At 70.4% G+C, this 57,671-nt stretch carries 43 protein-coding genes and 2 pseudogenes (1 of these 45 running past the window's edge); 23 read left to right on the top strand and 22 right to left on the bottom strand.

Translation table 11 applies throughout. From position 1 onward, the window contains the following. The 9 genes from cysD to AB0M62_RS28475 all read right to left on the bottom strand — a co-directional run. Window positions 1-18, bottom strand: the 5' portion of a protein-coding gene (cysD, locus tag AB0M62_RS28515) for a sulfate adenylyltransferase subunit CysD (protein ID WP_366077166.1). It extends 918 nt beyond the left edge of the window; the window shows 18 of its 936 coding nt (coding positions 1-18); its start codon is at window positions 16-18; its stop codon lies beyond the left edge, outside the window. Beyond that, window positions 15-578 carry an adenylyl-sulfate kinase gene (cysC, locus tag AB0M62_RS28510; RefSeq protein ID WP_366077164.1) on the bottom strand — a complete coding sequence of 188 codons (564 nt, stop codon included), beginning with the start codon at window positions 576-578 and terminating at the stop codon, window positions 15-17. The genes cysD and cysC overlap by 4 nt, the downstream gene beginning before the upstream one ends. Further along, window positions 575-1,276, bottom strand: coding sequence for a phosphoadenylyl-sulfate reductase (locus AB0M62_RS28505; protein ID WP_366077163.1), 702 nt, complete (start codon window positions 1,274-1,276; stop codon window positions 575-577). The genes cysC and AB0M62_RS28505 overlap by 4 nt, the downstream gene beginning before the upstream one ends. Then, a complete protein-coding gene (locus AB0M62_RS28500) occupies window positions 1,273-1,452 on the bottom strand; it encodes a hypothetical protein (protein ID WP_366077162.1) in 180 nt (59 codons plus the stop codon). The genes AB0M62_RS28505 and AB0M62_RS28500 overlap by 4 nt, the downstream gene beginning before the upstream one ends. Before the next feature lie 31 nt (window positions 1,453-1,483). After that, window positions 1,484-3,184: a nitrite/sulfite reductase gene (locus tag AB0M62_RS28495; protein ID WP_366077160.1), complete on the bottom strand. Its 1,701-nt coding sequence runs from the start codon at window positions 3,182-3,184 to the stop codon at window positions 1,484-1,486. Window positions 3,185-3,383: 199 nt separating this feature from the next. Further along, window positions 3,384-3,467: a putative leader peptide gene (locus AB0M62_RS28490; RefSeq protein ID WP_366077175.1), complete on the bottom strand. Its 84-nt coding sequence runs from the start codon at window positions 3,465-3,467 to the stop codon at window positions 3,384-3,386. 127 nt (window positions 3,468-3,594) lie between these two features. After that, window positions 3,595-4,155 (bottom strand): GNAT family N-acetyltransferase, encoded by a 561-nt coding sequence (locus AB0M62_RS28485; RefSeq protein WP_366077159.1) that lies wholly within the window; start codon window positions 4,153-4,155, stop codon window positions 3,595-3,597. A gap of 59 nt (window positions 4,156-4,214) precedes the next feature. Beyond that, on the bottom strand, window positions 4,215-5,513 hold the full coding sequence (locus AB0M62_RS28480; protein WP_366077158.1) for a GAF domain-containing protein: 1,299 nt from the start codon (window positions 5,511-5,513) through the stop codon (window positions 4,215-4,217). A 251-nt stretch (window positions 5,514-5,764) separates the two neighbouring features. After that, the gene (locus tag AB0M62_RS28475) at window positions 5,765-7,429 is read right to left on the bottom strand and encodes an acyl-CoA dehydrogenase family protein (RefSeq protein ID WP_366077157.1); all 1,665 of its coding nucleotides are present in this window, start codon (window positions 7,427-7,429) and stop codon (window positions 5,765-5,767) included. 17 nt (window positions 7,430-7,446) lie between these two features. Here AB0M62_RS28475 and AB0M62_RS28470 point away from each other — a divergent pair, with 17 nt between their 5' ends. Beyond that, complete coding sequence (locus AB0M62_RS28470) at window positions 7,447-8,583, top strand: YihY/virulence factor BrkB family protein (protein ID WP_366077156.1); 1,137 nt, start codon at window positions 7,447-7,449, stop codon at window positions 8,581-8,583. A gap of 10 nt (window positions 8,584-8,593) precedes the next feature. Further along, window positions 8,594-9,328 (top strand): helix-turn-helix domain-containing protein, encoded by a 735-nt coding sequence (locus tag AB0M62_RS28465; protein WP_366077155.1) that lies wholly within the window; start codon window positions 8,594-8,596, stop codon window positions 9,326-9,328. Here AB0M62_RS28465 and AB0M62_RS28460 read toward each other — a convergent pair. Both AB0M62_RS28460 and AB0M62_RS28455 read right to left on the bottom strand, forming a co-directional pair. Next, window positions 9,268-9,660, bottom strand: a complete 393-nt coding sequence (locus tag AB0M62_RS28460) for a VOC family protein (RefSeq protein WP_366077154.1) — start codon at window positions 9,658-9,660, stop codon at window positions 9,268-9,270. The two genes, AB0M62_RS28465 and AB0M62_RS28460, sit on opposite strands and share 61 nt — an antisense overlap. Window positions 9,661-9,670: 10 nt before the next feature. Further along, window positions 9,671-10,435 (bottom strand): 4'-phosphopantetheinyl transferase superfamily protein, encoded by a 765-nt coding sequence (locus tag AB0M62_RS28455; protein ID WP_366077153.1) that lies wholly within the window; start codon window positions 10,433-10,435, stop codon window positions 9,671-9,673. A gap of 366 nt (window positions 10,436-10,801) precedes the next feature. On the opposite strand from AB0M62_RS28455, the gene rsgA reads away from it, so the two are divergent. The 3 genes from rsgA (at window position 10,802) to AB0M62_RS28440 (ending at window position 13,955) form a co-directional block, all read left to right on the top strand. Further along, window positions 10,802-11,899 carry a ribosome small subunit-dependent GTPase A gene (gene rsgA, locus AB0M62_RS28450; RefSeq protein WP_366077174.1) on the top strand — a complete coding sequence of 366 codons (1,098 nt, stop codon included), beginning with the start codon at window positions 10,802-10,804 and terminating at the stop codon, window positions 11,897-11,899. Between the two features lie 125 nt (window positions 11,900-12,024). After that, window positions 12,025-13,458, top strand: coding sequence for an AlkA N-terminal domain-containing protein (locus AB0M62_RS28445; protein WP_366077173.1), 1,434 nt, complete (start codon window positions 12,025-12,027; stop codon window positions 13,456-13,458). Beyond that, window positions 13,455-13,955 (top strand): methylated-DNA--[protein]-cysteine S-methyltransferase, encoded by a 501-nt coding sequence (locus AB0M62_RS28440; protein WP_366077152.1) that lies wholly within the window; start codon window positions 13,455-13,457, stop codon window positions 13,953-13,955. The genes AB0M62_RS28445 and AB0M62_RS28440 overlap by 4 nt, the downstream gene beginning before the upstream one ends. Window positions 13,956-14,016: 61 nt before the next feature. Here AB0M62_RS28440 and AB0M62_RS28435 read toward each other — a convergent pair whose 3' ends face one another. The 3 genes from AB0M62_RS28435 to AB0M62_RS28425 all read right to left on the bottom strand — a co-directional run bounded on the left by AB0M62_RS28435 (window position 14,017) and on the right by AB0M62_RS28425 (window position 16,145). Then, a complete protein-coding gene (locus AB0M62_RS28435) occupies window positions 14,017-14,388 on the bottom strand; it encodes a PPOX class F420-dependent oxidoreductase (protein WP_366077151.1) in 372 nt (123 codons plus the stop codon). A 261-nt stretch (window positions 14,389-14,649) separates the two neighbouring features. Beyond that, complete coding sequence (locus AB0M62_RS28430; RefSeq protein ID WP_366077150.1) at window positions 14,650-15,132, bottom strand: DUF456 domain-containing protein; 483 nt, start codon at window positions 15,130-15,132, stop codon at window positions 14,650-14,652. A gap of 23 nt (window positions 15,133-15,155) precedes the next feature. Then, complete coding sequence (locus tag AB0M62_RS28425; RefSeq protein WP_366077149.1) at window positions 15,156-16,145, bottom strand: helix-turn-helix domain-containing protein; 990 nt, start codon at window positions 16,143-16,145, stop codon at window positions 15,156-15,158. A gap of 332 nt (window positions 16,146-16,477) precedes the next feature. Between AB0M62_RS28425 and AB0M62_RS28420 the strand changes: the two genes are divergently transcribed. Next, on the top strand, window positions 16,478-18,121 hold the full coding sequence (locus AB0M62_RS28420; RefSeq protein WP_366077148.1) for a protein phosphatase 2C domain-containing protein: 1,644 nt from the start codon (window positions 16,478-16,480) through the stop codon (window positions 18,119-18,121). Between the two features lie 76 nt (window positions 18,122-18,197). Further along, window positions 18,198-19,940 carry a pyruvate dehydrogenase gene (locus AB0M62_RS28415; protein ID WP_366077147.1) on the top strand — a complete coding sequence of 581 codons (1,743 nt, stop codon included), beginning with the start codon at window positions 18,198-18,200 and terminating at the stop codon, window positions 19,938-19,940. 187 nt (window positions 19,941-20,127) lie between these two features. Here AB0M62_RS28415 and AB0M62_RS28410 read toward each other — a convergent pair whose 3' ends face one another. Together AB0M62_RS28410 and AB0M62_RS28405 are read right to left on the bottom strand one after the other, a co-directional pair. After that, window positions 20,128-21,189, bottom strand: coding sequence for a DUF2637 domain-containing protein (locus AB0M62_RS28410; protein WP_366077146.1), 1,062 nt, complete (start codon window positions 21,187-21,189; stop codon window positions 20,128-20,130). 203 nt (window positions 21,190-21,392) lie between these two features. Then, window positions 21,393-22,262 carry a (2Fe-2S)-binding protein gene (locus tag AB0M62_RS28405; protein WP_366077145.1) on the bottom strand — a complete coding sequence of 290 codons (870 nt, stop codon included), beginning with the start codon at window positions 22,260-22,262 and terminating at the stop codon, window positions 21,393-21,395. Window positions 22,263-22,458: 196 nt separating this feature from the next. Here AB0M62_RS28405 and AB0M62_RS28400 point away from each other — a divergent pair, with 196 nt between their 5' ends. Both AB0M62_RS28400 and AB0M62_RS28395 read left to right on the top strand, forming a co-directional pair. Continuing rightward, a complete protein-coding gene (locus tag AB0M62_RS28400) occupies window positions 22,459-23,151 on the top strand; it encodes a GntR family transcriptional regulator (protein ID WP_366077172.1) in 693 nt (230 codons plus the stop codon). Between the two features lie 143 nt (window positions 23,152-23,294). After that, window positions 23,295-23,432, top strand: coding sequence for a galactose oxidase-like domain-containing protein (locus AB0M62_RS28395; RefSeq protein ID WP_366077144.1), 138 nt, complete (start codon window positions 23,295-23,297; stop codon window positions 23,430-23,432). A 47-nt stretch (window positions 23,433-23,479) separates the two neighbouring features. On the opposite strand, the pseudogene AB0M62_RS28390 reads toward AB0M62_RS28395, so the two are convergent. Next, window positions 23,480-23,896, bottom strand: a pseudogene (locus AB0M62_RS28390) (Scr1 family TA system antitoxin-like transcriptional regulator); the annotation flags it as partial. Window positions 23,897-24,045: 149 nt separating this feature from the next. On the opposite strand from AB0M62_RS28390, the gene AB0M62_RS28385 reads away from it, so the two are divergent. Continuing rightward, on the top strand, window positions 24,046-24,441 hold the full coding sequence (locus tag AB0M62_RS28385) for an ATP-binding protein (RefSeq protein WP_366077143.1): 396 nt from the start codon (window positions 24,046-24,048) through the stop codon (window positions 24,439-24,441). Between the two features lie 11 nt (window positions 24,442-24,452). Here AB0M62_RS28385 and AB0M62_RS28380 read toward each other — a convergent pair whose 3' ends face one another. Beyond that, window positions 24,453-25,262: a hypothetical protein gene (locus AB0M62_RS28380; RefSeq protein WP_366077142.1), complete on the bottom strand. Its 810-nt coding sequence runs from the start codon at window positions 25,260-25,262 to the stop codon at window positions 24,453-24,455. 122 nt (window positions 25,263-25,384) lie between these two features. Continuing rightward, complete coding sequence (locus tag AB0M62_RS28375) at window positions 25,385-27,052, bottom strand: PucR family transcriptional regulator ligand-binding domain-containing protein (RefSeq protein WP_366077141.1); 1,668 nt, start codon at window positions 27,050-27,052, stop codon at window positions 25,385-25,387. A gap of 255 nt (window positions 27,053-27,307) precedes the next feature. Here AB0M62_RS28375 and AB0M62_RS28370 point away from each other — a divergent pair, with 255 nt between their 5' ends. From AB0M62_RS28370 to AB0M62_RS28350, 5 genes are all read left to right on the top strand, one after another. Next, the gene (locus tag AB0M62_RS28370; protein WP_366077140.1) at window positions 27,308-28,198 is read left to right on the top strand and encodes a xanthine dehydrogenase family protein subunit M; all 891 of its coding nucleotides are present in this window, start codon (window positions 27,308-27,310) and stop codon (window positions 28,196-28,198) included. A 2-nt stretch (window positions 28,199-28,200) separates the two neighbouring features. After that, window positions 28,201-28,794 (top strand): (2Fe-2S)-binding protein, encoded by a 594-nt coding sequence (locus AB0M62_RS28365; RefSeq protein WP_366077139.1) that lies wholly within the window; start codon window positions 28,201-28,203, stop codon window positions 28,792-28,794. A gap of 2 nt (window positions 28,795-28,796) precedes the next feature. Then, window positions 28,797-31,214: a molybdopterin cofactor-binding domain-containing protein gene (locus AB0M62_RS28360; RefSeq protein WP_366077138.1), complete on the top strand. Its 2,418-nt coding sequence runs from the start codon at window positions 28,797-28,799 to the stop codon at window positions 31,212-31,214. A 232-nt stretch (window positions 31,215-31,446) separates the two neighbouring features. Continuing rightward, window positions 31,447-32,910 carry an NCS2 family permease gene (locus AB0M62_RS28355; protein WP_366077137.1) on the top strand — a complete coding sequence of 488 codons (1,464 nt, stop codon included), beginning with the start codon at window positions 31,447-31,449 and terminating at the stop codon, window positions 32,908-32,910. Between the two features lie 56 nt (window positions 32,911-32,966). Beyond that, window positions 32,967-34,118, top strand: coding sequence for an XdhC/CoxI family protein (locus AB0M62_RS28350; protein ID WP_366077136.1), 1,152 nt, complete (start codon window positions 32,967-32,969; stop codon window positions 34,116-34,118). Between the two features lie 31 nt (window positions 34,119-34,149). On the opposite strand, the gene AB0M62_RS28345 is transcribed toward AB0M62_RS28350, so the two are convergent. Next, the gene (locus AB0M62_RS28345; RefSeq protein WP_366077135.1) at window positions 34,150-34,779 is read right to left on the bottom strand and encodes an alpha-ketoglutarate-dependent dioxygenase AlkB; all 630 of its coding nucleotides are present in this window, start codon (window positions 34,777-34,779) and stop codon (window positions 34,150-34,152) included. A 541-nt stretch (window positions 34,780-35,320) separates the two neighbouring features. Here AB0M62_RS28345 and AB0M62_RS28340 point away from each other — a divergent pair. The 7 genes and pseudogenes from AB0M62_RS28340 to AB0M62_RS28310 all read left to right on the top strand — a co-directional run bounded on the left by AB0M62_RS28340 (window position 35,321) and on the right by AB0M62_RS28310 (window position 44,727). Beyond that, window positions 35,321-35,551: a hypothetical protein gene (locus tag AB0M62_RS28340; protein WP_366077134.1), complete on the top strand. Its 231-nt coding sequence runs from the start codon at window positions 35,321-35,323 to the stop codon at window positions 35,549-35,551. A gap of 162 nt (window positions 35,552-35,713) precedes the next feature. After that, window positions 35,714-36,520 carry an HlyD family efflux transporter periplasmic adaptor subunit gene (locus AB0M62_RS28335; RefSeq protein ID WP_366077133.1) on the top strand — a complete coding sequence of 269 codons (807 nt, stop codon included), beginning with the start codon at window positions 35,714-35,716 and terminating at the stop codon, window positions 36,518-36,520. Continuing rightward, a complete protein-coding gene (locus tag AB0M62_RS28330; RefSeq protein WP_366077131.1) occupies window positions 36,517-38,865 on the top strand; it encodes an NHLP family bacteriocin export ABC transporter peptidase/permease/ATPase subunit in 2,349 nt (782 codons plus the stop codon). The genes AB0M62_RS28335 and AB0M62_RS28330 overlap by 4 nt, the downstream gene beginning before the upstream one ends. A gap of 1 nt (window position 38,866) precedes the next feature. Continuing rightward, on the top strand, window positions 38,867-41,896 hold the full coding sequence (locus AB0M62_RS28325) for an NHLP bacteriocin export ABC transporter permease/ATPase subunit (protein ID WP_366077130.1): 3,030 nt from the start codon (window positions 38,867-38,869) through the stop codon (window positions 41,894-41,896). Window positions 41,897-42,487: 591 nt separating this feature from the next. Continuing rightward, the gene (locus AB0M62_RS28320) at window positions 42,488-43,036 is read left to right on the top strand and encodes a hypothetical protein (RefSeq protein WP_366077129.1); all 549 of its coding nucleotides are present in this window, start codon (window positions 42,488-42,490) and stop codon (window positions 43,034-43,036) included. A gap of 48 nt (window positions 43,037-43,084) precedes the next feature. Then, window positions 43,085-43,959 (top strand): annotated as a pseudogene (locus AB0M62_RS28315) (putative T7SS-secreted protein). Between the two features lie 9 nt (window positions 43,960-43,968). Beyond that, entirely contained in the window at window positions 43,969-44,727 is a 759-nt protein-coding gene (locus AB0M62_RS28310; RefSeq protein ID WP_366077128.1) for a hypothetical protein, read from the top strand. A gap of 411 nt (window positions 44,728-45,138) precedes the next feature. Here the strand turns inward: AB0M62_RS28310 and AB0M62_RS28305 are convergent, their stop codons facing one another. After that, complete coding sequence (locus AB0M62_RS28305; protein WP_366077127.1) at window positions 45,139-48,327, bottom strand: DNRLRE domain-containing protein; 3,189 nt, start codon at window positions 48,325-48,327, stop codon at window positions 45,139-45,141. A 558-nt stretch (window positions 48,328-48,885) separates the two neighbouring features. Here AB0M62_RS28305 and AB0M62_RS28300 point away from each other — a divergent pair. Continuing rightward, window positions 48,886-56,685: a ricin-type beta-trefoil lectin domain protein gene (locus AB0M62_RS28300; protein WP_366077126.1), complete on the top strand. Its 7,800-nt coding sequence runs from the start codon at window positions 48,886-48,888 to the stop codon at window positions 56,683-56,685. 602 nt (window positions 56,686-57,287) lie between these two features. Here the strand turns inward: AB0M62_RS28300 and AB0M62_RS28295 are convergent. After that, a complete protein-coding gene (locus tag AB0M62_RS28295; RefSeq protein WP_366077125.1) occupies window positions 57,288-57,467 on the bottom strand; it encodes a hypothetical protein in 180 nt (59 codons plus the stop codon). Window positions 57,468-57,671: the final 204 nt, after the last annotated feature.

Raw genomic sequence — 57,671 nt, 5'->3', positions numbered from 1 at the left:
GGTGGCGACGGTCGTCATGCCAGACCCCTCTCGGTGAGCAGCGCGTGCAGCGCGGCTGCGGACTCCTGGACGGTCTGCTGGTGCGAGGCGATACGCAGGTCCGGCGCCTCCGGGGCCTCGTAGGGGTCGTCGACCCCGGTCAGCCCGGAGATCTCGCCGGCCGCCTGCTTGGCGTACAGGCCCTTCACATCGCGCTCGGAGCACACCTCGACCGGCGTGGCCACATGCACCTCCAGGTAGGTGGTGCCTTCGCTCTGGTGGCGCTTGCGGACGGCCTCACGGCTGTCCGCGTACGGGGCGATGACCGGGACCAGCGCCTTCACGCCGTTGCTGGCCAGCAGTTCGGCGACGAAGCCGATCCGCTGGACATTGATGTGCCGGTCCTCACGGGTGAAGCCGAGGCCCGCCGAGATGAACTCGCGGATCTCGTCCCCGTCGAGCACCTCGACGCGGTGGCCCTCCGCGCGCAGCCGGTCCGCCAGCTCGTACGCGATGGTGGTCTTGCCCGCGCTGGGCAGACCCGTGAGCCACACCGTGGCGCCAGTCAACTGCTTCTCCTGATCAGAGTCGTTCGTCATCCGTGCAACCCGCATTCGGTCTTGTTCCGCCCCGCCCAGCGGCCGGAGCGGGCGTCCTCGCCCTCCGGCACGCGCCGGGTGCAGGGCGCGCAGCCCACCGAGGCGTAACCGTCCATCAGCAGCGGGTTGGTGAGGACGCCGTGCTCCGCGACGTACGCGTCCACGTCGTCCTGCGTCCAGCGGGCGATCGGCGAGACCTTGACCTTCTGCCGCTTGTCGTCCCAGCCGACCACCGGGGTGTTCGCCCGGGTCGGGGACTCGTCGCGGCGCAGGCCGGTCGCCCAGGCCCGGTACGCGGTCAGGCCCTCTTCGAGGGGTTTGACCTTGCGCAGCGCGCAGCACAGGTCGGGGTCGCGGTCGTGCAGCTTCGGGCCGTACTCCGCGTCCTGCTCGGCAACGGTCTGCCGCGGGGTGAGCGTGATGACGTTGACGTCCATCACGGCCTCGACCGCGTCGCGCGTACCGATGGTTTCGGGGAAGTGGTAGCCGGTGTCCAGGAACACCACGTCCACGCCCGGGAAGGCACGGGAGGCGAGGTGGGCGACCACCGCGTCCTCCATGGAGGAGGTGACGCAGAAGCCCTTGCCGAACGTGTCGGCGGCCCACTTGAGGATGTCGAGCGCAGAGGCGTCCTCGAGGTCACGGCCCGCCTGCTCGGCGAGAGCCTTGAGGTCGCGCCGGGTCTGAACCGTCGTCATATCTCGTCCCCTCCGTCGTCCTTGCGCTGAAGTCCACGGGTCAGCAGCCCGAGGAACTTCAGCTGGAAGGCTCGATTGCACGCCGCGCATTCCCACGCGCCGTGGCCCTGTTCGTTCGGACGCAGGTCCTCGTCGCCGCAGTACGGGCAGTAGAAGGGGGCGGCCCGCTCGCTCATGACCCCGCCTTTCGCTGCCGCTCGCCGGCGCTCACGACAGAGCCTCTTCGCTCGCCCGCGCCGCCCAGGTGGCGAAGCGCTCGCCCTCCTCGCGCTCCTTCTGGAAGCGCCCGAGGACCCGCTCGACGTAGTCGGGCAGCTCGGCCGAGGTGACCTTCAGCCCGCGGACCTTGCGGCCGAAGCCGGCCTCGAGGCCCAGTGCGCCGCCGAGGTGGACCTGGAAGCCCTCGACCTGGTTGCCGTTGTCGTCCAGGACCAGCTGGCCCTTGAGACCGATGTCGGCGACCTGGATACGGGCGCAGGCGTTCGGGCAGCCGTTGATGTTGATGGTGATCGGCTGGTCGAACTCCGGCATGCGGCGCTCGAGCTCGTCGATCAGCGAGGCGCCGCGCGCCTTGGTCTCGACGATCGCCAGCTTGCAGAACTCGATACCGGTGCAGGCCATCGTGCCGCGCCGGAAGGGGGACGGGCTGACCCGCAGGTCGAGTGCCTCCAGACCCTCGACCAGCGAGGCGACCTTCGACTCCTCGACATCGAGCACGATCATCTTCTGCTCGACGGTGGTGCGCAGCCGGCCCGAGCCGTGGTCCTCGGCCAGCTCGGCGATCTTCGTGAGGAGGGTGCCGTCCACCCGGCCGACGCGCGGCGCGAATCCGACGTAGAAACGGCCGTCCTGCTGCCGGTGCACACCGACGTGGTCGCGCCACTGCTGTACGGGCTGCTCGGGCGCGGGGCCGTCGACCAGCTTGCGGCCACCCAGGTACTCGTCCTCGAGGATCCGGCGGAACTTCTCCGCTCCCCAGTCGGCGACCAGGAACTTCAGGCGGGCGCGGGTGCGCAGCCGGCGGTAGCCGTAGTCGCGGAAGATCGAGATGACCCCGGTGTAGACCTCGGGCACCTCGTCGAGCGGCACCCAGGCGCCGAGCCGGACACCGATCTTGGGGTTGGTGGACAGACCGCCGCCGACCCAGAGGTCGAAGCCAGGTCCGTGCTCCGGGTGGTTCACGCCGACGAAGGCGATGTCATTGATCTCGTGTGCCACGTCCAGCAGCGGCGATCCGGAGATCGCCGACTTGAACTTGCGCGGCAGGTTGGAGAAGTCCTTGTTGCCGATGATCCGGCGGGAGATCTCGTCGATGGCCGGGGTGCCGTCGATGATCTCGTCCTCGGCGATCCCCGCGACGGGCGAGCCGAGGACGACGCGCGGGGTGTCACCGCACGCCTCGGTCGTGGAGAGCCCCACGGCCTCCAGCCGGTTCCAGATCTCCGGGACGTCCTCGATCCGGATCCAGTGGTACTGGACGTTCTGCCGGTCGGTGATGTCGGCGGTCCCGCGCGCGAACTCCTGGGAGACCTCGCCGATGACCCGGAGCTGCTCGGTGGTCAGCCGGCCGCCGTCGATCCGGACCCGGAGCATGAAGAACTCGTCGTCCAGCTCCTCCGGCTCCAGGATCGCGGTCTTGCCGCCGTCGATCCCGGGCTTGCGCTGGGTGTACAGGCCCCACCAGCGCATACGCCCGCGCAGGTCGTTGGGGTCGATCGAGTCGAAACCCGCCTTGGAGTAGATCGTCTCAATGCGTGTCCGCACGTTGAGACCGTCGTCGTCCTTCTTGAACTGCTCGTTGCCGTTGAGGGGCGTGAAGTGGCCTACGGCCCACTGGCCTTCGCCACGGTGGCGTCCGGCCTTGCGGCGGGAGGTGGCAGCAGTCGACTGGTCGGGGGTGGCGGCCATGGTGATAGGTCCTTCTGTGGCGGCTCAAGGAGGGCGGATCGGCGACGACGTTACCCCTGAACAGTTCTCACCTGCGGAAATGCTGCCAGGTTGAGCATGGCGAAGCGCTCCGGCCGGTGGGCAGAGCTGTCTTGTGCTTCAGGGGATCGGCTCGTCCGCGACGGCGGGGACGGCGATGTGTGCGGCGGTGCTGGTTCTCTCAGCAGGCCGGACAGATGGCGCTGGACATGCGGCCGAGGTCGACGTGCCGCCGACTCACCAAGGCAATTCCAGCTGTAGACATGACGGAAGCGTGTCACGGGGGTCTCGGGGCAGTCCACCGTTATCCATAATGTGGACATCACCGTCCCAGGATATGGGACGGTGTGTTGTGGGTCACCCGGCCGGTCACCCGGTCACCCGGTCACGCGTCAGGCGCCGGGCCAGGGTCCCGGTGTCGCGACATCCGGCTCCTCAGCGGTTCTGGTCTCGAACAGCCGGAACCCGCGGCGCAGGTAGTTGTCCATGGCATGCGGGCCGTCCTTGCTGCACGTGTGCAGCCACACCCGCTTCGTCGGCGCCAGAGCCGGCCAGCGCTCCGCGAGGTCCCAGGCGCGGGCAGTCCCGTACGACAGCAGATGACCACCGATCCGGCGACCCCGGAACGCCGGGATCAGCCCGAAGTACACGATCTCGACGGAGCCCTCGTCCTGCGCCTCCAGCTCGACGTACCCGGCCGGCGTGCCCCGGTCGTACGCCACCCAGGTCTCGGTCCCGGGCTTCGCCAGCGCCTCGAGCCACTCCTGGTGGCGCATGCCCAGCCGGTCGGTCCAGCGGATGTCGCCGCCGACCGCGGTGTAGAGGAAGCGGCTGAACTCGGGGGAGGGCACCTCGGCCCGGACGATCGTGATGTCCGCGCCGGGCTCGGCGGCCGGCCGGAGATCCGCGGGCGAGGTCTGCTCCAGGGACCAGGTGGTCACAGTGATGCTCATGGAGGCCAGCGAACCACGCGCCGTGCTCCTCTCCAAAAAGTGGCCGGCACGGTGCACGCTCATGCCGCTGCCGGGGGGAGCCCCGCCGTGCGGGCCCGTATCACTGCCGGAGCCGTCGAGTGGGGCAGCAGGTTGGCCGGGTGGTCCGGCTGAATCACCTCGACCCGCACATCCTCGGTGAAGCGGTACGGACGGTGGGCCAGCACGCCCGCCAGGGTCCGGCGCATCCGGGACAGCTCGGCGCGCACGGTCACGGTCCGCGTCGGGTCCCCGAAGATGTCCCCGGCCAGCTCGGCCGCCGAACGCCCCGCCCGGCTCATGGCCAGCAGGAAAAGCAGCTCCGCATGGCGCGGGCTCAGCTCCTGGCTCCAGCTCCCCGCCGCGCCCGAGACGGTGGCCGACCACCGCCGCGGCCGGCTCACGTCCAGCACGAGCCTGCTGACCGCGCCCGCCGGCCGGGCGTCCTCGATCCGGATCAGCCAGCCCCCGGGCAGCGGCTCCACCGTGCAGTCCCCGAGCGCGGGCAGCCACACGCGGCCGGGCCCGAACGACTTGGGCAGGGGCAGCCGGTCCGGCGGCAGCATGCCGGTGACCGCGGTCGGCCAGCCGTGCGGGTCGACGGCGAGCGCCCGGCCGGACAGTCGGCACAGCACCGGCGCCGCCACGGTCCGCAGCCGCTCCAGGGACATCAGATGCCGGTTCCGCAGCTCGCTCTCGGCCAGCCGCGCCACCGAGGCGACCCAGGTCAGCGTGGCCGGGTGCATGGTGACGAGCGGACCGCTCACATCGATGACTCCGAGCAGCCGCCCGTCCCGCGGGTCGTGGACGGGGGCCCCCGCGCAGGTCCAGTCGTGATGGGTGCTGACGAAGTGCTCGGCCGAGAAGACCTGCACCGGGCGTCTCGCCACCAGGGTCGTGCCGACCCCGTTGGTGCCGACCAGGTCCTCGTCCCAGTCGGCGCCCACCTCGAAGCCGAGCCGGTCCGCCTTCCTGAGTATCGAGGAGTGGCCCTCGCGCCACAGCAGCCGCCCCTCGGCGTCCGACACCACCATGATGTGCAGGGTCTCGTCGACAGCGGGCAGCAGCCCCTCGCGCAGTACCGGCAGGATGTCGCGCAGCGGCGAGGACTGCCGCCGCCGCTCGGTCTCCTCGACGGTGAGCAGATGGGCACGGGAGCCGCGGTCGGGGTCGACACCGCTGTTCAGCATCCGCCGCCACGATTCGCCGATCTCCGGACGAGGGGCGGCGGGCGGCTGCTTTCCGGCGAGAGCGGCAGCTCGTACACCCTTGAGCAGCTTCGCCGCCCGGCGGGCGTCCACGGCGGCGAGCCTGTTCAGGTCGAGAGATGTGTTCGTCACCGGATCCTCCCCGAATCAGCCGGTCTTCATCCTCCCGCTCACGGCAGGGCTCCGACGGCTGTTTCGGCGCACAACGGTTGCAACTGTTTGCAACTCTCGCCAAAGAGCGGCCAATTGCCCGAAGGTGGCGTAACGCCGTTCGAACGGCGTTACGGCTCCTCATACGGGGCGGTGAGGCGGGGGTGGTGCCGTGTCGGCGCAGCACCACCCCGGTCACCGCCGCCCTGTCGCAGCCCCTACTCCGCAGCGCGTCAGATCTCCACCCGGGCCCGGTCGACGACCGAGGCCAGGTCCAGCGTGTGTGGCAGAGTCCCGAACGCCGTCCCCCAGTCCCCGCCCAGCCGCGAGCCGCAGAACGCGTCCGCGACCTCGGACGGTGCCCAGCGCACCAGCATCGAGCCCTGGAGCACCAGCGCCATCCGTTCGACCAGCCGCCTGGCCCTGGCCTCGATGCCCTCCAGATCGGCGAGTTCGGTCAGCAGGTCCTTGATCGCGGCGTCCAGCCGGTGGTCGGCGCCACGGGCCTGCCCGACCTCCTGCAGGAAGGCGTTCAGCGCCTGCGGCTCGCTCCCCCTACGCCCTGCGGCGTGGGGGGACCCCCAGAGGGCACGCAGCACGTCCAGCGCCTGTACGTTCCCCGAGCCCTCCCAGATCGAGTTCAGCGGGGACTCGCGCAGCAACCTGGGCATCCCGGACTCCTCGACGTAGCCGTTGCCGCCGAGGCACTCCAGCGCCTCCGCCGCGACCGGCGTACACCGTTTGGTCACCCAGTACTTGGCCGCGGGCACGGCCAGCCGCAGAAAGGCCCGGTCCTGCTCGCTGTCACTGTCGTAGGCGGCCGCGAGCCGCAGCGCGAGCGTCGTCGCCGCCTCCGACTCCAGCGCCAGATCGGCCAGCACGTTGCGCATCAGCGGCTTCTCGATCAGCTTCCCGCCGAACGCGCTCCGGTACGCCGCGTGGTGCACCGCCTGGGCCACTGAGTGCCGCATCAGGGCGGCCGAGCCGATCACACAGTCCAGCCGGGTCGCCGCCACCATCTCGATGATGGTGCGCACCCCGCGGCCCTCCTCGCCGACCCGGCGGGCCCACGTGCCGTCGAACTCCACCTCGCTCGACGCGTTCGACCGGTTGCCGAGCTTGTCCTTCAGGCGCTGGATGGCGAACACGTTGCGGGTCCCGTCGGGCAGCACCCGCGGTACCAGGAAGCAGGTCAGGCCACCGGCGGCCTGCGCCAGCACCAGGAAGCCGTCACACATCGGGGCGGAACAGAACCACTTGTGACCGGTGAGCAGGTACTCGCCGTCGGCGCTCAGCGGCTCGGCGCGCGTCGTGTTGGCCCGGACGTCGCTGCCGCCCTGCTTCTCCGTCATGCCCATCCCGAAGAGCACCCCTGGCTTCCCGGCCGCCGGGCGCAGCTCCTCGTCGTACACGTGAGAGGTCAGCCTCGGCTCCCACTCCGCCGCCAGCCCGGGATCGGCACGCAGAGCGGGTACCGCGGCGTGTGTCATCGACAGCGGGCATCCGTGGCCCGCCTCGGCCTGCGTCCACACCAAGAACCCCGCCGCGCGGCGCAGGTGTCCGGACGGCCGTCCCCAGGCGTCGGTGAGGCCCGAGGACACGGCGTGCCCGAGCAGCCGGTGCCAGGACGGATGGAACTCGACCTCGTCGATCCGGTTGCCGTACCGGTCGTGGGTACGCAGCCGAGGCGGATTCTCGTTGGCCAGTACGCCCCATTCCTGAACCTGCGCGGAGCCCGCCGACCGGCCGAGCTCACCGAGCTCCGCGCGTACGGTGTCCAGCAGTTCAGCTGGAAGATGTCGTTCCACGGCCTCGCCGAGGGCCCGGTCCGCGCCGTAGACGTCGTATCCCACCAGGGGCGGAGCCTGGTTGGTGACGGTGTGGGTCGTGGCTGCCATGCCGATACGGTAAGGAGGTGCAGCCAGCAAATGAAACACCCGAGCGGCCGACGGGCCGGCTCCACCGGGCCCGAGCCCTCTATCGCAACGTCTCCAAGCGCCGAATGGCCTGGCTGCTGCTGAAGGACACCGTCGACTCCTGCATCGAGTACCGGATTCTCGGCCTGGCGGCCGAGGCGGCGTTCTTCACCCTGCTCTCGCTGCCGCCGCTCTTCCTCGGTCTGATCGGACTGCTCGGATACGTCGACGGCTGGACCAACACCTCCACCGTCGCCAGCATCGAGCAGAACATCCTCAACGCCGTCGGCACGGTCCTCTCCGACCGCGGCGTCAACGAGATCGCCAAGCCCCTGCTGGACGACGTCACCCAGCGCGGCCGCCCCGATCTGATCTCCCTCGGCTTCGCTTTCGCGCTCTGGTCCGGCTCCCGGGCGGTGAACGTCTTCATCGACACCATCACGGTGATGTACGGGCTGGACGGCCACCGCGGCATCGTCAAGACCCGGCTGCTCGCCTTCCTGCTGTACATCGTCGCGCTGGTGATCGGCGCGGTGGTGCTGCCGCTGATGGTCGTCGGCCCGGACGCCGTGGTGAACCTCGTCCCCTGGGGCACCGAGCTGGTCAGCGTCCTGTACTGGCCCACCGTGACCCTGCTGTCCATCGCGTTCCTCACCACGCTGTACCACGTGTCGGTACCGGTGCGGTCGCCGTGGATCGAGGATGTGCCGGGCGCCCTGGTCGCTCTCGCCATGTGGGTGCTGGGCAGCTTCCTGCTGCGCATCTACCTGACCAACACGGTGGAGGGCCCGACGATCTACGGTTCGCTCGCCGCACCCGTCGCGGTGCTCCTGTGGATCGGCATCTCGGCCTTCGCCGTCCTGGTCGGCGCCGCCGTCAACGCCGCGATCGACCGGGTCTGGCCCTCGGTCGCCACCGCCGCCGCCCGCGCCGCGAACGAGCGTTTCCGGGCCGCCCAGGCCGCCGAACTGCTGGCCCGCGCGGAGGCGGCCCGCCTCGCGGCCGGGGAGGACGACGAGGACGGCGCCGACGCGGACATGCCGTCCGAGTTCCCGGAGCGCTGGTCGAAGTTCCTGCCGCCGGACGACGTCTCCTCCCGCCTCCGCAAGGAGCGCAACGCGCCCCACCGCGACTAGCCTCGGTCGCGTGTACGAGGAGTGGTCTTCGCGCGTCCCCGGGGCCGTCGTGTGGACGCGCACCGCGCAGGGCGCGGGCGTCCTGTACCCCGTGCTGCCCGACGGCTGCATGGACCTGCTGTGGACCTCGGGGCGGCTGCTCGTCGCCGGGCCGGACACCCGCGCCCACCAGGCGGGCGAAGTCCCCGGCACCAGCTGGGCAGGCGTCCGTTTCCCGCCCGGGACCGGCCCCGCCCTTCTGGGCGTACCGGCGTACGAGCTGCGCGACCGGCGTGTGGCCCTGGCCGACCTGTGGCCCGGCGCCGAGACGCGCCGGCTCACCGAGCTGCTCGACGAAGCCGAGGAGCCCGCCGCGGCACTGGAGGCCGTGGCCCTGCGGCGGGCGGCCGACGCGGACCCGCCCGATCCTGCGCTGCGCGCCGTCGTCGACGCACTGGACGCCGGACACAGTGTCGCCGTCACCGCACGCAGCGTGGGCCTCGGGGCGCGCCAGCTGCACCGCCGTTCGCTGGCCGCCTTCGGCTACGGGCCCAAGACGCTGGCCCGCGTCCTGCGCCTGCAGCGCGCGCTGGCGCTGGCGCGGACCGGGATGCCGTACAGCGAGGTGGCGCTTGCCGCGGGCTGCGCCGATCAGCCGCACCTCGCCCGGGAGCTGCGCGAGCTGGCGGGCACCACGCTGGGCGACTACGTGGCGGCGGCGAACAGAGAGACCCCGCAGCCGTCCGGGTCGAGCACCACCGCGTAGCGCTGCCCCCAGAAGGCGTCCCAGGGCTTCAGATGGCCCTCGTAACCGGCCTCGACGAGGGAGTCGAACGTGGCGTCGACCTCGGCCGGACTCTCGCAGGCGAAGGCGAGCCCGATCCGGTCGCCGCCCTCCGGCCTGCTCCAGCCGGGGTCGAACGAGCGGATGACCTCCTCGGTGTCCCAGGCGATCCGCAGCCCGCCGGGCAGCGTCGCCTCGACATGGGGGCCGGTATCGGCGCCGGCCGGAACCGCGAGGCCGAGCCGTCGGTAGAAGGCGAGGGAGGCGGCCATGTCGGAGACGACCAGGCCGACCACATCGAGTCGTGGAGTCATACCGGCAAACCTATGCGGGCCGCGGGCCGCCGGTCTTGTACGAATCGGTCGTGCGGCGGCCGCCCGTCAGCACGGCGGCGGCGGCCGCGTGGCCGTCTCCCACCGCCACATCGCTGATCAGCCAGTTGCCCGGGCCGGCGGCCGGGGCCCGGCCCGTACCGACGTAGTCCGCGGACGACGACCGGGCCAGCCCCGTACCCAGACCCTTGAGATAGGCCTCCTTGCGGGCCCAGGTCCGGGCGAACGCAGCCGGCCTCCTCTCCGCGCGCAGCGCGGCCAGCTCGTCGGCCTCCCGGGGGTGCAGCAGAAGCCCTGCCTCGTCGGCGTCCACGGCGGCCGGGACGGTCTCCGCGTCGACGCCGACAGGCGTGGCCGCGAAGGCCAGCAGGCCCAGACCGTGGGTGTGTGTGATTGAGAAGTGCAGCGGCGTGCCCCGGACCGCGGGGCGCCCGTGCGGCCCGCCGCACAGCGGACAGTCCTCGCGGATGAACGGCACCTCGGCCGGATTCATCCCGAGACCGCTTCCGAGCAGCAGGCGCAGGCCCACGTGGACCGCCACGTAGATGTCCCGGTCGGAGTCCCTCCGAAAGGCCGCCGCCCGCCGCAGCTCGGAGTCGTCCAGTACGGACGGGGCGTTGGCTGCCAGGGCTGAACCGTTTCCCGGCACCCGCACGGCCCACAGGCGCGGCGCGCCGCCGGGCGCCGGAAGGGCCGGCGGCCCGGCGTGGCCGAGGGGTGACAACTCCTCCGGATGCAGCGCTGTTTCGGTGGTCACCCCGGCAGAATATGCGGCCGCTCCCATGCGGTTCGCGCCGGCGAGGATACGGCGGCGGCTCTCCCTAAAACGCTGGTGCCGCGCCCTGGCGCGGGGTTATGGTTCTGCTCGTTCCGGGCCGCGGCCATCTGCCGTGCCCCGGGTGTGCCGGTTCGCTGAGGAAACAGGAGGTGAGGACATTGATGACTGTCGCCGCGGTGGGCGCTGCCCGCACTCAGAAGATCGTCGTCCCCACTTCCGTGGCCACCGGCTGACACTCCACAACTCCTCGCACCACGCGAGCAGCCAGGGCCACCCTTCGAAGGGTCTCCCTTGTCTTCCTCGTCTTCCTCGTTCAACACTTCGTTCGACGCTCCGCCCAACGCCATGTGGCACGCCGCTGCCGCACGCCCGCTGACCGCCTACGGCTGGGACGACAGCCTCGAGGCGGACTTCGCGCCCTACGCGGCACAGGGCCTCCTGCCCGGTCGAGTAGTCCGTGTCGACCGCGGCCAGGCCGATGTCGTCACCACCGCGGGAACCGTCCGTGCCGACACCGCGTTCGTCACGCCCCACGACCCCATGCGCGTCATCTGCACCGGCGACTGGGCCGCCGTCGACTCCGGCGGCGACCCCCAGTTCGTCCGGGCGCTGCTGCCGAGGCGTACCGCTTTCGTACGCTCCACGTCCTCGAGCCGGTCCGAGGGGCAGATCCTCGCGGCCAACGTGGACCACGCGATCATCGCCGTCTCGCTCGCCGTCGAGCTCGACCTCGGCCGGATCGAGCGATTCCTTGCCCTGGCCTGGGAGAGCGGAGCGCAGCCGCTTGTGGTGCTCACCAAGGCCGACCTGGTTCCGGACGCGACCGGGCTCTCGTACCTCGTCGAGGACGTGGAGACCACCGCTCCCGGCGTGCAGGTGCTGCCCGTCAGTTCCGCGACGGGCGAGGGCATCGACGTACTCTCCGCCGTCGTCGCGGGTGGCACGAGCGTGCTGCTCGGAGTGTCCGGCGCCGGCAAGTCCACCCTTGCCAACGCACTGCTCGGCGACGACGTGATGGAGGTGCAGGCCATCCGTGACGTCGACGGCAAGGGCCGTCACACCACTACGACCCGCAACCTGCTGGTACTGCCCGCCGGGGGAGTCCTGATCGACACCCCCGGGCTGCGCGGGGTGGGGCTGTGGGACGCCGAGACGGGGGTCGGCCAGGTGTTCTCCGAGATCCAGGAGCTCGCCGAGGGCTGCCGCTTCCACGACTGCGCGCACGAGGCGGAGCCGGGCTGCGCGGTGCTCGGCGCGATCGAGGAGGGCGCGCTGCCGGAACGGCGGCTGGAGAGCTACCGGAAGCTGATGCGCGAGAACCAGCGCATCGTCGCCAAGACCGACGCAAGGCTGCGCGGCGAGATCCGGCGTGACTGGAAGCTGAAGCACGCGGAGGGCCGGGCCAACATGGAGGCCAAGCGCGGCAGGCTCCGCAAGCCGTAACCGTACGGCGCGGTGCGGCGGAGTGAGCCGGCGCGCGGTCGGGGGGCCGGAGTGTTCCGGCCCCCAGCGCCATGTCCGAATCCCGCGAGCCGGACGTGGTCCCGTGCCGCACACTGGATCGCGTGATGGACGAAGAGACCAGGTACGAGGCGGTGAGCAGCCGCGACGCGCGCTTCGACGGAGAGTTCTTCTTCGCCGTCGCGACGACCGGTATCTACTGCCGCCCGAGCTGCCCCGCCGTCACTCCGAAGCGGCGGAATGTCCGCTTCTACCCGACTGCGGCCGCTGCGCAGGGGCACGGCTTCCGCGCCTGCCGGCGGTGCCGGCCGGACGCCGTGCCCGGCTCCGCCGAATGGAACGTCCGCGCCGACATGGTCGGCCGCGCGATGCGCATGATCGGCGACGGGGTGGTGGACCGCGAGGGCGTCCCCGGCCTCGCGGAACGCCTCGGCTACAGCGCCCGGCAGGTGCAGCGCCAGCTCACCGCGGAGCTCGGCGCGGGGCCCGTCGCGCTGGCCCGCGCCCAGCGCGCGCACACCGCGCGCGTGCTGCTCCAGACCACCGGGCTCCCGGTCACGGAGATCGCATTCGCGGCGGGCTTCGCCAGCGTCCGCCAGTTCAACGACACGATCCGCCAGATCTACGCCCGCACACCGAGCGAGCTCCGGGCCGAGTCCGCCCGCCCGGCCGCAGCTGCCCGCCCAGCCGCGGGCATCCCGCTGCGGCTCGCGTACCGCGGACCCTACGCCGCGCGGGAGATGTTCGATGTCCTCGCGCGTGAGTCGGTCCCGCGTGTGGAGGACGTGTGCGGCGCCCGAGGCCGCCGCACCTACCGGCGTACGCTGCGGCTGCCGTACGGCACGGGAATCGTCGCCGTCGACGAGGCGCTGCCGGCCGCCGCCCTCCGCGAAGGCTCATCCGGCGAGCCCGATCCGTCCTCCGGGCCTCGCGGTGGGGTGCGCAGCGGTTGGCTGGAAGCGCGGCTCTTTCTCGGCGATCTGCGCGACCTCACCACCGCCGTCCAGCGGTTGCGCCGGTTGTTCGATCTCGATGCCGATCCGTATGCCGTGGACGAGCGCCTCGGCGCCGATCCGCGCCTCGCCCCGCTCGTCGCCGCGCGCCCGGGGCTCCGCTTGCCCGGCGCCGCCGATCCCGACGAAGCGGCGGTCCGGGAACTGGTCGGCCAGGAGGCCGCGGCGCTGCTCGTCGAGGAGTACGGCAAAGCCCTGGACGCGCCCTGTGACCGGCTCACCCACCTCTTCCCCGAGCCCGGCGCCCTCGCCGGGCACCCGGATCCCGTGCTGCGGGCGCTTGCCACCGCCCTCGCCGACGGGACCGTAAGACTGGGTCCCGGTGCGGACCGTGACGAAGCCGAACAGGCACTGAGCGCCCTGCCCGGCCTCACCGCGGGCACGGTCGCCCGCATCCGGATGCGCGCCCTGGGTGACCCCGACGTGGCACCGCCCGGCCGGCCGGACGACGCCGCCTGGCGGCCGTGGCGCTCCTACGCCCTCCAACACCACCGGGCAGAACGAGACCTGGAGTCGAAGTACCGATGACCGCACCGACGCTCTACACCACCCTCGACAGCCCGATCGGTGAACTGCTGCTGACCGGTGACGAATCGGGCCTCGCGTCCCTCTCCGTCCCGGGGCAGAAGGGCGGACGCTCGGTCCAGCCCGGCTGGGTCCGGTCACCCGGTGTCTTCCGGGCCGCGGAAGAACAGCTCGCCGCCTATTTCGCCGGTGAGCTCAGGGAGTTCCGGCTGGAGTTCAGGACGGAGGGCACGACGTTCCGGGAGCGGGTCTGGGACGCGCTCGATTCCCTCCCGTACGGGGCGACCACCACCTACGGAGAGCTCGCCGCCCGGATCGGCGCCTCGCGCGCCGCCGTACGGGCGGTGGGCGGCGCGGTCGGGGCCAATCCGTTGCTCGTCGTCCGCCCGTGCCACCGGGTGATCGGCGCAGGCGGATCGCTGACCGGGTACGCGGGCGGCCTCGAGCGCAAGCAGCGACTGCTCACCCTCGAAGGGGCGATGCCGGCGCTCACCGCCTGAGCTGTGTCCGGGCCTGCTGTCCGGACCGCCACTCAGGGCCTGCCGGTTCGGCCGAGGCGGCTCAGGAATCGTCCAGCCCCCAGCTGTGGATCTTCTTCGGGTGGATGCGGATGACCTCCTCACTGAAGTGCGGCCCCAGACCGTGCGATCCGGTGAGGAGCTCGGCCTCCCCGCGGATGTCTACCCCGCGCACGGTCCACGGCTTCAGGCTGACGATGTCGTCCACGACCAGGGCGACCTTCGGGTTCTCCTTCAGGTTCCGCCACTTCTTCGTCCTGCCCAGCGCGAATCCGCCGACCAGAATCGTCCCGTCCTCCTGCGGGAAGAAGCCGACCGGGTTCGCCTGCGGCTGGCCCTTCGGGTCCACTGTCGCGAGTCGCCCGAGGCGCTGGGACCTGAGATACGCGCACTCGGCCTCACTGAATTCGGTCATGGGCTCAGCCTCACACGCGTGACTCCGCCCGCGCACCGGACCTGAGGCCCAAGCGGGTCCTACGTCGGCAGACCGGCAGACCGGCAGACCGGCAGACCGGCAGACCGGCAGACCCCAGGGCGGCAGGCGTCGACGAGAACGGTGCCCGGCTGTCGTCCCCCGCGCAGGGGACGGTCCGCTCCGGGGACGGGTGGTCCGTGCGGAAGCTGCCGCGGCTCGTACGTGTCCTCCGCGACTCCTACCTGTGTCCTCGCGGGCCGGTCAGCCCGTGGCCACGGCGCCGATCCAGGCGCCGAAAATCATCATGCAGGCGAAGAGCTCCACCAGGACACTCGTCCCGATCGCCCGCATCGCCGTCCGGGTGGACGCCACCGCCTCACCGTGCCCGCCCAGCCGCAGCCGCTCGGAGGTGTAGATCCCGCCGATGAACCCCGGTACCGCGCCGATCACCGGAAGCAGCACGAAGCCGACCACGGCCCCCACCCCCGCGAACACCGCCATCCGACGGCTGACGCCCGCCCCGCGCAGCCGGCGCGGCGGCAAGAGCCACTTCACCGCCTGCGTGACCAGCAGCAGCGCGCTGGCGCCCACCAGCAGCCACCAGGCCGTGCCGGTCTTCACATGCAGCGACCACCACAGGAGGGCGGCCCACACCAGCCACGTGCCGGGTACTCCCGGAACCAGCACCCCGAGAAGGCCGAGCAGCATCACCAGCCCGACCAGTAGGAGCTGTGACACGCCCATCTGCCCAGCGTGCAGGACTGGACTCAGAACCGCAGGTCGCGGGCCACCCAGCCCCTCTCGTACGCGTGCCAGCCCAGCTGCAGCCGCGTCGTCACCCCGGTCAGCTCCATCAGGCCCTTCACCCGCCGCTGTACGGTCCGCAGCCCGAGCTCCAGCTGCTTGGCGACACTCGCGTCGGTCATCCCGGCCAGCAGCAGCGAGAGGATCTCCAGATCCGTGCCGTCCGGACCCGTGTCCTCTTCCCTGACCTGGCCGCCGGCCCCGAGCCGCAGGGGCAGCGCCTGCCGCCACACCGCCTCGAAGAGGCCCACCAACGACTCGAGCAGACCGCTGGCATGGACCACCAGTGCCGCGGGCTCGGCGGTGCGCGTGGTGAGCGGCACCATCGCCATGGTCCGGTCCGCGATCATCAGCTTCGTCGGTACCCGCTCGATCGTCCGAACCTGCTCGTCACGGCTCAGGGCGGCCGCAAGCTCGACGATCCCGGTCGGCAGCCCCAGCACCTCCCGCTCGACCACCACCCGGTACGCCACCCCGCGCGTCGCGGCCAGCTCCTCCGCCTCGTTGTCCATGCCGCTGACCGCGACGGGCTTTCCCGTCACCAGGGCGCAGACCTCCTCCGTCGCCCCGAGCTGCAACTGCACGAACCGGTGGGCCACCGCGCTCGCGCCCGTCACCACCTCCACCAGGTCGTGCACGGCCGGCTCGGCGGCCTCGGCCCGGTACTCCTCGGCCAGCAGCGCGGCCGCCAACTCCGCCTGTTCCAGCTCGTGGCGCTGCTGAGTGAGCAGCGCACTGAGCGCGACCCCCGGCGGGGCGGCCACCCACCGGCCGGGACGGGCGGACGACTGGGCGGCCAGCCCCTGGCGCTCAAGACGGCGCAACGCCCGCTCCGTGTCCGCCTCCGGCAGGGTCAGCCGGTGCGCGAGATCGGGCACGTCCGCGGCTCCGAGCGCGACGAGCGCGCGATACGCGGACTCCTGCGCCTCATCCAGACCTATGGCACCCAGCACCCGAATCCACCCCTCACCGGACACTTCCCTTCCGGCCGTGGCGGAAATTGGCCACGGCACAAACCCGCCGCCGCACATCATCCCCGCACTCCCCGTCTTTCTGCCAATGTGTCGCCACCGCAGCTTCAGGGCGGCAGCAGGTCACGCTGAAGTCGGAACAGGCGGATGCAACCGTAACTCCGGCCCCCCAGACCGTGGTTCGCGCATACGACGTGCGCGGCGGCCACGAAAGGTCCGCCGGGCGTCCTTCCCGTGGGGGGTGGGGTCGCCCGGCGGACTTCTTTTTCGTGTTGCCCCGTTTTCGTATGGCCCGCACGGTGGACAATAGGGGCATGAGCCAGCAGGGGGAGAGGCCCACCACCGGCGAGGACGACTGGTGGAACCGGCTGTACGACGAATCCGCCCCGGACACGGCCCCGGCCGTGACGGGCGACGGCGACACCGACACACTGGAAGACCGCTTCAACTCCGCCGCGGGGACGGTGACTTCACCGGCCCCGGCGTCGGCACCGGTTCCGGCCCGCCCGCCCCGGCCGCGCGCCCCGTGGGAGCCGCCCGAACCACCCGGGCCGGGCGCCGTGTCCGCACCACGGGACCGCACAACGGGCGACGCTCTCCCGGCTCCGGAGGAGGCCGTGTGGGACCGGCCCGGTCCTCAACGGCGCGTACCTGAACCGCGGTTGGCGCCGTCGGAGGAATCGGCACACCGCGACGACGCGGTGGCCCCGGTGCCGCCGGTGCCAAGGCCTGTGGACCGCCCGGTTCCACCGCTTGCGGCCGACCGGACGGTTCCGCCCAAACCACCGGCCCCGCCCGTACCTCCGGCCCCCGCCGCCGCATCAGAGTATCCCGCCTCGCCGCCCGCACCGCCCGCACCGCCCGCCGGTCAGCCTCCGCGACCCGCCGCTCAGCCTCCGCGGCCCGCCGGTGGCCCCCGGCATGCCGCACCCGCGCCCACCCCGCCACCCGCGCCCGACATCCCGGGCACCGGGCCCGAAGCGGCCCCGCGGCCCGTCGTCGCACACGTGGGGAGCCGGCCCCCGACCTATGACGCCGAGCCCACCGCACTGCCCGCCGCCGACCCCGCCCTGCTGGACGACCTCGTCGCCGACACCGTCCTCGACGGCGCCCGGTACGGCACGTACACCCTGCGTGCCGTCTCTGTGCGCGGGGACTCCGCCCGCTACCGCGGCGAGCCGCGCCGCGACTCACTGCTCACCGCTCGCTTCGGCAGTGGTGAAGCCGCCCTCGTGCTTGTCGCTCTGGCCGGCGGCGCGCGAGCCACCGAAGGCGCGCACCGGGCCGCCGCCGACGTCTGCCGCTGGATCGGCGGGTCGGTCGGCCGCAGCCACGCCCGGTTGTCCGAGGACATACGGGCAGGCCGGCGCGGCGACCTGAAGTCGGGCCTCCACCGGCTCACCGACCGGACGTACGGCAAGCTGCGAGCCCGCGCGGCCGAACTGGGCACGGAGCCCGACGAGTACACGGCGACCCTGCGCTGCCTGCTGCTGCCCGCCGATCCTGAGTGCCGGACGAGGGTCTTCTTCGGGATCGGCGCGGGAGGTCTGTTCCGCCTCAGAGACGGGGCCTGGCAGGACATCGAGCCAAAGGTCGCGGAGGCCGCGGGCGAGCCCGTCGTCGGCTACGGGTCGGTTCCGAGCGAGAGTGCCGAGGGGGACCGGCTCACCATGGACCTCGGCATCACGACTGCCCCCTCGCCGTACGTCGAGAGCCAGCCGCCCAGGACGGAACCGTTCCGCTTCCGGGCTTCCGTAGCCCGCCCGGGTGACACGCTCCTGCTCTGCACCAACGGCCTCGCCGAGCCGCTGCGCGGCGAGCCCGAGCTGGCGAAGCTGCTCGCCGAACGCTGGGCGCCGCACGACGCGCCCGGTCTCGCCGCGTTCCTCGCGGACACCCAGGTCCGGGTGAAGGGGTACGCGGACGACCGTACGGCTGCCGCAGTCTGGGAGGCGTAACCGGGCCCGGCATGGGTTGATGGAATCCCGGAGCCACAAGAGCGAGCCGGACCAGACCGGAAAAGGTGCGCGCCCCATGGCCAAACAGAACGTGGCGGAGCAGTTCGTCGACATCCTCGCGCGCGCGGGCGTGCGGCGTCTGTACGGAGTCGTCGGCGACAGCCTGAACCCCGTCGTCGACGCAGTCCGCCGCAACGCCGCCATCGACTGGGTCCATGTCAGGCATGAGGAGACGGCCGCCTTCGCGGCCGGCGCCGAGGCCCAGATCACCGGCAAGCTCGCCGCGTGCGCGGGCTCCAGCGGCCCCGGCAACCTGCACCTCATCAACGGTCTCTACGACGCGCACCGCTCGATGGCCCCGGTCCTCGCCCTCGCCTCGCACATCCCGTCGAGCGAGATCGGCCTCGGCTACTTCCAGGAGACCCACCCCGACCAGCTGTTCGGCGAGTGCAGCCACTACAGCGAGATGCTCTCCAACCCGCAGCAGATGCCGCGCCTCCTCCAGACGGCGATCCAGCACGCGATCGGCCGAAGCGGCGTCAGCGTCGTCGCGCTCCCGGGTGACATCGCCTCCCACGCCGCCCCCGACAAGTCGATCGAGCACGCCCTGGTCACCAGCCGCCCCTCCGTACGCCCGGGGGACGCGGAGATCGACAAGCTGGCGCGCATGATCGACGAGGCCGAGCGGGTGACCCTCTTCTGCGGCAGCGGCACGGCCGGCGCCCACGCCGAGGTCATGGAGTTCGCGGAGCGGATCAAGTCACCGGTGGGGCATGCGCTGCGCGGCAAGGAGTGGATCCAGTACGACAACCCGTTCGACGTCGGCATGAGCGGACTGCTGGGCTACGGAGCCGCCTACGAGGCCACCCACGAGTGCGATCTGCTGATCCTGCTGGGCACCGACTTCCCGTACAACGCCTTCCTTCCCGACGACGTCAAGATCGCCCAGGTGGACGTACGCCCGGAGCACCTCGGCCGCCGCTCCAAGCTCGACCTCGCGATCTGGGGCGACGCGCGTGAGACGCTGCGCTGTCTGACCCCGAGGGTGAAGGCCAAGACCGACCGCCGGTTCCTGGACCGGATGCTCAAGAAGCATGCCGACGCCCTGGAGGGCGTGATCAAGGCGTACACCCGCAAGGTGGACAAGCACATCCCCATCCATCCGGAGTACGTTGCCTCCGTACTGGACGAACTCGCTGACGATGACGCGGTGTTCACCGTGGACACCGGGATGTGCAACGTCTGGGCGGCTCGCTACCTCTCCCCGAACGGCAAACGGCGCATCATCGGCTCGTTCAGTCACGGCTCGATGGCGAACGCCCTGCCGCAGGCCATCGGTGCTCAGTTCATCGACCGCGGCCGTCAGGTGATCTCGATGTCGGGTGACGGCGGATTCACCATGCTGATGGGTGACTTCCTCACCCTGCTGCAGTACGACCTGCCGGTGAAGATCGTCCTGTTCAACAACTCCTCGCTGAGCATGGTCGAGCTGGAGATGCTGGTCGCCGGGCTCCCCTCGTACGGAACGGCGAACCGCAACCCGGACTTCGCGGCGATCGCCGGCGCGGCCGGCGCGTTCGGCGTCCGGGTGGAGAAGCCGAAGCAGCTCGCGAGCGCGCTGAAGGACGCGTTCGCGCACAAGGGGCCGGCCCTGGTGGACGTGGTCACCGACCCGAACGCGCTGTCCATCCCCCCGAAGATCCGCGCGGACATGGTGACCGGCTTCGCGCTCTCCGCCAGCAAGATCGTGCTGGACGGCGGAGTGGGGAAGATGGTGCAGATGGCCCGCTCCAACCTGCGGAATGTGCCACGTCCCTGATGCGCTCCGCCTCGGGTGTGCCCCCGCCTGTTGTGCCCCCGTCCTGACTCTCGCTGACTTGTCGATGAATCGATATGCGTGCCAGCAGGCGCTGGCGGACGCATGGGGAGTGCGGACGCACGGGATCGGCTAAGTGGTGTGGTTCGAACTGGACGGGGGGCCCGTGTGAGGAGACCCCCCGACCGGCTCAGCCGAACTGCTGCTCGAGGTCCTTGAGTTTCCGCTCCAGGGAGTCGAGCCGCGGGAGGGTCTGCGTGTCGTCCTCGGCGGTGAGGTCGACGGTCCTGGCATCAGAACCGTGAGGGGAAGTCGGTCCGGTCACGGCCTGGAGGGAGGGCCTGGGGCGTAGCGGCAGTTGTCCTGGCTCTGCTATGGCAGGTTCCGCGCCGACCGGCGCGGAACTCGTGCCGGCGGCGATGCCCGGGACCTCCACCTGACGGCCCCCGCGGCTGCGTCCGAACGCCCGGTGCTGGCGGTTGAGCGCCCTGATGTGCGCCCGCTCCCGCTTTTCCTGGTCTCTGCGGCGGAGCCGGTTCCGCTCCTTCTCCCGCCGGTCCTCGCGGACCTCGTCGACCGCCTCGTCCAGCGTGCGTACGCCCTCCAGCAGCATCAGGGACCACGCCCCGAACGTCTCGCGGGGCGCCCGCAGCCACCGTACGATCCGGATCTGCGGCAGCGGACGAGGCACCAGCCCCTGCTCGCGCAGCGCCGCCCGGCGAGTCTGCTTGAGCGCGCGGTCGAAGAGCACCGCGGCCGAGAGCGACATGCCGGCGAAGAACTGCGGGGCGCCCGCGTGCTCCAGACCCCTGGGTGCGTGCACCCAGTTGAACCAGGCCGCCGCACCCGCGAACGTCCAGACCAGCAGGCGGGAGCCGAGCGCCGCGTCGCCGTGGCTCGCCTCGCGCACGGCGAGGACCGAACAGAACATCGCCGCGCCGTCGAGTCCGAAGGGGACCAGATACTCCCAGCCGCCGGTGAGGTTGAGGTTCTGCCGGCCGAAGCCGACCAGACCGTGGAAGGAGAGTGCGGCGGCGACGGCGGCACAGCAGAAGAGCAGGAGGTACGAGGCGGTTCCGTAGACCGCTTCCTTACGCCTGCGGCGTTCCTCGCTGCGTTCCCAGGTGTCGTCGGCCGCGGCCTTTTCTCCGGCGCGCTTCCCGCGCGCGAGCACCGCCACCGCCGCCATGACGCCCAGGAGCAGAAGGGCGCCCGGAAGCAGCCAGTCCAGCGATATGTCGGTCAGTCTCATCCGGTGTCCCTTGCGTCGCGTCCATCGCGTCAGGCTGTTTGGGCCGCCATAGTTGCGGATTCCGGATGGCCCTGATGAGGGTTTCGGGGCAAGAGGACGCCAACGGAGTGCCAACACCTCCGGATAGGGCGATCTCAGTCGAACTCCCGCTCTATGTCGGGTAGCTGAGTTCGATTTACGTCACTGCATCGAGTGGCGTGACGCTAGGCGGAGGCGGACAGCCGGGCGATGCGGTCGGCGTCGCAGGTACGCGGACAGGTGACGCAGGTGTCCTCGGGCCGCAGCGTGTAGAAGAGGCAGCAACTGGCCCGGTCGCGGGTGGGCAGCACCTCGCCGTTGGGGCCGGTAAGCGTACGGAAGCCGGTGGAGCCGACGTACGGCGCCGTGGTGCCGGGCAGCAGCAGCTCCAGCTCGGCCATCGCGCGCTGCTCCTCGCCGAGCAGGTGGGCGATGTACCAGAGGCCTTCGACGATCTCGTCCGTCGCCATGCCCCACAGCGCCCGCCTGCCCCGCCGCATCCGCGGACCGAAGCCCTCGAGGACCGGTCCGAGGTGCTCGGCGACGGCCTTCCGCACCGCCGCGCGCAGGGCCTCCTCGTCCGGGACGATCCTGGCACCCGGAAGCAGGGCGGCCGGGTCTCCGGGCAGGCAGGCGAAGCCCTCCACCTTGGCGGACATGCGGCCCAGCGTGCGGTGGAAGCTCACGTTCCCGACGGGGACGCGGGGGACCCGCCGGTGCAGGAACCACGGCACGGTGATGAGCAGGCAGGCGGGCCAGGCGTACCGGTGGAAGCCGAAACTGGCGATCACGTCGGGGCGGGCCTGCTGCCCGTAGTCCTTCAGGACCTGCGCGTTGTCCCAGGCGAGGAAGGCGTCGAGCGCGGGGCCGCCGGCCGCGAGCTCGTCCGCACCGACCCAGCCCGCTCCGCGGGGTGCCGCCGCGCCCTCGGCCGGTTCCCTTATCTGCAGGCCGGGGAACACCTCGGCAAGGCGCGCGTACGAGTCTCCGACCGGGGACACCCCGGTCGGAACAGCGGCGCGCGCGGCGCTGGGGAGCAAAGCCGGAACGGTCATGCGGGACCACCGAATCGCGATCGTTGGCAGGTTAGCCTTACCTTACCCGACGCCTTCGATGTTTGAACTGTGACCCTGTCCGCCTATCGTGCACTCAGGCCCCGCCCCATGCGATCCGGGCGGCCTGACCGGACGTCGTAGGAGGACCCGAGTGGAGCAGGCCCGAGCGCGTGACGTCGCGTCGTCGTCGGCGCCCGTGTACCGGGTGCCGGAACAGGCCCGTGTGGCCCGCGGGGAGCACACCCACAGCGAGCCGCCCGTGCCACGGGTGTTCCGCCACTCGGTGCGCGGCCAGATCCTCGACGCGCTGCGGACCGCTCTGGTCGACGGCGAACTCGTGCCGGGCGAGCTCTACTCCGCCCCCGCTCTCGGTGAGCGCTTCGGCGTATCCGCCACGCCGGTCCGCGAGGCGATGCAACAACTGGCTCTGGAAGGGGCCGTGGAGGTCGTCCCGAACCGCGGCTTCCGGGTCGTCCGTCGCAGTGCCCGGGAACTCGCCGAGCTGGCGGAGATCCGCGCCCTGATCGAGGTGCCGGTGATGCTCGGCCTGGCCCGTACGGTCCCGGCCGAGCGCTGGGCGGAACTGCGCCCACTGGCCGATGCCACGGGGCTGGCGGCGGCCCGCGGCGACCGCGCGGCGTACGCGGAGTCGGACCGCGCGTTCCACCGCGCGGTCCTGGCCCTCGCCGGCAACCAGCAACTCCTGCTGGTGGCCGCCGACTTGCACCGCCGCGCGCAGTGGCCCCTGTCGAACGCCCCGGTGGCCCGCCACGCGGACCTGGTGGCGGACGCTGCGGAACACTCGGCGCTGCTGGAGGCCCTGATCGCCCAGAACCTCACGGTGGTGCAGTCGCTGGTACGGGAACACTTCACGGGGGCGGAGGGCTGAACGGGGCCGTCGCCCGAGCCGGGGCGACATGTTCTGGTGCCCAAGGCGCGGGTGGGTCTGGTCGGCCGGGTGGCGCGCCCGTTCGCCATGCCGCTTGAGTTCGGCGTCGGTTCGGACAGTGCAGGTCAGCTACCCAGCGCACCTTGGGCCACCGCAAGGGCAACACCCTCAGACTGCAGGCTCCGCCCTCCGCCAAGGACGCCCCTCCCGGCCACTACATGCTGTTCCTGCTCGACGAGGACGGCGTCCCCAGCACGGCGAGGTTCGTGTATCTCAGGTAGGGACCGTGCCGCGTGAACGCCGTAAGGGCCGCCCCTACGGCGTTCGCCGTCGCCTCCCTCACGGCACGGGCGTACGCCTCCGTCTGCAACAAGCCCGGCACGACGCGGCATTCGTATGTGCACAAGCTCAACGCCTGTTCCTCCAGGCCCGCCCACTGGCGGAACCATGCGGCGAGGCCCGGTCGCCGCGTCAGATGCCGCGCCCCCGCCTTCAACGCTCCAAAGCCGTCCAAGCAGTCCTCCGCCCGGTCGACGAAGTCCTGCGGGGGCAGCCGACGGCCTTGTTCGATCGAGGCGACCGTCTGGGGTGAGTACCGCACCAGTGGGGCCATGTCCTCCTGGGTCAGGCCGGCCCGTTCGCGGAACGCCTTCAGCATCGCCCCGTACGACTTGAGGCTGTCCGACGCCTCCGGCTCGTTGCCGACCGACATGTCCGTCCCCCTCCATGGAGCCAACTCGCCCATGGTCACGCTCGGTTACACGTACTGTCCACCCCGAGTGCCCGTACGCTGCCTCAGCGTACGGGCTGCCGCGCTGGTGAACGCGGATGTCGAGCCGTCAGCCTGGGCGTATGCCAAGCGCCTGTGCAGTCCCACACCCCGTCACCGTACGTATGTTCAGCCAGCGGTTCAGCGCGACGCGCCTCGGTGCGCGCCTGGCACGGCACCTTGCCGTCCACCGGCTCGACGTATGGGGCATTCCGTACGGCACCGGGATCTCGGACTCCGCCGCCTCGATCGTCGCCGAGCTCGCCGCGAACGCCGTGACCCACGGCCGGGTTCCGGGGCGGGACTTCGAGGTGCGGCTCACCCTCCGGCCGGACGTCCTGCGCATCGAGGTCTCCGACGCCCGGAGGGAGCGGCGTCCGATGGCCATGGACCGCGCGCCCGACGCCGAAGCCGGGCGAGGCCTGGGCCTGGTCGAGGCCCTCGCCACACGCTGGAGTTTCCACGACCGCACGCCGGTCGGGAAGACCGTACGGGCCGAGATCGACCTTGCCCAGGGATGAGCGTCAGGTGGTCAGACCGCCGCCGGTGGAGCCATCCGGTCCGTCGGGGGCGTCGTGTGGCCCGCCAGCTGGCCCGCCAGCCAGGTGGGGACGCCTCCCAGCAGGCGGAAAAGCCGGGCGGCCTCGGCCCGCAGGCGGGCCGCCTCCGGTTCCGGTTCGGCCTCCGCCAGGGCCGCCAGCGCAGGGGCCGTGCCGATCAGGAAGCCCAGCTCCTCGCGAATGCGCAGCGATTCGGCGAAGCCGTGGCGGGCCTCCGCCAGTTCGCCGTCGCGCAGCGCGAGCCCCGCCAGGTGTCGCCACGTGTGGGAGAGCAGCAGCACGTCGCCGTGCGCCGTGGCGCCCGCGTGGGCGCGCCGGTAGGCCGCGCGGGCCGACTGCGGGGATTCGGCGAGGTGTTCCGCGACGAGTCCGCGGCGGAAGTCCAGCAGCGGCCGGGCACGGGCACCGGGGGCCAGCAGCGCCGCGGCGCGGCCGAGCGCTGCCCGCGCCTCGTCGGCGCGGTCACGGATGCCCAGCACGGTGGACGCGTACGCGAGCTGCCCGCGTTCGCACGCCGCCGCGCCCCGCTCGTCGTCGTCCCGCGCCACCGCCTCGGCGGTACGCAGGGCGTCCTCCGCCTCCGGCCACCCCTGTTCGGTGAACAGACAGCGCTCGACCAGGAGCGAGGCACGCTGGAGGGCGGGCGCCGCACGCCCCGCGTCCGGCTCGAGCAGGGCCGCCGCATCGGTCCAACAGCCGCGCGAGCGCAGCCGCCATACCGCGATCTGGACTGGATCGTCCCCCCAGACAGTTCCTGACCCGGACATGGCGGTGTCCGCCACATTGCCCTCCCCTGAGCGCGCCATTGAGCTGTGGCCCGAATCTCAGCACGGATTGCGGTGATCAGCCAAGGGGGTGGGTGAACGAATTCACAATCCATCAGCTCCCGCGGGCGGGCTCCGATTCAGCTCATGCGCAGGGCGAGGAAGAAGTCCAGCTTGTCCTCCAGGCGCGAAAGATCACGCGCCGTCAGCTGCTCGATTCTGCCCACCCGGTACCGCAGGGTGTTGACGTGCAGATGCAGCCGGGTCGCGCAGCGCGTCCACGAACCGTCGCAGTCCAGGAACGCTTCGAGCGTCGGGATGAGTTCCGCGCGGTGCCGGCGGTCGTAGTCGCGCAGGGGGTCGAGCAGCCGGGCCGTGAACGCCCGTCGCACGTCGTCGGGCACGAACGGCAGCAGCAGGACGTGCGAGGCCAGCTCGTGGTGCCCGGCCGCGCACACCCGGCCGGGGCGTGCCGCCGCGACCCGGCGGGCGTGCCTGGCCTCCTCCAGGGCGCCGCGCAGGCCCTCGGCCGAGTGCACGGCGGCGCTGACGCCCAGCGTCAGCCGGCCGTCGTCACCGAGCCCGCCCGAGAGCGGCGCGCGCACCGCCTCCAGCAGGGCGTCGGCATGCAGGGCGGGGGCGGGGCCGACTTCGTCGGTGGAGAGGGCGGGCAGGGGTACGAGCGCGATGGCCTCGTCACCAGCGTGGGCTACCGCGATCCGGTCGGACGGCTCGGGTCCCGAGACCGCCGGGTCGACCAGGATCTCCTCCAGCAGCGACTGGGCGACGGGACCGCCGGCGATGTCGGCGCCTTCCCAGTCGACGCGGGCCACGACGACCTGCCAGTGCGGTGCCGCGCCCAGGCCGGGAAGCAGCACCGGCGCCGCGACCCGCAGGCGGGCGGCGATCTCGGCGGGCGCGGCGCCCGTCTGGACCAGCTCCAGGACCTCCTGGGCAAGCCGGCGCCGTACCGTACGGGCCGCGTCGCGGCGGTCCCGCTCGACTGCGATCAGCTGCGTGACGCCCTGCAGCAGATCGAGGCGCTCGGCGGGCCAGTCGCCCGCGTCCGCCTCGACGGCCAGCAGCCAGTCGGAGAGCACGCTCTCGCGCACGTCACGGGAGGCGGGGCTCGCGCCGCGGCCGTTGCCCCGGATCGGGAACAGCGAGTACGTGCTGCCGAGGAGGGAGAACCGGTGCGGGCCCCGGCGGCCGGTGCGGACCGCGGCGAGGTGTTCCCCGGCGAGGGACGCGCACACGCCGGTGGGGAGCGGCTCGCCGGCGCCCGCGATCTGCCGGCCGGTGGGGGAGAGTACCCAGGCGCGCAGATCCAGGTCGGTGGTGAGCAGATCGAGCACCACGTCCGGACCGCCGCCCGCGGGACCGGAGGTCATCAGCCTCCGGTGCCGGTCCACGACGGCCGCGAGGTCCCCTGCCCGCTCCCCGGACACCTGGCGCACCACGTGCTCGGTAATTGTCGCGAAAGCGACGTCCTCGTTGACGGCGAAAAGCGGCAGCCGGTTTCGGACGCAGGCAGCTACGAGGTCGTCCGGAATGGCTCCGAGTTCGGCCTCACCGGCCGCGAGTCCCGCGACGCCGGCGCCGGCGAGGATTCGTACGAATGGCTCGGAATCGGCGGCATCACGCCGCCAGGCAAGTCCGGTCAGGACGAGCTCGCCCCCCGACAGATACCGGCTGGGATCCCGCAGGTCGGTGGTCATCACCCCACGCACCGTGCGGTCGAGTTCGTCCTCGCCGCCCAGCAGCCGCAGGCCCAGCGCATTGGTTTCCAGCAGTGCGCGCAGCCGCATGGTCTCGCCGCCGATCTGTCTCGATGTTGCCGTTGAAAATCGGTGAGGTTACTGAGCCTCGCCTTTCATACGAATCTACAAGACGAAGGAGGCGACCAGCCAACTCCTTCATGGTTTCGGTGACTGCACCGGTGGGGCCGTGGCTTGTGTACTTGGGCCAACCGCGTTAACAGCACGTGAACGACCAGTCGAGAGCCCGTGGGCCCTCCTGGCTTGAAGTGAACGACCCGACTTTACGAATGAAGAGAGCCGCACATGGACTTCCTTCGCCCCGCCAGCTGGGAGGAGGCGCTCGCCGCTAAGGCCGAGCACCCCACAGCTGTGCCGATCGCGGGTGGCACCGATGTGATGGTCGAGATCAACTTCGACCACCGCCGTCCGGAGTACCTTCTGGACCTGAACCGCATCGGTTTGCTGCGGGAGTGGGAGGTCGGCGAGGAGAACGTACGGCTCGGCGCCTCCGTCCCGTACACCCAGATCATGGAACACCTGCGGGCCGAGCTTCCCGGCCTGGCGCTCGCCTCGCACACGGTGGCCTCGCCCCAGATCCGTAACCGCGGCGGCGTCGGAGGCAACCTCGGAACCGCGTCCCCGGCCGGCGACGCTCACCCCGCGCTGCTCGCGGCGGGCGCCGAGGTCGAGGTGGAGTCGGTGCGCGGCACCCGCTTCATTCCGATCGACGAGTTCTACACCGGCGTCAAGCGCAATGCGCTGGAGCCCGACGAACTCATCAAGACCGTGCACATCAAGAAGGCTGACGGCCCGCAGCAGTACTCCAAGGTCGGCACCCGCAACGCGATGGTCATCGCGGTGTGCGCCTTCGGCCTGGCCCTGCACCCGGAGACCCGCACGGTGAAGACCGGCATCGGTTCCGCGGCCCCCACCCCCGTGCGGGCCCGCGCCGCCGAGGACTTCCTGAACGCCGCGCTCGAAGAGGGCGGCTTCTGGGAGAGCGGCAAGATCATCGCCCCTTCGGTCGCCAAGCAGTTCGCGGAGCTCGCCTCCGGCGCCTGCAACCCGATCGACGACGTCCGTGGCACCGCGAAGTACCGCCGGCACGCCGTCGGCATCATGGCTCGCCGCACACTCGGCTGGACCTGGGAGCAGTACCGCGGCACCGGCAACACGCTTGAAGGAGCTGCATAAAAATGCGTGTGAATTTCACGGTCAACGGCCGGCAGCAGGAGGCCGACGACGTCTGGGAGGGCGAGTCCCTTCTCTACGTGCTGCGTGAGCGCATGGGTCTGCCCGGCTCGAAGAACGCCTGTGAGCAGGGCGAGTGCGGGTCTTGTACGGTCCGCCTCGACGGCGTGCCGGTCTGCTCCTGCCTCGTGGCCGCCGGCCAGGTGGAGGGCCGCGAGGTCATCACCGTCGAGGGCCTGGCGGACTACGCGCAGCAGCGTGCCGAGCACGGCGGCTGCGGCACCGGCGCCTGCGGCACCAGCCTGGACCAGGCCAAGCGGTGGGAGGCCAATCCCCACAAGGACACGGACAGCCAGACCGGTGAGGGCGGCGAACTCTCCGCGATCCAGCAGGCGTTCATCGACGCCGGCGCCGTGCAGTGCGGTTTCTGCACCCCCGGCCTGCTGGTTGCCGCCGACGAGATGCTGGAGCGCAACCCCTCCCCGTCCGACCAGGACATCCGTGAGGCGCTCTCCGGCAACCTGTGCCGCTGCACCGGTTACGAGAAGATCCTCGACGCGGTCCGCCTCGCGGCCGGCCGCCAGGAAGAGGCGGTCTGACGATGCCACGGAACACCCGAGTCGCCACCGCTCCGGCCGGCACTCCCGCCAACATCACCCAGGGTTCGAAGACCAAGGGCGGCATCGGAGAGTCGACGCTCCGCCCCGACGGCACCCTCAAGGTGACGGGCGAGTTCGCGTACTCCTCGGACATGTGGCACGAGGACATGTTGTGGGGCCACACTCTCCGCAGCACCGTCGCGCATGCCGAGATCAGATCGATCGACGTCTCGGAAGCCCTCGCGATGTCCGGGGTCTACGCCGTACTGACCTACGACGACCTTCCCACCGAGGTGAAGAACTACGGCCTGGAGATCCAGGACACTCCGGTTCTCGCCCACGGAAAGGTCCGGCACCACGGTGAGCCGGTGGCTCTCGTCGCCGCCGACCACCCGGAGACCGCGCGCCGCGCGGCAGCGAAGATCAAGATCGACTACGCCGAGCTCCCCGTCATCACCGACGAGGCCTCAGCGACCGCCCCGGACGCGCTGCTGATCCACGAGGGCCGCGACGACCACCACATCGGTCACGTCCCGCACCCGAACATCGTGCACCGCCAGCCGATCATCCGCGGCAACGCCGACGAGGCCGCCAAGCGCGCCGACGTGATCGTCAAGGGCGAGTACACGTTCGGAATGCAGGACCAGGCCTTCCTCGGCCCCGAGTCCGGCCTCGCAGTGCCCTCCGAGGACGGCGGCGTCGAGCTGTACGTCGCCACCCAGTGGCTGCACTCGGACCTCCGCCAGATCGCCCCGGTCCTCGGCCTGCCCGAGGAGAAGGTCCGGATGACGCTCTCCGGCGTCGGCGGTGCCTTCGGCGGCCGCGAGGACCTGTCGATGCAGATCCACGCCTGCCTCCTGGCGCTGCGCACCGGCAAGCCGGTCAAGATCGTCTACAACCGGTTCGAGTCCTTCTTCGGCCATGTTCACCGTCACCCGGCGAAGCTCTACTACGAGCACGGCGCCACCAAGGACGGCAAGCTCACGCACATGAAGTGCAGGATCGTCCTGGATGGCGGCGCCTACGCCTCGGCCTCCCCGGCCGTCGTCGGCAACGCCTCCTCCCTCTCCGTCGGACCGTACGTCGTCGACGACGTCGACATCGAGGCGATCGCGCTCTACACGAACAACCCGCCCTGCGGCGCCATGCGCGGCTTCGGCGCGGTCCAGGCGTGCTTCGCGTACGAGGCGCAGATGGACAAGCTCGCGGCAAAGCTGGGCATCGACCCGGTCGAGTTCCGCCGGCTGAACGCCATGGAGCAGGGCACGATCATGCCGACCGGCCAGCCGGTCGACTCTCCGGCCCCGGTCGCCGAGCTGCTGCGCCGTATCAAGGCCAGGCCCCTGCCGCCCGAGCAGCAGTGGCTGTCCGGCGACGCCTCCGGCTCCTCGGTCGACGTACGTGCCCTGCCCGGAGGCCTCTCCAACACCACGCACGGCGAGGGCGTCGTACGAGGCGTCGGCTACGCGGTCGGCATCAAGAACGTCGGCTTCTCCGAGGGCTTCGACGACTACTCCACCGCCCGGGTGCGGATGGAGGTCGTCGGCGGCGAGCCGGTCGTGACCGTGCACACCGCGATGGCGGAGGTCGGCCAGGGCGGAGTCACCGTGCACGCCCAGATCGCCCGCACGGAACTGGGCGTCCATCAGGTGACCATCCAGCCGGCCGACACTCAGGTCGGCTCGGCCGGATCCACCTCGGCCTCCCGCCAGACGTACGTCACGGGCGGCGCGGTGAAGCACACCTGCGAGAACGTCCGCGAGAGGGTTCTGGAGATCGGCCGGGCGAAGTTCGGCTCGTACCACCCCGCCTGGGCCACCGCAGAGCTGCTGCTCGAAGGCGGCAAGGTCGTCACCGACGGCGGCGAAGTCCTCGCCGACCTGGTCGACGTCCTGGAGGGCGAGGCGGTGGACCTCGAGCTGGAGTGGCGTCACCGTCCGACCGAGGCGTTCGACCTGCACACCGGCCAGGGCAACGGCCACGTCCAGTACTCCTTCGCCGCGCACCGCGCGGTGGTCGAGGTGGACACCGAGCTCGGTCTGGTCAAGGTCATCGAGCTGTCCTGTGCGCAGGACGTCGGCAAGGCGCTCAACCCGCTGTCCGTGGTCGGCCAGATCCAGGGTGGGACCACCCAGGGCCTGGGCGTCGCGGTCATGGAGGAGATCATCGTCGACCCGAAGACCGCGAAGGTGCGCAACCCCTCCTTCACGGACTACCTCATCCCCACCATCCTCGACACGCCGACCATCCCCGTCGACGTGCTCGAGCTGGCCGACGACCACGCGCCGTACGGCCTGCGCGGCATCGGCGAGGCCCCGACCCTGTCGTCCACTCCGGCCGTCCTCGCGGCGATCCGGAACGCGACCGGGCTGGAGCTGAACAGGACGCCGGTGCGCCCCGAGCACCTCACCGGCACCTGACCCAAGCTCTCCGGGCGGGGTGCCCAGGGAACGTCACACTTCCACGGCACCCCGCCCGGAGCCTGAAGCACCGCTCCGCTCGCGGTCCTCAGCAAGCACCACCAGGCTCAACCAGTTCAATGCCCCGTTCGTCTCGGGCCGTCCCCCGGGTCGTGCAGCCAACGCACCATCCCAAATCCCGCAGCTTCCAATCTTTATGCGGGTGCCCCTTTGAACCTTGGGAGTAGGCACCATGACCCAGTCGTCAGTGGAGCCGAAGACCACCGCCGAGGACGCGGGCTCCGGCTCTCGTCCCCCCGCCGGCAGGTCTTGGCTCGACCGGTACTTTCACATATCCGAAAGAGGATCCACCGTCTCGCGCGAAGTGCGCGGCGGCATCACCACCTTCATGGCGATGGCGTACATCCTCCTGCTCAACCCGCTGATCCTCGGTGGACCGGACGTCGACAAGACGGTCCTCAGCCAGCCGGGACTCATCACTGCGACTGCCCTCGCGGCCGCCGCCACCACCCTGCTCATGGGCTTCGTGGGCAAGGTCCCGCTCGCCCTGGCGGCCGGCCTCTCCGTGTCCGGCGTGCTCGCCTCTCAGGTCGCGCCCGTCATGACCTGGCCCCAGGCCATGGCCATGTGCGTGATGTACGGCGTGGTGATCTGCCTCCTGGTGGTCACCGGCCTGCGTGAGCTGATCATGAACGCGATCCCGCTCCCGCTGAAGCACGGCATCACCATCGGTATCGGCCTCTTCGTCGCCATCATCGGCCTCTTCAAGGGCGGCATCGTCGGCCGCGGCCCCGAGTTCGGCCCGCCGGTCACCCTCGGCGTGGGCGGCGAACTTCAGGGCTGGCCCGTACTGGTCTTCAGCATCACCCTGCTGCTGATCTTCATGCTCCAGGCGCGCAACATCCCCGGTGCGATCCTGATCGGTATCGTCATCGGCACGCTCGTGGCCGTGATCATCCACAATTTCGCCGGTCTCGACGCCAAGGCATGGAACAACTCCCCGCCGGAGCTGAACGGCAGCATCGTCTCCACACCCGACTTCTCGCTGTTCGGCCAGATCGAATTCGGCGGCTGGGGTGACGTCGGCGCGCTCACCGTCGGCATGATCGTCTTCACCCTGGTGCTGGCCGGCTTCTTCGACGCCATGGCGACCATCATCGGTGTCGGCACGGAGGCCAAGCTCGCGGACGACAAGGGCCGGATGCCCGGCCTGTCCAAGGCGCTGTTCGTCGACGGCGCCGGCGGCGCGATCGGCGGTGTCGCGGGCGGCTCCGGCCAGACCGTGTTCGTCGAGTCCGCCACCGGCGTCGGTGAGGGGGCCCGTACCGGCTTCTCGTCGGTCGTCACCGGCCTCTTCTTCGCCGCCTGCCTGTTCTTCACGCCGCTCACCGCGATCGTGCCGCCGCAGGTCGCGTCCGCCGCGCTGGTCGTCATCGGCGCGATGATGATGCAGAACGCCAGGCACGTGGACTGGAGCGACCGCGCCGTCGCCATCCCGACCTTCCTGACCGTGGTGCTGATGCCGTTCACGTACAGCATCACCGCGGGTGTCGCCGCCGGCGTCATCTCGTACGTGGCGATCAAAGTCGCCCAGGGCCGGGCCCGCGAGGTCGGCGGCTTCATGTGGGGCCTGACGGTGATCTTCGTCGTGTTCTTCGCGATCAACCCGATCGAGCACTGGCTGGGCGTCGGCTGACAGCCGTAACCCTCCACGCGTCCGATACTGAAACCGACTCTCAAGAGGAGGCCGACATGCTGGACATCGCCGAGGAGCTGAACCGGTGGGTCGGGCAAGGACGTGACTTCGCCGTCGCCACCGTGGTGGCGGTCGGCGGCAGCGCGCCCCGGCAGCCGGGAGCCGCTCTCGCCGTCGACAGCGACGGCACGGCGATCGGCTCGGTGTCGGGCGGATGCGTGGAGGGCGCGGTCTACGAACTGTGCCGGCAGGCGCTCCTGGACGGCCAAACCGTCCAGGAGCGCTTCGGGTACAGCGACGACGACGCCTTCGCCGTCGGGCTCACCTGCGGCGGAGTCATCGACATCCTCGTCACCCCGGTACGCGCGGACTCGCCCTCGCGGGAGGTGTTCGCGGCAGCGCTGGCCGCCGCCGCCGGAGGGGAGGCGGCGGCGGTCGCGCGGGTGACCGACGGACCGCCGGAACTGATGGGCCGCGCGCTTCTCGTACGTACCGACGGCGCGTACGAAGGCGGGCTCGGCGGACACCCCGAGCTGGAGCGCGCGGTTGCCGACGAGGTCCGCGCGATGCTGGACGCCGGCCGGACCGCGACGCTGGAGATCGGCGCCGACGGCAGGCTGTGCGGCCGGCCGCTGCAGCTGCTGGTCGAGTCGAGCGTGCCCGCCCCGCGCATGATTGTTTTCGGGGCCATCGACTTCGCCTCCGCGCTGGTGCGCGTCGGCAAGTTCCTGAACTACCACGTGACCGTGTGCGACGCGCGGCCCGTCTTCGCGACGAGGACCCGCTTCCCCGAGGCGGACGAGATCGTCGTCGACTGGCCGCACCGCTACCTGGAGTCGACGGAAGTCGACGGCCGTACGGTGCTCTGCGTCCTCACCCACGACGCCAAGTTCGACGTGCCGCTCCTCGAACTGGCCCTCAGGCTTCCCGTCGCCTTCGTCGGCGCGATGGGCTCCCGCCGCACTCACGAGGACCGCAACCAGCGGCTTCGCGACGTCGGCGTCACCGAACTCGAACTCGCCCGTCTGCGCTCGCCGATAGGTCTCGACCTCGGCGCGCGTACGCCCGAGGAGACCGCCCTGTCGATCGCCGCCGAGATCGTCGCGGACCGCCGCGGCGGCAGCGGAGTCTCCCTGGCCGGCGCGCACACCCCGATCCACCACGACGGTCCCGACGCCCCGGTGGGCCGGATCGAATCCGTGGCGTGAACGGCCCAGGGGCGCCCGCCGGTGCTCCTGGTCAGCTGACTCCACGGGGACGGAACTGGATGCTGATGCGGGGTCCGACGGGCTTGGCCGTCTTCAGGATCGCGTGCTCCCAGGTGCGCTGACATGACCCGCCCATCACGAGCAGGTCGCCGTGGCCCACGGGCTGCCGGATGGTCCGCCCGCCGCCCTGACGCGGCCGAAGGGCCAGGGCCCGGGGCTCTCCCACGGAGACGATGGCCACCATGGTGTCCTCCTTGCTGCCGCGGCCGTGAGTGTCGCCGTGCCAGGCGACGCTGTCCCTGCCGTCGCGGTAGCGGCACAGCCCGGCGGTACTGAAAGGTTCGCCGAGCTCGGCGGCGTAGTGCCGGCTCAGCGCGGAGCGCGCCTGGTCGAGCACGGGGTGGGGGAGCGGATCGTGCTCGCCGTAGTACGCCAGCAACCGCGGCACGTCGACCACCTGCTCGTACATGGTGCGCTGCTCGGCATGCCAGGGCACGTGGGCGACCAGCCATTCGAAGAGCGCGTCCGCCCCTGACACCCACCCGGGCAGCAGGTCCAACCACGCGCCGTGCCCCAGCACCCGGCGCCGGACGGAGGTCAGTGGCGCCAGTCCGATCTCCTCCTCCGCGTCGAGGAGGGAGGCCTGGAAGTGGAAGTTCACACCTCCACCATACGCCTCGTTCGAACGTGCGTGCGATCGAGATCGGGTGGGCGTGTCCGGTCGCGGGCGAGGCGGAGTCGGCGGCGGACGCCCATCGCGGGGGATACGCGGCGTGGCCGGTCCGTCACCGCCTGCCGCTCCGGGAAACCTGCACATCGTGTGCGCGCCTGTGGCACCCCGCCTTCACGGGCCCTCGCGATGCCGGAAATGCCCCACGCGCTTGGTGCGGGTATATCCATTTTGGTTCGGTGCGGCGGCGGGTCCCGCAAATCTGTTACTCAATCTTGCGAAGACTTTGTCACCACTCGGTGAATGAACCGTCACGCCGGTCGCCCGAGGTGTCGGCCGCACTCCAGGTGAGCGTCAACGGGATTGGCCGGGCCCTCCGTTCGCGTGCTTTCATCTGCGCACTGCGGCAGTTGTGGGAATGGCGACCGAGTACTGGAAGCCGGACTGCCGCGGGAGTGGAACCGGACCGTTTTGTCGCGGCCCGTTCCGCGTCTTTGAGAAATATTCCGACAAACGAAGGGAAATACGCGAAATGCGTAACGACCTCGAGACCCGTGAGATCGCCGACACCGAGCTGGACGCCGTCTCCGGTGGCATCGCCAGCCTTTCCGGCGGCCTGGTCGGCGCTGCGACGAGCGACGTCGCCTCCGCCCTCGGCTCCCTGCAGACCGTCCACGCCGTGACGGGCCTCACCGGCCAGGTCGCCGGCATCACCGGCGTTCACGCCGACACCTCCGGCATCACCGCCGTCGCCGGTCTCTGAGCAGGAGATACGCCACCGGGTTTCATCGCCCGGGGCATTGCACGATCTGACGGGTGCGTGTGCGCCCCTGTGGGGTCGCCCATGAACCCCGGAGCTCCCCCCCTTCCGGGGTTCATGGTTTCCCACGGCCTCATGGCCAAATGCAGTTGAAGGACTAGTTCCGTGCAGTTCCGCCAAAAGGCGCTTTCCAAGCTGCAATCGCCTGAAGAACTCCATTTGCCGGTGCGCTTCGCGCGCCCGCAAGGGCGGCTCGTACTGGCCGTAACGGTCGTCGCCGTCGCCGTCGCGACCTTCTGGGCCCTCACCGGCTCCGTCTCCTCCAAGCTGAGCGCGCCGGGAATCCTCACCAGCGCCGAGGGCAGCTACGTGCTGCAGAGTCCGGTCGCCGGACAGGTCACCGCGGTCCTCGCCGAGGAGGGCCGGCTGCTGTCCCCGGGCGAACCCCTTCTGACGGTCCGTACGGCCAAGGGCGACGAGCCCGTGCGCGCGGTCGCCGGAGGCCGGGTGACGACACTGGTCGCCAAGACAGGTTCGGTCGTCACGACCGGCGCGGACGTGGCGACAGTGGAACGCGTGAAGACCCCGGACGCCCCGCTGGTGGCCATGCTGTACGTGCCCGGCGGCAGCGGCTCGGCCATCCCCGTGGGCGCCGCGGTCGACCTGACCGTCCAGTCCGTCCCCCAGCAGCAGTTCGGCGTACTGCGCGGCCGGGTCAAGAAGGTCGGCCGCTCGCCCCAGACGCAGGCCCGGATCGGCAGCTTCCTCGGCGACAAGCAGCTCGCCGCACAGTTCGCCCGGCAGGGCAACCCCGTCGCCGTGCTCGTCGAACTGGAACGGTCCTCCGCCACCGAGTCCGGCTACAAGTGGTCGTCCACGGACGGGCCCCCGTACGCCGTCGACTCAACGACGCCCGTCACCGGCGCCGTCCACCTCTCCGCGCAGCGCCCCGTCGACTGGCTGCTGCCGTGAGCGCCCCGCAGGAAGCCGCCGGGGCCCGGACCCAGTACCGGCCGCCCTCCCCCCAGCTCCCGCCCGCCGGACGCCGGCGCCACCGCCCCGAGCCCAAGGGCGGCGCGCGTCGCCGACGTCCGGAGCCGGCGGGCAAGGACCCCGGGCGACGCTCCTCGCGCGGCAGGCCCACGCCCGCCCCCAGGGGCAGGACGCCCCGGACCGTACGCACCCCCACGGTGCTGCAGATGGAAGCGGTCGAGTGCGGCGCCGCCGCGCTGGCGATGGTGCTCGGCCACTACGGCCGCTTCGTCCCCCTGGAAGAGCTGCGTATCGCCTGCGGCGTCTCCCGCGACGGCTCCCGGGCGAGCAACGTCCTGAAGGCCGCCCGCAGTTACGGGATGAAAGCCAAGGGCATGCAGATGGACCTGGCCGCGCTGGCCGAGGTACCCGCCCCGGCCATCCTCTTCTGGGAGTTCAACCACTACGTCGTCTACGACGGAATGGGCCGCCGCTTCGGCCGCCGGGGCGTCTACGTCAACGACCCCGACAAGGGGCGGCGTTTCGTCGCGCTGGACGACTTCGACACCAGCTTCACCGGTGTCGTGCTCACCTTCGAGCCCGACGAGGGCTTCCGCCGCACCGGCCGGAAACCGGGCGTCATGAGCGCCATGCCGCTCCGCCTGCGAGGCACTTCGGGCACCATGCTCGCCGCCGTGATCGCCAGCCTCCTGCTGGTGGTCGTCGGCGCGGCGGTGCCCGCGCTGAGCCGCACGTACATCGACATGTTCCTCATCGGGAACCAGACGTCCCTGCTGGGGGTGCTCTTCGCTTCGATGGCGGCCGCCCTGGTGCTCACCGCGACGCTCACGGCGCTGCAGCAGGCCAATCTGCTGCGCGGACGCATCATCTCCTCCACCCTCGGCAGCGCCCGCTTCCTGCGTCATCTGCTCAGACTTCCGGTCACGTTCTTCTCCCAGCGCAACCCCGCCGACCTGGTCCAGCGCCTGCAGTCCAACGACGCGGTCGCCGAGACCCTCGCCCGGGACCTGGCCGCCGCGGGTGTGGACGCCGTGGTGATCGTGCTCTACGCGGTGCTGCTGTGGACGTACGACCCCCAGCTCACCGTGGTCGGCGTGATGATCGCCCTGCTCAACGTGGTGGCCATGCGGATCGTGATCCACGTGAGGGCCACCGGCACCCAGAAACTGCGCGCCGACAGCGCCCGGCTGACCAACACCTCCTACAGCGGTCTCCAGCTCATCGAGACGATGAAGGCCACCGGCGGTGAGAACGGCTTCTTCCGCCGCTGGGCCGGACAGCACGCGACCACGCTCGACGTACAGCAGCGGCTCGGTGTGCCCAGCGCGTGGCTGGCGGTCGTCGCACCCACCCTGGCCGCGCTCAACAGCGCGCTGATCCTGATGATCGGCGGTCTGCGGGCGGTGGAGGGGCATCTCTCCATCGGTCTGCTCGTCGCGTTCCAGGCTTTGGTCACCAGCTTCACCGCGCCGATCACCCGCCTGAACGGAGTCGCCGGACGGATCCAGGACTTCGCGGCCGACGTCGCCCGCCTGAAGGACGTCGAGAGCTTCCCCGTCGACCCGCTCTACTCGCGGCCTCAGCCCGCCGCCGGCACCCGACGCCTCAAGGGCCATGTGGAGCTGGACAACGTCACGTTCGGCTACAGCCCACTGGACGCCCCACTGCTGAAGGACTTCTCGCTCTCGGTCGGACCCGGCCAGCAGGTGGCTCTCGTCGGCGGCTCCGGCAGCGGCAAGTCCACCGTCTCCCGGCTCATATCCGGCCTCTACGCCCCGTGGGAGGGCGCCATCCGCATCGACGGGATGCGGCTGGAGGACATCCCGCGCGGTGCGCTGGCCGCCTCCGTCTCCTTCGTCGACCAGGACGTCTTCCTCTTCGAGGGGACCGTCCGCGACAACGTCGCGCTGTGGGACCCCTCCGTCACGGACGAGGCCGTCACCGCCGCCCTCGAGGACGCCGCCGTGCACGACGTGGTCGCCCGTCGCCCCGGCGGCATCCACAGCCGCGTCGAGCAGGACGGCCGCAACTTCTCCGGCGGTCAGCGACAGCGCCTGGAGATCGCCCGGGCGCTGGTGCGCCGCCCCAGCGTCATGGTCCTCGACGAAGTGACCAGCGCTCTGGACGCGGTGACCGAGCAGGTCATCATCGACAACCTGCGGCGCCGCGGCTGCGCCTGTGTGGTCATCGCCCACCGGCTGAGCACGGTGCGCGACAGCGACGAGATCGTCGTGCTCGACCGGGGCACGGTGGTGGAACGTGGGCGGCACGAGTACTTGGCCGCCGCACAGGGCCGGTACGCCGAACTGGTCAAGGAGCACTGAGGTGACGTCCCCTCACCACGCCCCGGTCGCCGGCGCGCAACCGGGCTGGACGCCCGACCCGGTCGTCGCCGCCCTCGGCGGACTGGGCTCGGCGGTCGACTGCACGGGGGTGCGCAGCCTCTCCCTGGAGGGGCCGCTCGTGCTGTGGCTCGTCGTGGACGGCGCCATGGACCTGTTCGCCGTCGACGCCGCACAGTCGGGTCACTGGCACTTCCTGGGCCGGCTGGAGGCGGGCACTCTGCTGCTCGGCCCGGTGGAGGGCCCCGAGCACACCTTGGTGGGCCGCCCCCTGCAGGGCTGCTCGCTGCGCCGGATCGAGCTGCGCGAGCTCTACCGCCCCGAGCACGGCGACCAGGGGTACGGCGCGCAGGGGTACGGCGCCCAGGGGTACGGCGACCACGGGTACGGCGGGCAGGGTCAGGGCCGGCAGTGGGGCGCCGGCCAGTGGAACGCCAACCAGTGGGACACCGGCCAGTTCTACGCCGACCAGTGGTACGCCGACCAGGAGAACCACGGACAGTACGGGCAGTACGGGCAGTACGGCGCCGTCGACCCGGCGCCGAGTCCCCTCGAGGACGCCTTCGCGCGCGGCATCGGCCGCGGCCTCCGCGTGCTCTACCAGGCGCCGCTGGACGGCCGTGCCACCGCCGAGCAGGGCGGGGCCGACGACGACATCCTGTGGATGCAGGTCGCCCCCGGCAGCGTGCAGTACGGCGCCGCATACGAGGGATACGAGCAGGACACAGCCGGCGTGCTCCTGGTCGACGCGACGATGTGGCAGGGGATGGTCGACCAGCAGTACCGGCTGCTGTACGCCCTGGACGACTGGATCGACCAGCTCGAGCGCGCCCACGAGGACCGTACGGCGGCCGGAATCGAGGCCGGCGAGACCGCTCGTACCCAGGCGGATCAGGCACTGCTGGCCTCGATCGACCGCTCCGGCAGGGACTCCCACCGCCGCGCCGGTCACGACGCGACCTTCGCCGTGTGCCGCCTGGTCGCCGACGAGGCCCGCGTCTCGCTGTCCGAACCCCGCGATGCCGGCGGGGCCGTCCCCGGGCGGATGGATCCGGTCGAGCGCATCGCGCTCGCCTCGCGCATCCGCACCCGCGTTGTCAGGCTCACCGGACGCTGGTGGCGGGAGAACAGCGGGCCCCTGGTGGGCCGGCGCGAAGAGGACGCTACGCCGGTCGCGCTGCTGTGGCGTCGCGGCAGGTACGTGGCCGTCGATCCCGCCACCGGGGTGCGTGAGCGCATCGGCAAGACCAACGAGGCCGCCTTCGACCAGCGCGCCGTCATGCTCTACCGCCCGCTGCCCGAAGGGCGATTGGGGCTGCTGCCGCTGGTGCGGTTCTGCCTGCGCGGCACGCGCACCGAAATGCGCGGCCTCGTCCTGGGCGGGCTGGTGGCTGTCGCCCTGGGTGCGCTGGTGCCCATCGCCACCGGCAAGGTGCTGGGTGAGTACGTGCCCAAGGCCGAGAACGGCCTCATCGTGCAGACGGCCCTGGCGCTCATCGCGACCAGCGTCGTCTCGGCCGCCTTCATGCTGCTGCAGAACGTCTCCGTCCTGCGCATGGAGGGCCGCATCGAGGCGACTCTGCAGCCGGCGGTGTGGGACCGGCTGCTCCGGCTGCCGACGAAGTTCTTCGCGGGCCGCTCCACCGGTGAACTGGCCGGCGCGGCCATGAGTATCAGCTCCATCCGCCGCGTGCTGTCCGGCATCGGATCGGTGTCCGTACAGGCGAGCACCGTCGGCACGATGAACCTCGTCCTGCTGCTCGTCTACAGCGTGCCGCTGGCCCTGGTCGCGATCGCGATGCTGCTCGTCATCGCCGCCGTCTTCCTGGGGCTGGGGCTCTGGCAGCTGCGGTACCAGCGGCGGCTGATCGCGCTCGGAAACAAGCTCAACAACCAGGCGTTCCAGACCCTGCGGGGACTGCCCAAGCTGCGCGTCGCCGCGGCCGAGAGCTTCGCCTACGCCGCCTGGGCAAGGGAGTTCGCCCGTACCCGCGAGCTGCAGCAGCGCATCGGCCGGATCAAGAACGTCATAACGGTGCTCAACGCCGTCTACCTCCCGCTGTGCACGCTCGTGATGTTCATGCTGCTGGCCGGACCCGCCCGCGGCAGCCTGTCCGCCGGCGAGTTCCTCACCTTCAGCACCGCGGTGACCATGATGCTGTCCTCCGTCACGCAGCTGACCGGCGCCCTCATCTCGGCCGCCGCCGTGCTGCCGATGTTCGAGCAGGTCAAGCCGATCTTCGAGGAGGTTCCCGAGGTACGCGGCTCCAGCAGCCAACCGGGGCAGCTCAGCGGGGCCGTCGAGGCGCGGCAGCTGACCTACCGCTACACCGACGACGGACCCCTGGTACTCGACGGTGTCGACTTCCAGGTCCGGCCCGGCGAGTTCGTCGCGATCGTCGGGGCCAGCGGCTGCGGAAAGTCGACGTTGCTGCGGCTGCTCATCGGCTTCGACAAGCCCGTCTCCGGGAGTGTGCTCTACGACGGCCAGGATCTGACGGCGCTGGACCAGGCGGCCGTGCGCCGCCAGTGCGGCGTCGTCCTGCAGAACGCCCAGCCCTTCACCGGGTCCATCCTCGACTGCATCTGCGGCGCCGAGACGTTCACCCTCGAGGAGGCGTGGGAGGCGGCCGCCATGGCGGGCCTGGCCGAGGACATCAAGGCCATGCCCATGGGCATGCACACCATGCTGTCCGACGGCGGCGGTACGGTCTCGGGCGGCCAGCGCCAGCGGCTGATGATCGCCCAGGCCCTCATCCGCAAGCCGCGCATCCTCTTCTTCGACGAGGCGACCAGCGCGTTGGACAACGAGGCCCAGCGGGTCGTCATCGAGTCGACCCGCACCCTGCGCGCCACCCGCATCGTGATCGCACACCGGCTGTCCACAATCATGGACGCCGACCGGGTGATCGCCATGTCGGACGGAAAGGTCGTCCAGCAGGGGCCGCCCGCCGAGCTGCTCGCCGACACGGGCGGCCTGTTCCACGAGCTGGTCCGCCGTCAGCTCCGATGACCCCGCGCGCACGTCGATGCCCAATGGCTCGGACGGGGCCCCGGAGCACCTCATCAGCCGGCCGTCAAGCCCTATATCTGATGGTTCGCCGAACCCAAATGGAAAAGTGAACTGTCGTACGGTGGGGCACTGGGACACGGACGTTTGTCGAACGGGGGACCATCGACGTGGACTTGGCCGAGGAGATTGCCGCCGCGCGCGAGGGGCGCGGTGATTCGGGGCGGCTGCTGGGGGAGTTCCGTCGTGCGCCGGTGATGGTGCCGGTACTGGACGGCGGGCTGATGTCCGGGGACATCGGCGGGATCCGTTGGATCTACGCGTTCACGGACGAAGGGGCCCTGGCACGGTTCGCCCGCGCGCGGGGCGACGCGGGGGACACGGAGTGGCAGTTCCTGACGATTCTGGGTGCACGCCTTCTGGACGCGGTGATTCCGTCCCTCGGCGGTCCGACCGGCATCGCGGTCGACGTCCCGGACGTGGACGGATCGATGATGTTCCCGCCGGTGTCCGGGATTGTGCCGGACGCGGTCGCGGGGACGTCGCGCAGGACGCGGATGGCCGGGATGGCGCTGGGAGTGGGGAGGGCGCGCGATGAGCGGGGACAAAGACCTCGAGGTGGACCCGGCCGCGATCAGCAAGATCAGGGAGGGGCTGCGGGGCGCGGTGGCGGAGCTCCGCGGGATAGGCACGGCGGGCGGCGCCTCGATGGGTGCCGGTTTCGGTGAGCTGTCGCTGACCGGGATGGAGGCCGGCCACCCCGGCCTCGCGGTCGATTTCGAGGACTTCTGCGAGCGCTGGGAGTGGGGCGTACGCGGGCTCATCCAGGACGCCGGCGTTCTGGCCGCCCAGACGGGTATTGCGGCGGGCGCCCTGTGGGAGGAGGACCAGTACATCCAGGGGGCGCTCAAGGTCGGCGCGAACTCGCTGTACGGCAATCCGCACGCGAGCGAGGACGACATCGAGAAGAAGCAGTGGGGGGACATCTTCTCGGCCGACGTCTACAAGCCGGACTACAGCGCGGAGTCCTTCCAGAAGGCCAACCAGGACATCCAGCAGACCTGGCAGACCACCGGCGAAAAGATCCAGAACGAGGGCGGGATCGGTTCGCTCAAGGACCTCGCCGAGGGTGGTAACGGCTGATGGGCTGGCGGGACTTCGTACCGGACGTCGTCGAGGACGCCGCGGAGGATGTGGCCGAGGAGGGTCTACGGCAGCGTGAGCAAGATCCGCTCCACGGGTACGCACCTGACGAAACTCCAGGCGTCGTTCGACAAGGTCGGCGAGGGGCTCAAGGGTGTGGACGCGGACGCCTTCAAGGGCCAGGCCGCGACCGCGTTCCGGGAGGCGTCGGCGAAGCAGCCGCCCAAGTGGTTCAAAGCCGCGGACGCCTTCGAGAAGGCCGCCGGCGCGATGACCCGTTTCGCGGAGACGGTGGAGTGGCGCAGGCACAGGCCAAGGAGGCACTGGACGAGTACAACGCGGCGAAGAAGGCCTCGGAGGACGCCCGGGCGGCGTACTACAACGGCGTCGACGAGTACAACGCCGCGGTCGAGGCGAAGAAGGACAACCTCCCGCCTCGTCCCTCCGGTTTCACGGACCCCGGTACGGCGAAGGCGAAGGCGAAGGCGGCCCAGGACAAGCTGGACGAGGCCCGCCGCCAGCGCAACGAGGCTGCGGACACAGCCCGTTCGGCGGTGGCGGCGGCCCGCGACGCGGCCCCTCCCAAGCCCAGGACGGCAAAGGGATACCACGGCCATCTGACCCCCGAGCGGGAGTTGGACATCATCTCGAATCCGGACGGCATCTACATCTCGAAGGGAGGGGCGGAGCGGCTCATCTTTCACCAGGGCGAGGACATCGTGATCATGGAGAGCAAGGGCGCCGGGCGCGGCAACATCATCACGAGTTACGGTCCCTCGGGTCCGAAGAACGACAGTGGCGCCGAGGCCTGGGGCGGTTCGCCGGACGATCCCGGCCCGCCGGTGACCAGAGAGCAGATCGTGGAGGAAAGAATTCCCAACACGAAGGGCGGCTATCTGCCGCCCGCCGAGCAGCTCAGATAGGAACGGCACATGCACTTCGGATTCGCGGACGGCTTCGCCGTCGAATCGATCCCCCGGGGGCTTCACCTGGTCCCGAGGTACTCGGTCGGCGGGCACTTCGTGGTCGTCTCGCCCTACTTCGACCGGCACAGCCGGGAGTCGTTCCTGGGAGCCACGTTCGGCAGCATGGACTGGCTGACCGAGGACGACGACGAGTTTCGCTTCGACAAGCGGACGCGCGAGCTGGCGGGCGTGATGGTCGCGGTGCCGCAGGAGGCGGACGCGGAGTGGGACGGGGGCGCGTGGCTGCGGTTGCCGCGGGAGGCGGCAGGCGTGAGGGCCGCAGCGGCGGAGAACTTCTCCGCCCGCCCTACCACGGTGCGCTGGGTGGAGCACGGGGCGACGGCGCTTGTCTGCGCGTACCCCGAGTTCACCCGTGATGCCCGCGGTCTGCGGCGGCTGGGCGTCGCGCCCGGGTTCGACCTGGTGGCCGGGGACCGCGGTTACGCCGGCTGGATTCTGGAGAACCCGGCCGACTGTGTGGTGGATGCGTTTGAGCCGGCGCCGCAGGGCCCGGCACCGGAGGGCTTCCGGGAGGCGCTGGCCGAGTTCCTGGACCTGTTCGTGGAACCCCGCATCGAGCAGATGCAGGACGAGGACCCCGGTCTGAAGGTGCGGCTCGACGGCCTGCTGGAGCGGGCCTCCTCGTTGGACCCGGATCCGCGTCGCGATGCGCTGCGGGAGTGGCTGCTGCAGGTCCGTGAGGACTGGTACGGGATCCCCGCATAGGAGGCTCTCCGCCGACCGGGCCGCCCTCGGCGGTCCGGGAAGCCCGGCGTGGACATGGGGAGTCACATGTGGTGCATCTCGACGCTGAAGCCCGGAGCCGAGCTCACGCATTCGGCAGCATCGGATGTGTCCCGGCGGCACACGCAGCAGCGCAGACGTTGCTCGTTCATTCCCCTTGCGGGCCGTGGCGCAGGAAATGCCGGTCGGGTCGGAAATCTGGCTGTTCTCCTTCGATCCGGAGATGGAGCGGGCCTGGTCCGGCAGTGGTCCCGGGCGCTGAAGGCCGTTGAGGCGGGGACGCCCCCCACCTGTTGGGCGCAGGGCGCTGGGCTCTGCCGGCGCGGTGCCCCGCCCGGGTCCCGGTCGCCGCTGTTCAGGCACCCGGGATCTGGGCGGGGCAGGCAGGACGGCTCAGCCGAACGCCTTGATGTTCGTCCAGTCCACCGACAGGACGATCCTCACCGCAGCGTTGGTGTTGGTCGTGGACGGGTGGTAGATGCGCGTCTGCCCGTCCGATTTGAAGCGGGCCCACATGTCGGGGATCCGGTCGCCGTTGACGTCCGGGATGCCGATGACCGCTGAGATGTTCGCCTCGGTCCAGCTCGTTCCGTACTGGACGTCGCCGTCACGGGAGTTGGCCGCGGTGGTGAGCGAGTTGAGGTCGACGCTGCCGGCGACCGTGCCGGGCTTGCCGTGGCGGACGTACATGGTGCCGGCGTCCAGGTTGCGCCAGAGCAGGTCCGGCGTGCCGTCCAGGTCGATGTCCGCCACGTTGACTATCTCGCGGCGGGCCCAGGCGTCGGCGTTCATCTGGGTGGCCTGCTGGAAGGTCGCGCCGGTGTACCCGGTGAGCGCCCAGTAGGAGGTGCCGGCTCGCAGGAAGATGTCCGGGAGCTTGTCGCCGGTGACGTCGCCGACTGCCTTGATCTGTGTCCAGGTGGACGGGTCAGGTGCGTTGGAGGGCAGCCGGACCCGCAGCCGCTGGTCCACGTTGAAGCTGCCGTAGCCGTCGCCGGGGTAGAGCCAGAAGTTGCCGTCGGGGGTGCGGGCGAACAGGTCGGTGGTGCCGTCGCCGGGGTAGGTGTCCGAGTGCTTGGCGATGAGGGCGGCCTTCCCGGTGGCCGGGTCGTACCAGTGACCTGCCGGGTCGAGCTTGTTGCCGGTGCTGTAGGAGCCGGTGAGGGAGCCGTACAGATCGCCTTCCAGGCCGCCGGGGAGGGTCCGCAGGTTGCCGTTGGCGTCGATGACGATCAGGTCGGCGCGTCCGTCGCCGCCGGTGTCACCGGGCCCGTCGGCCGTGTCGCGGGGCGGCACGTAGAAGGCGTAGTCGGTGCGGACACTCCGGTTGCCGAACGTGTCGTAGGCGTACACGTGCAGATAGGTGGGACCGGAGTGCGGCGGCTGCAGGTCGGGCACGGTGAGGGTGCCGTTGGTGGCCGGCTTCTCCACCGGGTTGAGCCCCTCGAAGGCGTAGCTGAACTTGCTCGCGCCCTCGGAGGTGAACTTGATGGAACCGGTCTGGCCGAATTTCACCGTCGCCCAGGTCGCTCCGTCGGGGGTGGCCTCCTTGAACACGTCGCTCTCGACGTCCGGCTGCGGCGGGGCGGAGCCGTCGACGGTGATGCGGCAGGGTTCGGTGCCCGCGGGGAAGTAGCTGGACACGGCGCCGGCGGAGTCCTCGGCGCGCACGTCCCAGGAGTACGTGGCCTTGTCGTCCAGGGGGAAGGTGGTGGGGATCGTCAGCGTGGCCTTGCCGCTGCTGAGGTTGGTGACGAGGGTGCCCGCGGGGACCGTCCCGCCGGTCTTCCAGAAGCGGAAGCGCAGGCCCTTGAGGTTGCCGTCGAGGTCGGTGGCGGTCGCAGACAGGACGACGTTGGTCTTGCCGATCGTGCGGCCGGCGCCGGGGCCGACCACACAGGCGCCGCCGGGGGTCGTGCTGCCGCCGGTGGGCTCCTTGGGAGCGCGGTTGTAGTCCACCTCCAGCGTGGCGGAGGTGGCACGGAACTTGCGCCAGGTCTGGGTGTCGGACTCGCTGGTGGCCCGCATGCCGAGCGTGATGCTCGACCAGCCGCCGTCCGCGCCCTTCTGTGCCGCGTTCTTCACGTCGAACGCCACGTATTCGTCGGCGCACGCGCTGGACCAGCCGTGGGCGAAGGAGGCCTTGTCCTGGAGGGTGGACCAGCTCGGCTGCTTGTTCCAGGTGGTGCCGGAGGAGATGGCGCCGGTGAGCCAGAACTGGAACTCGCGGGAGGTGCAGGACCAGGAGTGGTTGTTCAGCACCTTGAAGGTCGCCCTGGTGACCGTGGCGCCCTCGAGGCTGCTGGAGTAGGCCATGCGCCAGAAGGAGCGGGCGGTGCCGTTGGTGTCGTTCTCGTGGCCGACGCGGGCGTCGGAGGTTCCGGAGCTGAAGTTGGTGCCGTTGTAGAAGCTGCTGTTGGGGTACGGCTTGTAGGCGACCGTCCATCCCTGCCAGCCGGTGTTGAGCGGCGGGTCGAGGAACACGGGGAAGCGGACGTCCTTGCCGGTGAGCAGACCGCTGGCGGCAGCGTCCAGGTGCAGGCGGGCGCTGCTGGTGCCGTCGCCGTCGAGACTGGTCGGCAGCGGGGCCTGGTGCGCTCCGGGCTCGATGCCGGACAGGCCGGAGAGCTTGAGCACGTCGGCGGTGGTGGCCACGGCGGTGCGGGGTGCGGTCTCGGGAGTCTCGGGGTCCCGGCCGGAGGAGTCCCAGCCGAAGGGGGTGGGGATCGAGGCGATCTCCGCGCCGCCGTCCTTGTCGAGGACCTGCACCCGGCCGGTGGTCTGGTCGTGGCGGAAGACCGCCGTCTTCGAACGCAGGCCGTACGTCACGGTCTTGAGAGCCTGCTGTGCGGCGGCCTCGCGCGTCTTGACGATGAGCAGTTGCCCGAAGCCGCCCTCCTCACGGGCGACGAGGAGCAGGTCCACACCGGGCAGCACCTCGGGGTAGAGGGCGCGAGGGCCGTCGAGCACCGGCTCCGGCAGGGTGCCGGGCCAGGTGTAGGCGACGGTGTGGCCGGCGAAATCGACCTCGGCGAGGACGGACTCACCGGCGGGAGCGTCCACGGCGCGCGGGGCGAGCGGGAGCCGCGCGTACGAGCGCTCCGCCCGGTCCTTGTCCTTGCGCGTTCCGGCGGGGCCGCCGCTGGAGAAGCGCACCGGGACAGGGGCGTTGGCGGGGCGTATGCCCAGGCCGCCGGGAGCGTCCTTGGTGCGCTTCAGCTTGGTGTCGATGGGCGCCCACTGGCCCTTGGCGTTCTTCGCGCGCTGCGGCAGGGGGCTGATCCGGCTGCGCAGCTGCCCGTTGGGCAGGGCCCACGTGAGCGTGGTGGCGGTGGTGGCTGTGTCCACGAGCACCTGCTTGCCGCTGCGGACGGCCTGGGCCATGGCGGCCGCCTCGTCGCGGGGGCCGGTGGCCGCCGGCGTGGCGTCAGTGGCCCTTCCTCTCTGCCCGAGAGGGTCGTCTCCTGGTTGCCACCAGGGCAGCAGGGCGGCGGTGAGTGCGGCCAGTAGAAGGCCAAGAGTGCAGGACAGCCTGGTGCGCGTGCGCACGAAAGGGCTGAGCAGGCGGGGCGGCGCGGACACGGCGGTCTACTCCCGTGGGGACCAGGCGGAATGGGGACAGCACAGACAGCCCCGTTCGGCGGGCCGCGGGGCTGAGAGTGCGCACACGATCGCACAGGCCTGGGGAGGTTCGTCCATAGACAAGAACTTCACTGATTCGTTACCGATGTGCAGAGAGTGAGAAGAGTGACGCCGGAGATTTCTGCATTTGATCTTTTCTGGCGGGGTGAAGTGACGGAAACGAGGCGTATTTCCTGATCTATCCGAATGATCGATAGTGACGTGCTCTGATCAACACTGTGCCGTGAGGCATGTCACTCCAATGTGCCTCCTGTCACCTTCCGTGATCTTGAGTGAAACGGCGGTCCTGACGCAGAGTGCCGACGCACGCGCCTCAACCGGCGCGTGCCGTTTGGTGTTTGCACACCTCTCTTCTCTTCCGTTCTCTTTTACTTTTTCGCGCCTGGGGAGTCGACGCGTATGCGTGCTGCAGGTCCGCTGTCCTGGCTGGGGCGTGGTCGCCTAGCCATGACAGAGTCAGTTCGCCGGCGACGGCGCCTTCGCCGCACGGCGATCGTCATGTTGCTGTCATCGACACTGACGGTGACGGCCCTGGCCGGGCAGGCCGGGGCCATTCCCGGCCCTGGCATGGAGCGCGAGGACACGCAGCTCGAACTGCCGGAGCTGCCGAAGAGCGAGACGGTCGACGAGGACGAGAACGCCGAGAAGAACCTGACCACGGCCGATGAGGTCCCGGTGGTCCCGTACGCGCCGGTGGCAGTCGCCCCCTGGCAGGCGGACATCGGCACGGCGGACCTGACCGGTGTTCAGCCGGGCGCCACCGTTCCCGTTTCCAACAACCTGCCGGTCGCACTCGGTGTACCCGAGGGCGGGGACCCGGCAGCCCTGGCCGGCCAGTGGAGCGTCGACCTCGCCGCTCCCACGGCCTCCCAGGACGCGGGCGTCTCCGGCCTGATCATGAGGGTCACGCCGCCCGCCACCGCGGACCCGGCGGCCGAGGTCGCGCTCAGCGTCGACACCACCGCCTTCGCCGACCTCTACGGTCCGCAGGCCGCGCTCCGTTTCGGCCTCGTGCTGCTGCCCGACTGCGTCATCGACTCGCCGGACACCGGCGACTGCGCCGCCGAAGGCGGCGTGGAGACCATGTCCGGCAGCCGTGACGGGGACACCTTCGAGCGGGTGTCCAGCAGTGTGAAGGTGGTGCCCGCGAAGAACGCGCCCACCCGCACGACCGCGGCAAAGAGCGCGCCCACCCGCAAGATCCTGTCCGGCGCGGTGCCGGTCGGTGATCTGCTCGGTGGTGCGGCGGCCGCGCCCAAGGCCAATGGTGCTTCGGTCCGCACGGCGGCGCTGCCCGCCGTCGACGCGGCGAGCCCGCGTGTGATCGGCGCGCTCGACACGGGTGCCTCGGCGGCCGGCGACTACTCCGCCACGCCGCTGCTGTCCTCGGGCTCCTGGTCCGCGGGTTCCTCCTCGGGCGCGTTCACCTACTCGTACCAGGTGCAGACGCCGGAGGTCGCGGGCGGCCTCGCGCCGAAGGTGGCCCTGTCGTACTCCTCGCAGTCCGTGGACGGCCGTACCTCCGCCACCAACAACCAGGCCTCCTGGATCGGTGACGGCTGGGACTACAACGCGGGCTCCATCACGCGTACGTACGCCAACTGCCGCCAGGACTCAAAGAAGGCGGGCTCGAACAACGCCACCCACCGCACCGCGGACCTGTGCTACGGCTCGGAGAACGCCACCCTCTCGCTGGGCGGCATGACCACCGAACTGGTCTGGGACGAGGCGAAGAACGCCTGGTTCACCGCGAACGGCGACGGCTCCAAGATCGAGCTGATCAAGAACACGGACCTGAAGAACGGTGACGCGGACGGCGAGTACTGGGTCGTCACCACCCGTGACGGCACCCGTTACCACTTCGGACGTCACCGCCTGCCCGGCTGGTCCGACAAGGGCACCACGGACACCGCCGACGACGACCCGACCACCAACTCCGTCCTGACCGTGCCGGTGTACGGCAACCACGCGGGCGAGCCCTGCTACAAGGCCGGCGACTGGGCGGGCTCGTACTGCACCCAGGCCTGGCGCTGGAGCCTGGACTACATCGAGGACGTCCAGGGCAACGCCATGTCCCTGTGGTGGGTGCGCGAGTCCAACTACTACGCCAGGAACTTCAACTTCAAGGCCCCGGTCTCGTACCACCGCGGTGGCTACCTCTCCCGCATCGACTACGGCCAGCGCAAGGACAGCCTGTTCACGGCCACCGCGCCGGCCCGCGTCAACTTCTCCGTCGAAGAGCGCTGCTACGACGAAGGCACGCTGACCTGCAGCGAGGCCAACTTCATCAACAAGGACCCCGGCAAGTACCGCATCTGGTACGACACCCCGGCGGACCTGCGCTGCGAGTCCGGCAAGAAGTGCTGGAACGCCGGCCCGTCCTTCTTCTCCCGCAAGCGCCTCGACAAGATCACCACGTCGGCGCAGCGGCGCACGGACACCTCCGCCCGCCAGGTGGTGGACGAGTACCAGCTCAAGCAGAAGTTCCCGGTCCTTCGGACCGGCCCCAACACCGCTCTCTGGCTGGAGTCGATCGCCCGTACCGGCTACGGCCGCAACGGCACGACCGACGCCAAGGCCGAGCTCAACGCGGTGCGCTTCGAGTCCAACGCCGAGGACATGCCCAACCGCGTCAAGCGGGGCGGCAGCGACCCGCGCCCCGGGTTCTCCCGGCTGCGCATCGGCCGTGTCATCAACGAGTACGGCGGCGAGACGGTCGTCACCTACAAGCCGCCCGTGGACGAATGCGCCACCGGTACCGGCCTGCCCGGCAAGACCGACACCGCCGCGTTGAAGTCGAACTCCCGCCTGTGCTACCCGGCGTTCTGGCACCCGGACCCGGACAAGGAGGACATCGACTGGTTCCACAAGTACGTGGTGGACACCATCGAGGAACTCCCCAACGTCGACGGCGCGTACAGCAGCCAGACCGCCTACGCGTACAAGAACGCCGGCTGGAAGCTCGCCGAGCAGGAGTTCACCAAGAAGTCCACGCGTACGTACTCCCAGTTCGCGGGCTTCGAGCAGACCACCGTCATCACCGGCTCGGACAACGCCGCCGTCGGCAGCAAGAAGTCCAAGGCCGTCACCCGCTACTTCCGCGGCATGGGTAACACCGTGTCCGTGAAGGACATCACCGGCGCCGAGATCGCCAAGGACGAGGAGCCCTTCGCCGGCCGTATCGCCGAGGAGCTCACCTACACCAACCCCGGCGACGCGGACACCGACTGGCTGACCCGCAGCGTCACGTTCCCCGACGCCACCGAGCTCGCCAATCGGGACCGCGGCGACGGCCTCACGGCCCTGCGCGCCTGGCGGGTCACCGAGCCCCGGACGGTCTCGTACACCAAGTCCTCCGGTACCGGCGACGACGCACGCACCGAACGCCTCGTCGAGACCAAGACGACGTACGAGCCGACCCATGGCCTGCCCACGCAGACCGAGTCCCTCGGCGACACCGGCAAGACGGGCGACGAGTCCTGCACGAAGCTCGAGTACGTCCACCACACCGGCAAGAACCTGATCGGTCTGACCAAGCAGGCACTCAGCTCTCCGACGAGCTGCGCGAACGCCGACTTCGCCAACCTGAAGACGCTGAGCTCCGCGATACGCACCGGCTATGACGGCCAGGCGTACGGAGCCGCCCTCGCCGACTCGACTCGGGGCCTGGCCACCGAGACGTGGTCGCTGAAGGCCGACGGCACCGGCTTCCAGTCCGACGGCACCACCGGCTTCGACGCCATCGGCCGTGTCGTCCGGTTCACCGACCCCGACCAGAAGTCCTCCACGATCGCCTACGACCCGCCCACCGGGCAGGCGTTCAAGATCACCGAGAAGAACTCCCTGCTGCACGAGCAGATCCAGGAGCTGGAGCCGGGCCGCGCCGTCGCCCTCAAGACCACGGACACCAACGGCCGGGTCAGCGAGGCGAAGTACGACCCGCTGGGCCGCCTCGTCGAGGCCTGGGGTCCCGGCCGCACTCCGTCGGCCACGGCCGTGCCCGACTTCAAGGCCGTGTACACGATCCCGAAGTACGACCCGGCCAATCCGGACCGGAAGCCCCCGTACGTCACCACCTCCACGCGCGGTTACGAGGACCGTGTCGAAACCTCTGTCACGCTCTACGACGGCATGGGACGTGAGCGGCAGAGCCAGGAGCAGGCCAACGGCGGCGGCCGTCTGATCACGGACACGCTGTACAACAGCTCCGGCGAGGTGTGGCAGACCAACAACGCCTACCACACCGAGGGTGCTCCGGACGGCGAGCTGTTCACGCCGCTCGCGGACACGACCGTGCCCAACGCCACCCGGTACACCTACGACGGACTCGGCCGCGTGGTCGAGGAGATGCCCGTCCTGCGCGGCACCGCCGCACCGGCCCGGGCGACCAAGTACGAGTACGGCCAGGACCACTCCACGGTGATCAACCCGTCGGGCGCGGCCTCCTACCGGCTGTACACCGACGCCCTCGGCCGCACCGCCCGTGTGGACACCTTCACCGACGCGGCCCGCACCACCGCTGCCGCCACCAAGATGCGGTACCAGTACGACGCGAGCGGCCAACTGGAGAAGGCCACCCACTCCGCCGACTCCAGCCGCCCCTGGTCCTGGACCTACGACCAGCGCGGCCGGATGGTGACCGCCACCGACCCTGACTCGGGCACCACGCGTACCACGTACGACCACCGTGACCGCCCTCTGACAGCCACGAATGCCCGCAACGTCACCGTCTGGAACGGCTACGACGAGCTGTCCCGGCCCAAGCAGCAGCGCCTGAACGACGCCAACGGCACCGTTCTCGCCGACTACACCTACGACACCGTCAGCGGCGGCAAGGGCCTTCCGGCCACCGCCACCCGCTACACCGACGGCCTGGCCTACACCCAGAAGGTCAACGGCTACACCGAGGACTACCAGCCCACCTCCACCACGCTGACCCTGCCGCAGTCCATCGCGGACACGTGGGGTCTGCCGGCCTCGTACACGCACGGCTACGCGTACAGCGACACCGGCATGCTGGAAGAGGCCACGCTGCCCGCCGTCGGCAAGTTCGCCGCCGAGAAGCTCGTGGTCCGCTACAACAAGGACGGCATGCCGCTGTCCCTGTCGGGCAAGGACTGGTACGGCGCCGAGACCGTCTACTCCCCGCACGGACAGGTGCTGCGCTCCACCCTGGGCGCACAGCCGTACCGGGTGTGGACGCAGAACTCGTACGACGAGGCCGGCGGCGAGCTCAAGGACCAGCAGGTCTACCGCGAGCAGACCGGGGACAAGACCCTCGTCGGCGGCAACCTCGTCTCCAAGCGCTCCTACGCGTACGACGATGCGGGCAACGTCACCGACATCCGTGAGCACTCCCTCGGCATCGAGGAGCGGCAGTGCTTCACTTACGACCCGCTCGGCCAGCTGAAGAACGCCTGGACCTCCAAGGACCAGGAGGCCTGCTCTGCGCCGAAGAACGCTGACGGCACCCTCAACGTGGCCGCCGGCAAGGACGCCTCCGGCTACTGGCAGGAGTACGAGTACGACCTGCTCGGCAACCGCAAGAAGCTGACCGAGAAGGACCTCACCGGCGACGCCGCCAAGGACGCCACCACCGACTACACCTACGGCAAGACCGACGGCAGCCAGCCGCGCACCCTGACGAAGGTGTCGAAGAAGTACGTCACCCCGGCCGGCGCGCAGGTCACCGCCGAGGCGAACCGTCTGTACGAGCTGACCGGTGAGACCAAGACCGTCACCTCGATCCAGAACGGTGACAAGCAGGAGCTGACCTGGACCTACGACGGCATGGTCGACCGGATCACCGGCCAGGGCAGCGGCGGCAAGACCCCGTACGTCGGCCTGGCGCAGAAGTGCTTCGACCTGAAGTCCGGCCTGCCGGCCGCCGGTCAGCCGATCCAGCTGTACGGCTGCAACGCCTCGGCCGCGCAGAACTTCTCCTTCACTCCGTCCCCCGGTCAGACGGACGGCAACCTGGGCGCCCTGTCCGTGTACGACACCTGGTGCCTCCAGCCGGCGGCCAGTACGGCCGGGTCGGCGGTCCAGGTGCAGAAGTGCAACGGGTCCACCGCCCAGCAGCTCAAGCGCATCGCGACCGGGCAGCTCATGCACGTCGCCTCGGGCATGTGCGTCGCGGTCAAGGACGCGGCTACCGCCAACGCCACGCCGATCGTGCTCGCGACCTGCGACGGAGCCTCCGCCGCCCAGCTGTGGGAGGCACAGAACGAGACCCGCCACATCTACGGGCCCGACGGCTCCCGCCTCCTGACCATCCAGGGCAAGCAGGCCACCCTGCACCTCGGTGAGACCGAGACCACCGTCCAGAAGGGCGGCGCCCTGGTCAACACCCAGCGCACCTACGCGGCCCCCGGCGGCGCGGTCATGCGCTACGCCTATGGCACCGGCTCGGAGACGTTGGTCGCCGTCGCCGGCGACCACCAGGGCAGCGCGTACACGGAGGTCGCCCTCAACGGCGGCATGTCGGCCCGCATCCGCAAGCAGGACCCGTTCGGCAACCAGCGCGGCGCAGCCACCACCGGCGTCAACCTGCAGACCCATAAGGGGTTCCTCGGCGCGACCCGCGACGACGCCTCCGGCTACACCCCGCTCGGCGCCCGCCTCTACGACCCGGCCGTCGGACGCTTCCTGTCCGCCGACCCGGTCCTCGACCTGGCGGACCCGCTGCAGTCCAACGGCTACGCCTACGCCCACAACAACCCGGTCACCCTGTCCGACCCGACGGGCCTGTCCGTGACGCTGACCGCCTCCGAGCGGGCCGCCGCCCTCGCGGGTGCGGGCCTCTCCCCGGCGCAGGTCGCGCAGGCCCAGGCCACCATGGGCAAGTCCCTCACCTCGGTGATCCTCGCCGCGGCCTGGGGGGTGCTGGCGGAGTTCATCGGCCTCAACGACGCCATGTCCTGCTTCGGCGGTGACATGTGGGCCTGCGGCAGTCTCATCATCGGTGCGATTCCATGGATGAAGCTCGGCAAGATCCCGTCCGTGCTGAAGGCCGTCGACCGCACCATCTCCGCCATCCAGGCATTCCGCACGGCCAAGAAGGCGGCCGAGGCCGTCCTCAAGGCCGCCAAGGCGGCCGAGCAGGCGGCACTCGCCGCCAAGAAGGCGGCCATCGAGAAAGCCAAGAAGGCAGCTCAAGCGGCAAAGAAGAAAGCCGCCGACAAGCTGAAAACGACCAGTAACAAGGCGGTCAACCACAGCAAGAAGACTGGTAATCCGGTTCAGAAACAGGCCCAGGCCAAGTCCAACCCGAAGGGCTCCTCCGCCTCCGGCACCCACGGCGGCAAGGGCTCGGGCGGCGGCGGCAAGAGCACGACCAAGCCCGGCGGCTCCTCCGGCGGCTCCTCGCGCAACAACGGCGGCAGCAGCGGAAGCGGCGGCTCCGGCAAGGCCGATGAGGGTTCTGGTTCCTGCCCGATCAACAACAGCTTCACACCCGGCACCAAGGTGCTCATGGCCGACGGCTCCACCAAGCCGATCGAGAAGGTCAAGCCCGGCGACAAGGTCAAGGCGACCGACCCGAAGACAGGCGAAACCCGTGTGGAGACGGTCACCGCCGCTATCAAGGGCGACGGCGTCAAGCACCTGGTGAAGGTCGCCATCGACACCGATGGTGAGCGCGGCTCGAAGACTGCCGAGGTCACCGCGACCGACGGCCACCCCTTCTGGGTTCCTGAGCTCAGCGAATGGATCGACGCCACCGACCTTCAGTCCGGCCAGTGGCTCCGGACCAGCGCCGGCACCCTCGTCCAGATCACGGCGATAGAGCGCTGGACCAACCAGCGGGCGACCGTCCACAACCTGACGGTGGCCAACCTCCACACGTACTATGTGCTCGCAGGCACCACCTCGGTCCTGGTGCATAACTGTGGTTGGAGCGAGCTCGCTGATTATCGTGCTCGGGAAGGAATGCCTGCCCGTGGCAGTTCGAGCGGGAATCCCGACGACGATACGTTCACTGCTGCGCGTCTCCAGGTAGGCGGGCAAGTCTTCTTCGGGCGGAACGCGCATGGCAGGCCGATAAATATCCGGGTTAACGCTCAGACGAAGACCCATGCTGAAGCGGATGTATTTCAGCAGGCGAAGGATGCGGGAGCGACTGGAACCCGAGCGGTCCTGCATGTGGACCGAGACTTCTGTAGGGCGTGTGGTGCGACAGGAGGAGTTGGTTCGTTGATGCGCGGCCTAGGTGTCGATGAATTGCTTGTCCATACGCCATCCGGAATGTTCACTATCAATGCAGTTCGACGACCGTCGACACCAAGACCGTTGGGGTAGACCGCTGTGATCAGGTTGGCAGGAGATAGTCGAGTCGGTTCCAAAACGCGAGACTGGGAAGTCGACAATCCCACACTGGAGCGGATCTCCGAATCGATTGTGGATCTCGATGGACATCGGCGCACCGAGACTTCCGTGACAGAGGATGATCCTTTTCGCTATCTTTCCATTGCGGGTGGACCCGACCTTTACCTGGTTACGGGAGAGTTGGAGGATGGAGAGATCCTTCAGCTAAAGGAACCTGACTCCGGTTCGCAGGAAGTGAGCCTCGTGTGCGGAGGGCAGCTGGGCGTCTTTGAGCGGTCTGACTTGGTGACACAAGAGCTAGCAATCAGAGCGGTCTCAGATTTCCTGAATGGCTTCCCTGGAGGACTCGGGGCCAGCTGGTCTGTGGAATAGAAACATTGCCGGGGAGTGCCTGGACGCACTCCCTGGCAATGTTTGTTGCGGGGCAGCTGGAGGGTTTGACGGCAACGGTGACGGCAACGTCAGCGGACGGCTGCTGTGGCGAGTGGGTCGTCACGGTGGTCGTCGGGCCGGCTGAGGGCGTCGCCGGGAGTCCCCGAGGACACAGCCGCAGAGACTCCCCGTGTTTGGCTCGGCTACGCCATGCTGTCGTCGTCGCCCTGACCGCGGATGGCGTCAACGTCCTCGCGGGCGAGTACGTGAACTCGGGCACCCCGACTGACGGCGATGCGGTGCACGGTGGCCAATGCCTCGGCGAGCTGAACCGCCAGCAGATGCAGTACAGGCCACCACGCCCAGCCCGCAACCCCAGCCAACGGCCATGGCGTACCGCCGAAGCGGTGTCTAGCTAGCTAGTCCCAGGTGATGTCTGACGTTCTGGTCCCAGGTGATGCTTGACGGTGGGCCTAGACAACATCGGAAACGTCTCGGGGTTTGTTCGCTTTGACGTTGCGGACCGGGACGTCGGTGGTGCGCTTGATGACCCGGACCTGGCCGTCCAGCTCGACGGTGATCGTCGA

It is taken from the genome of Streptomyces sp. NPDC051219 (genome assembly GCF_040682335.1).
In the GTDB taxonomy this organism is placed as follows: Bacteria; Actinomycetota; Actinomycetes; order Streptomycetales; family Streptomycetaceae; genus Streptomyces.
The sequence above is the reverse complement of the archived record's forward strand: the minus strand, read 5'-3'. Positions and strand labels throughout refer to the sequence as shown.

Bases quoted from the DNA above. Each gene is read 5' to 3' on its own strand.
- AB0M62_RS28485 (WP_366077159.1), bottom strand. From the start codon at position 4,155: ATGAGCATCACTGTGACCACCTGGTCCCTGGAGCAGACCTCGCCCGCG.
- AB0M62_RS28370 (WP_366077140.1), top strand. From the start codon at position 27,308: ATGGACTTCCTTCGCCCCGCCAGCTGGGAGGAGGCGCTCGCCGCTAAG.
- AB0M62_RS28410 (WP_366077146.1), bottom strand. From the start codon at position 21,189: ATGAGACTGACCGACATATCGCTGGACTGGCTGCTTCCGGGCGCCCTT.
- AB0M62_RS28310 (WP_366077128.1), top strand. From the start codon at position 43,969: ATGCACTTCGGATTCGCGGACGGCTTCGCCGTCGAATCGATCCCCCGG.
- AB0M62_RS28320 (WP_366077129.1), top strand. From the start codon at position 42,488: ATGAGCGGGGACAAAGACCTCGAGGTGGACCCGGCCGCGATCAGCAAG.
- AB0M62_RS28430 (WP_366077150.1), bottom strand. From the start codon at position 15,132: ATGGGCGTGTCACAGCTCCTACTGGTCGGGCTGGTGATGCTGCTCGGC.
- AB0M62_RS28375 (WP_366077141.1), bottom strand. From the start codon at position 27,052: ATGCGGCTGCGCGCACTGCTGGAAACCAATGCGCTGGGCCTGCGGCTG.
- AB0M62_RS28350 (WP_366077136.1), top strand. From the start codon at position 32,967: ATGCTGGACATCGCCGAGGAGCTGAACCGGTGGGTCGGGCAAGGACGT.
- AB0M62_RS28415 (WP_366077147.1), top strand. From the start codon at position 18,198: ATGGCCAAACAGAACGTGGCGGAGCAGTTCGTCGACATCCTCGCGCGC.
- AB0M62_RS28475 (WP_366077157.1), bottom strand. From the start codon at position 7,429: ATGGCAGCCACGACCCACACCGTCACCAACCAGGCTCCGCCCCTGGTG.
- cysC (WP_366077164.1), bottom strand. From the start codon at position 578: ATGACGAACGACTCTGATCAGGAGAAGCAGTTGACTGGCGCCACGGTG.
- AB0M62_RS28300 (WP_366077126.1), top strand. From the start codon at position 48,886: ATGTTGCTGTCATCGACACTGACGGTGACGGCCCTGGCCGGGCAGGCC.
- AB0M62_RS28500 (WP_366077162.1), bottom strand. From the start codon at position 1,452: ATGAGCGAGCGGGCCGCCCCCTTCTACTGCCCGTACTGCGGCGACGAG.
- AB0M62_RS28440 (WP_366077152.1), top strand. From the start codon at position 13,455: ATGACCGCACCGACGCTCTACACCACCCTCGACAGCCCGATCGGTGAA.
- AB0M62_RS28460 (WP_366077154.1), bottom strand. From the start codon at position 9,660: ATGACTCCACGACTCGATGTGGTCGGCCTGGTCGTCTCCGACATGGCC.
- AB0M62_RS28505 (WP_366077163.1), bottom strand. From the start codon at position 1,276: ATGACGACGGTTCAGACCCGGCGCGACCTCAAGGCTCTCGCCGAGCAG.
- AB0M62_RS28360 (WP_366077138.1), top strand. From the start codon at position 28,797: ATGCCACGGAACACCCGAGTCGCCACCGCTCCGGCCGGCACTCCCGCC.
- AB0M62_RS28405 (WP_366077145.1), bottom strand. From the start codon at position 22,262: ATGACCGTTCCGGCTTTGCTCCCCAGCGCCGCGCGCGCCGCTGTTCCG.
- AB0M62_RS28435 (WP_366077151.1), bottom strand. From the start codon at position 14,388: ATGACCGAATTCAGTGAGGCCGAGTGCGCGTATCTCAGGTCCCAGCGC.
- AB0M62_RS28495 (WP_366077160.1), bottom strand. From the start codon at position 3,184: ATGGCCGCCACCCCCGACCAGTCGACTGCTGCCACCTCCCGCCGCAAG.
- AB0M62_RS28490 (WP_366077175.1), bottom strand. From the start codon at position 3,467: ATGTCTACAGCTGGAATTGCCTTGGTGAGTCGGCGGCACGTCGACCTC.
- AB0M62_RS28355 (WP_366077137.1), top strand. From the start codon at position 31,447: ATGACCCAGTCGTCAGTGGAGCCGAAGACCACCGCCGAGGACGCGGGC.
- AB0M62_RS28385 (WP_366077143.1), top strand. From the start codon at position 24,046: ATGTTCAGCCAGCGGTTCAGCGCGACGCGCCTCGGTGCGCGCCTGGCA.
- rsgA (WP_366077174.1), top strand. From the start codon at position 10,802: ATGTGGCACGCCGCTGCCGCACGCCCGCTGACCGCCTACGGCTGGGAC.
- AB0M62_RS28445 (WP_366077173.1), top strand. From the start codon at position 12,025: ATGGACGAAGAGACCAGGTACGAGGCGGTGAGCAGCCGCGACGCGCGC.
- AB0M62_RS28340 (WP_366077134.1), top strand. From the start codon at position 35,321: ATGCGTAACGACCTCGAGACCCGTGAGATCGCCGACACCGAGCTGGAC.
- AB0M62_RS28420 (WP_366077148.1), top strand. From the start codon at position 16,478: ATGAGCCAGCAGGGGGAGAGGCCCACCACCGGCGAGGACGACTGGTGG.
- AB0M62_RS28365 (WP_366077139.1), top strand. From the start codon at position 28,201: ATGCGTGTGAATTTCACGGTCAACGGCCGGCAGCAGGAGGCCGACGAC.